The organism is Micromonospora sp. WMMD998, assembly GCF_029581235.1.
In the GTDB taxonomy this organism is placed as follows: Bacteria; Actinomycetota; Actinomycetes; order Mycobacteriales; family Micromonosporaceae; genus Micromonospora.
Genome location: NZ_CP120740.1, coordinates 1,095,155 through 1,150,912 on the forward strand (window position 1 = coordinate 1,095,155; position 55,758 = coordinate 1,150,912).

The window sequence follows — 55,758 nt, forward strand, 5'->3', positions numbered from 1 at the left end:
TCTCGTTTGCGAGTCCCACCGTGGGAGCCGGTCCTATCGGACGGCTTTCCGACGACTATCGGTCGACGCCCGATGACGAACAGCGATCGGAGGCCGAGGCGATAGCGCCGGCCGGTCTGGTGTGAGCAGAACGCAGCCAGCGCCGCACCGGGAGGAAACCGAGATGCTCATCACCCGCACGTTCGTTCCCACCGTCCTCAGGTCCGTTCTCGCCGTCGCCGCTCTCGCGTTGGCCCTCGGCGTCGCAACGGTGAGCGCAGACGTGTCGATGTCCGGAGTGCCGACCGCCGGCGGGGACTGCCCCATGGACACGCACTGGAGCCCCGAACTCGGCGTCTGCGTGGAGGACACGCACTGGTGAACCACGCCTGACGCCACCGGTCCCGGCGGCACCCCGGAGGGGGTGCCGCCGGGACCGGTGGCGTTTCGGTGGTGCGGGGCCGGGGGGAGGGCCGGCCCGGACTCAGCTTCCCGCCGGGACCATCGGGCGGGTCCCGCGGGAGCCCGACTCCTCCGCCTGGGCCAGCAACGAGGCGGCCCGGTCGTACCACATGGTCGAGCCGAGCTGCTGGAACAGGTCGCACGCCGTGCGGAGATGCTCCACGCCGACCGGGGCACGACCGGTGGCGAGGGCGATCTTCCCCAGGAAGTACTGCGACTTCGCCTCGACCAGCCGCTCCCCGAGGCGCCGGGACCGGTTCAGGGTGTGGGTCAGGATCTTCGCGGCGTTGTCCGGTCGCCCCTCCTGGTACCGGAGCATGCCCAGGCCGTAGAGGGCGTGGGTCTCGCCGATCCGGTCGCCGAGGTCCCGGACGATGCGGAGGGCCTGGTAGAGCGCCCGCCGCGACAGGGCGATCTGGTCGGTGGCGAGGTACACCTCGGCGAACCGGTACAGCACCTGTGCCTCCACCCGCAGGCAGCCGGTCTCCCGGCAGATGTCCAGAGCCTGGCCGAGCAGGTCGAGCGCCCCCTCGTGGTCGCCGGCATCGATCCGGTGGCGCGCCAGGCTGCGCATGATGTGCGCCTCGCCCACGCGGTCGCCGACCCGTCGCATGATCTCCAACGAGCGGGCGTACTTGTCGAGCATCGCCGCGGTGTCACCGCGCAGGCCGTCCACGTACGCGGCGTTGCGCAGCACCAGGCCGGCGCCGTGCTCCATCCCCTCCTCCGTGAAGATCTCCAGCGCGGTGGTGAAACATCCGTCCGCCTCGGCGAGACGGGCCTGGAACATGTGCAGCGTGCCGAGCGAGTAGCGCATGGCCGCCATGCCGATGCGGTTGTCGGCCAGTTCGGCGCAGGCGTAGGCCGTGGTGGCGCACTCCCGCCAGTCGTCGAAGTAACCCTTGGACTCGAACAGACTGACCGCGCCCAACGCCAGATCCCAGCAGAGTTCGTCCAGACCGGCTTCGGCGGACTGCTGGACGGCGGCGACAAGTGCCCGCCGCTCCGTCTCCCACCAGTCGGCCGGGTCACCGATGTGCGTGGCGGCCTGGGCGGGGTCGAGACTCCACCGGTCCGCCGTGCCGTGCAGGGTCGTGTAGTTGCCCCCGTAGTCGCTGCGGTGTGCCTGCTCGGCGAGGGCCAACCAGCCGCCCAACACCCGGGTCAACGCCGCCGTACGCTCCGTTCCGGTCTCCGTCCCGGTCAACTTCTCGGCCGCGAAGACCCGGATCAGGTCGTGCAGTCGATAGCGGGGCGCCGCGTCGGGATATTGGACGATGTCGACGAGTTGGGCGTCCACCAGGCTTTCCAGGATGTCCTCGGCCTTGAAGGGGCTGGTGTCCAGCAGCGCTGCCGCCGTCCAGCTCGGGAAGTCGGGGGCCTGCATCACCGCGCAGAGCCGGAACAGCCGCTGGCTCGCGGCGTCGAGCGCCCGGTAGGCCAACTCGATGTTGGAGCGCAGCTCGAGCCCGTGGTGGGTGAACTCGTCCAGTCGGTTCGCCTCGTCCTGTAGCCGGAGGACCAGCCCACTGAGACGCCAGTGCGGGCGTGAGGCCAGCCGCGCGCCGGCGATCCGCAGTGCGAGCGGCAGGCCACCGCAGAGCTCGGCCAGCTCCGAGGCGTGCCTCCGCTCGGCGGCGATCCTCTTCGGCCCGATCATCGCGGTCAACATCTCGACCGACTCGGCGAAGTCGAACACGTCGAGGTCGACCTGCCGGGCGCCGGGCAGGCCGGTGAGGCGTACCCGGCTGGTGATCAACACGGCACAGGACGAGCTTCCCGGCAGGAGTGGGAGCACCTGAAGATCCGACGGCAGGCCGTCGAGGACCAGTAACAGCCGTTTGCCGGAGAGCATGCTCCGGTAGAGCTCACCCCGTTCCTCGACGTCCTCCGGGATCGCCGAGCCGGTGGCGCCGAGTGCGCGCAGGAACCGGGCCAGGAGTTCGGCCGTGTGGTCCTGCCGGTCCCGGGACCGCAGGTCGGCATAGAGTTGGCCGTCGGGATAGTGGTCGCTGAGTTCATGGGCGCTGCGGATGGCGAGGCTGGACTTGCCCACGCCGTCCTTTCCGGAGATCACCACGATGGGCATGCCCCGTGAGTCGCGGACGCCGTCCGGCTCGCGGCTCAACAGACCGCGAATCCGATCGAGTTCCGCGTCCCGGCCGACGAAGTCGCTGATGCTGGCGGGCAGTTGGCGAGGCAGCACCGTCATCGTGTTTCGCGGTGACGCGGGGGCCGGCCTCGACGGCGACGGCGCCACCGGCGGCACCGATCGCTCGTCGGCGGGGCCGAGCAGTTGGTCGCGTTGCAGGATGGCCCGTTCCAGGCGTTGGAACTCCTCGCTGGGATCGAGACCGAGTTCGTCGCTGAGCACCTGCCTCGCCGCTCGGGCTGCCTTGAGCGCGTCGACCTGTCGCCCGTTGCGGTAGAGCGCGAGCATGAGCGCACAGTGCAGGCGCTCACGGTGCGGGTGCTCCCCGACCAGGATCTGCAACTCGTTGACGACCTTCTGGTGCCCGCCGAGTTCGAGATCGAGTTGGATGCGTTCCTCGATCGCCGCGATCCGCTGGTCGGCCAGCACGGTGGCGGCCCGTTGGAGCGTCGCGCTCGGTATGTCGGCGAGGGCGTCACCACGCCAGAGCGCGAGCGCGGTACGCAGTGTGGCGCAGGCGTCGGCCTTGGCGCCCGCGTCCGCCTGTCGCCGCGCGTCGCGAACCAGCGCGGTGAACCGGAACACGTCCACGTCCGCGTTGTCCAGTTGGAGCAGGTAGCCGGGCGGGCGTGTGCTGATCGCGCCGGGCCGGGAGATGGCGTCGAAGAGGCGGCGGAGGGCGGAGATGCAGATCTGGATCTGGCCCCGGGCGGTGCTCGGCGGGTCCTCACCCCACACCGCGTCGATGAGCTGATCCATGGGAACCACGCGACTGTTGTTGAGGCCCAACATCGCCAGGACGATCCGCTGGCGTGTTCCGCCCAGGTTCATCGATCGTTCACCATCGATCATCTCTATCGGACCGAGTAGTCGTAGGCTCATCCAGCATCTCCCCCGCTTGCGCTCCGTGATCAGTAGCCTACAATACGCTGCGGTAGCCCTTCTCGCATCAATCGGTGCAAATGCCTCAACTGTCTTACATTTCAAGAAGAACTGGCTTCGGTGCACAGTTCAGGCGCCGGATTGACGATAGCGGGTCTGCCGCTGATGTTCGTCGGTAATTGCGGGAGGCCGCCGCGCGGATGAAAGCAACAATTCGCATCGACGTAACCGGATTCACGTGATGAATTTTGGGCCCTCGGATTCCGGGCGCGCGTCGGCCCGGCGTCGTCCGCCACCTGAGGGCCGCCCGTCCCCGAGCGGTTGTCGTCCGGTTCAGCGGGTACCGCACCGAGTATGCGCATAGTGATCGTGGGGGCCACCGGCAACGTGGGGACCGCCGTACTCCGCCGGCTGCGGCAGGAGCCGGGGGCGGAACTGGTCGGGGTGGCCCGCCGGCTGCCCGGGCCGGACGCCGGTGAGCCGTACGACGACGTGCGGTGGCACTCCTGCGACATCGGCGCGCCCGGCGCGGCCGACGAACTGGTGCGGATCTTCGCCGGGGCGCGGGCGGTGGTGCACCTGGCCTGGCAGATCCAGCCCAGCCACGACCGGCGCACGCTCTACCGGACCAACGTCGGCGGCAGCCGCGCGGTCATCGAGGCCACCGTCCGGGCCGGCGTTCCCGCCCTGGTGTACGCCTCGTCGGTCGGCACCTACGCGCCCGGCCCGAAGGACCACCCGGTCAGCGAGGACTGGCCGGCGACCGGAGTGCCGACCTCCTCGTACAGCCGGGACAAGGCGGAGGTGGAGGCGCTGCTGGACGGTGTACAGCGGGAGCACCCGGAGTTGCGGGTGGTCCGGCTGCGGCCGGGGCTGATCTTCCAGCGCGAGGCCGGTACGGAGATCAGCCGCTACTTCCTCGGCCCGCTGGCGCCGGTGCGGCTGCTGCGCTACGGCCGGATCCCGCTGGTGCCGTCGCACCGGCGGCTGCGGATGCAGGCGGTGCACGCCGACGACGTGGCGGACGCGTACGCCCGGGCGGTCGTGGGGGACGCGCGCGGCGCGTTCAACGTGGCGACCGACCCGGTGCTCACGCCGCAGTTGGTGGCGCGGCACTTCCACGGCTGGACCGTGCCGGTGGCGGTGCCGGTGCTGCGTGCCGCGGCGGCGGTGACCTGGCGGGCGCGCCTGCAACCGGTGGACGTCGGCTGGTTCGACCTGGCGTTGAACGTCCCCCTGATGTCCAGCGCCCGGGCCGAGACGGATCTGGGCTGGACCCCCGGGGTCGACACGGCAACCGCCCTGAAGGACCTCATCGCCGGCATGTCCACCAGAGCGGGCACGAAGTCCCCGCCTCTGTCCACGGATCCCACCCTCCCCGGTCGCCCGGCCGCCCTCCCCCGGGGCCGCCTCCCCGGCCACCCCAACCCCTACTGATCCACACTCCCCATCGAGGGTGTGAGAGGGGGCCCCTTCTCTACCGGAGGCGTTAAGAAGGGCCCCCGCCTTCGGTCTCACGAGAGGTGGGAGGAGCTGACCGACGGTGGGCGCGCACCGAGAAAGAAGATCCCCGGGAACCCCTTCGTCTCGAAGCCCTTGCTCGGGTTCCGCCGCAGGGTCGAACTGGTGATCGACATGGTGCCGGTGCGGTTGTTGCTGACGAAGAAGACAGCCCCGCCGCCCTCGTTGGCGCTGTTGTTCTCGACGACGGTGCCGGCGAGCTTCACCGTGAACTCGTTGCCGTCGCAGTAGATCGCGCCGCCGCTGCCGCCGCCGGGCGTGCCGCCCCGGGCCGGGTTCGCGCCGGTGCCGACCGCCCGGTTGTCGCGGAAGACGCTGTTCAACACCGTCCACGAGACGCCGATGCTGCTCAGCGCCGCGCCGTTGGCGCACACCCCGCCGGTGAACGTGCTGCCCACCACGTACACCGGCTTGTTGTCGAACTGGCTGAGCACCCGCAGCGCCGCGCCCCCGAGGTCCGGGCCGGTGCGGTCGCAGCGGTTGTCGACGAACCGCGAGTTGACCACCTTCACCCGCCCACCGCGGACGAAGATCGCGCCACCCCCGCCGCCCTCGGTCTTCTCACCCGTCGAGTTGCCGCCGGTGAACGTCAGGTTCTGCACGGTGAGCTGCGGGAACTCCTGGTTCTGGCAGTGCGAGGTGGTCCAGCCCTGGGCCTGGTCGCAGGTGTTCATGTAGAGGATCCGCCGGCTGCCACCGCCGCTGAGCGTGACCTTGCCGCCGCCGTCGAGCACGATGCGCGGGCCGTGCGCGTTCACTACCTTCGCGGTGGCCGTCATGGTGATGGTCACCGGTGCCGGACCGCAGTCGAACGTGATGATGCCGCCCGCCGCCACCGCCTTCACCACCGCCGCCGAGGTGCAGCTCGCCGGGGTGCCGGTGCCGACGGTACGGGTCGGGTGTGACGTGTCCACCGCCCGCGCCTCGGCCGGCACCGTGGCCTTCCCGTCCGGGTTGCCGGCGCGCAGCAGCGTTGCCTTGGCGGCGCTGGGACTCGGCCTGGCGCTGCCCAGACCGGCGCGGGCGCTCGGCGAGGTGGCCGGCGCGTCGACGGCCGGGGCGGACGGCGTGCCGGTGGCGGCGACCGGGGCGGGCGGGTCGGCCGGGTCGGTGCCGCCGCCGCACGCGGGCAACGTGGCGGTGGCCAGAGCGAGGGCGAGCAGGGGGAGGGCGGATTTCAGGCGCACCGCCCGATGCTAGGAGGACGACCGGTCCGGGGACGACTCCGGGCGGCGATCCTTAACCCGCCGCTAAAGCACAGGCGCCGGAATGGCTGTCGGTCATCCGGCGGTGTCGGGGTGGTTGTCGGCGCGGGCTCGCCGGCGGTCGACGAGGTCTTCCCGTAGTTGGCGGGCCTGCTCGTGTTCGCCCAGGCGGGCCAGGCTGTTGGCGAGGTTGTTGGCGCTGCTCAGCGTGTGGGGGTGGTCGTCGCCGAGGATTCGGCGGCGACGTTCGAGGGTGTCCTCGTGGAGTTGGCGGGCCTCCTCGTACTCGCCCAGGTCGGCCAGGCTGCTCGCGAGGTTGCTGGCAGAGGTCAGGGTGTCGGGGTGGTCGTCGCCGAGGATTCGGCGGCGACGTTCGAGGGTGTCCTCGTGCAGTTGGCGGGCTCGCTCGTGCTCGCCCAGCTCGGCCAGGTTGCCGGCGAGGTTGTTGGCGGAGCTCAGCGTGTTGGGATGATCGTCGCCGCGGGTGCGGCGGGACCCTTCGTGGATGTCCTCGTGCAGGTGGCGGGCCTGCTTGTACCGGCCCGTGAATCGGTAGGCCGTGGCGACCTGGCTGGCCATCCACAGGACGTGTTCGTCGTCGGGATGCAGGCGCGACCGCCACTGTCGGTGCCAGCGCTCCGCGAGCGGCAGTCCGGTGTGGTAGTCGCCGTGCATGAGGAGGTACCACGCCGCGTTGCAGGCGGTGTCGCGGAGATCCGGGCCGGCGGTCGCGGGGTCGAGCGTGAGCAGGTGCGGCAGCAGCTCCGCCCAGGCCGGCCAGGAGAGCGGGTCGGTGCCGTCGTTGTCGGGTTCGCCGGCGGCGACGAGCCGCTCGGACCGCTGCCGGTGGTCCTGCCGTTCGGCCGGGGTGGCCAGGTCCCGTAGCACGGCCTGGGTGAGCCGGTGCAGTTGAACGGTGTGCTCGTCCAGGCGGACCAGGCCGAGCCGCGCCAGCCGGGCCAGCGTGTTGCGGAACGCCAATCGGGCACCGGCCACCGTGGCCAGCGGCTCGGGCAGGACGCCGTCCGGAGCGTCGGCGAACCAGCGCAGCGGGATCGGCTCCGGGGCGAGATGGGCGCACATGTGGAGGAGTTGCACGCCCGCGGTGTCGTCGTTGGCGGTCAACTGGGTCAGTGACACCTCGATCGCGGCGGCCAGCGGCGCCGGATAGCCGACCACGGCGCCCATCCGCAGGAGTTGGGCGGTGTGCTCGGCCAGTTCGGTCAGATAGTCGGCCACACCCATGCGGGTTTCCGCCATCAGGCCGGTGGCCTGCGCGAGCGCCAGCGGCAGGTCGCCGAGTTGCGCGGCGAGCCGGTCGGCGTCGGTGTCGGCGACGGTGGGCAGATGCTGGCGCAACATGTCGACCGATTCGGCCCGGGAGAACACGTCGACCTCCACCGGCGTGGCCACCCCGGCGAACGCGCTGCTGCGCGAGGTCACGATCACATGCCCGGTCTCCGGCGGCAGCCAGGGTGCCAGGTCCGCGCCGTCCGTCGCGTTGTCGAAGATCAGCAGCCAGCCGTGGACGGCCCGGAGCCGCCGCCACGCGGTGTCCCGGGCCACCGCGATGGTGGTGCCCTGTTCCACCCAGCCGGCGGTCACGGCCAGGGCGGCGACCTGTTCACCGATCAGTTCCGGCCGCTCGGCGTCGATCCACCAGACCAGGTCGTAGTCGCCGACGAAGAGGTGGGCGTACTCGATGGCCAACTGCGTCTTGCCCACCCCGCCGAGGCCGGCCAGCGCCTGCACCACCGCCCGGTCCCCGTCGGTCAGCCGGGCCCGCAACGCGGCCAGCAGCCCCTGCCGTCCGGTGAACGCCTGGTTGCGGCGGGGAGCGTTCCACACCGCCGGGTAGCTGCCCGGCACGCGGGTCGTGCCCGCCGTCACCGCATCGCCGGGAAACGGCACCGTCGCCGGCCGCACCGGACCGCCGACGGCGGCCAGCAGCGCGGCGCGGGCCTGCGGTTCGGCCAGGTCGAACAGGTCCCGGTAGATCAGTGACCGGAGGATCGGCGGGGGCTTGACCTCCTGCACCCGCACCGGGATCAGCCGGCGTCGCTCGGTCCCGTCCGGACGCTCGGCCAGCACCGCCGTCCACTCGTCGGTCGTGAACCGCTCCCGCTCGAAGTAGGCCACGGAGAACAGGGCCAGTACCCGGTCGGCCCGGGCCAGCGCGTCGTTGATGCGCAGGACGAAGTTGGCGCCGGTCGCCCAGTCCCACACATCCAGTTCGACCGTGTAGCCGGCGGTCTCCAACTGCCGCGCCGCCCACTCCGCCCACGGCCGGTCCGGGCCCGCGTAGCTGACGAACACATCCATCCGAGCAGTCTTCGCCTCCGCCACGGTCGACAGCGTGCCCCACCTCGGTCACCGAACGCGATCATCCGTCCGGCCAACACCGCCCATTGGTCAGGTATGGGACAGGGCGAACGCGACCAGGAAGCCGAGCACGGTGATCAGACCGACCAGCAGGTGTGCGTCCTCGAACGCCTCCGGGACCATGGTGTCGGTGATCATCGCCAGGATCGCGCCGGCGGCCAGCGCGGTGATGGTGGCCAGCACCTCCGGCGGGGCGCCGCCGAGCAGCGTGTACCCGGCCAGCGACGCGGCACCGGAGATCAACGCGATGGCCGTCCACAGCCCGAAGACGTACCGCCGGGTCCGCCCGGCCTGGCGCATGCCGGCGGCGCTGGACAGCCCCTCCGGCACGTTGCTGAGGAAGACCGCGATCACGGTGACGAAGCTGACCGGCCCGCCGGCCAGCAGGCTCGCGCCGATCACCACCGATTCCGGTACGCCGTCGAGCAGCGCGCCGACCGCGATCGCGTTGCCCGAGCCGGGTTGCTCCTGCTCGGAGGGCTGCTCGTCGCCGGAGCGCTTGCGGTGTCGGGCGCCGTGCCGGGCCAGCAGCACGTTCGCCCCGGTGTACGCGAGCGCGCCGGCCGCCGCGCCGATCGCCACCGGCAGCAGACCACCCTGCTCGTGCGCCTCGTCGATCAGCTCGAACGAGACGGCGGAGAGCAGCACGCCGGCCCCGAACGCCATCACCGAGGCGGTCGTCCGGCGCGGCACGCGCACGAAGAACCCGACGGCCGCCCCGATCAACAGGGCGGACCCGGCGAGCAGCCCCCAGAATCCCGCTTCCAACCACTCCGGCACGCGCAGGACCCTACCCCCGGCCCGGCGCCGCCAACCCGATCAGAAGTCGGCGAACAGGTAGGGCAGCTCGCGGGGGAAGACCCGGCGCAGCTCGGTGGCCGCCTCGACCGGCACCTCGCCCAGGCCGCGCACGGCCACCTCGGCCGGGTCGAGCACCCCGTACGCCAGGGCGGACAGCCCGGCGGCGGTGAGCCGCGCGCACGGCACGCCACCCTCGGCGGCGGCATCGGCCGGCACCACCGCCAGCTTGCCGGTGGTGCCGTCGAGCAGGTGCCGGCCGGCGAGCCAGCGGTCGCCGACCAGTTCGACGAGCACCCGGCCCACCCCGACCGGCTGGTCGGCGAGCGCCTCCAGGCTGAGCAGCCGGGCCATCGGCGCGGTCGGGTCGGGCCGGGACACCCGGGCCTCCACGTGCACGTCCAGGTCGGTGAGCCACAGCTCGGGCAGCTCGCCAGGCGGCAACTGGACGCTGACCCGGGCCACCTGGTCGACGTGCCGGGCGAAGAACTGCAACAGCGAGGCCCGGGCGTACGGGTCGTCGAAGAGCAGGTCGTCGGCGATCAGCGTGCCGGCGTGGTCGTCGATCCGGTAGGTGACCGCGCCGACCGTCTCGCCGCCGCGTACCACGCTGAGCAGCCAGCGGTCGTCCCGCTCACGCAGCCCGACGGCGCGGAAGTCGGGGAAGACCGCGAAGCCGTGCCGCTCGCGCAGGCACCTGTCGGTGTAGGCGCGCCACCGTGGATAGCCCGCGCCGATCCGCTCCCAGACCAACTCGTCGGGCAACTCGGCGCGCAGCAGCGGCGCCAGGTCCGCGGGGGTGAACACGGCGGTACGCCGCCGGGGCAGCCCGGCGTAGCCGAAGCGCTCGTAGAACGAGGCGCGGAACGGGTGCAGCGCGCTGAGCTGGTGCCCCTCGTCGCGCATCCGGTCGAGGACCTGGTGCATCAGCGTCCGGACGTGCCCGCGCCGGCGGGCCAGCGGATGGGTGGCCACCCCGGCGACGCCGGCCATCGGCAGCACCGCGCCGCGCAGGTTCTGCCGCATCGGGATCGCCGACACGGCCGCCGTGGTGACGCCGTCCTCCTCGACCACGAGCGTCGTGTTCCCCGCGTTGTACGGCAGGTAGGCCCGAAACTCGTCGGTCCGGGACGCCGTCAGCGGCGTGGCCTCGAATGCGTACGCCTGCAGCGGGAAGCTGGTGGTCAGGCGGTCCTCGGCGGCCAGCCGGCGAATGTGCATCCGTTCATCCCAACGCGCCCGGGCGGGGGTCGCAACCCGAATGGGACCGGGATCAGGCTTCGGTGACGTCGGAGATGACCACGGTGACGTTGTCCGGCGCGCCGGCCTGGTGGGCCAGCTTCACCAGTTGCTCGCCGCACTGCTGTCGGTCGCCGTAGGTGGCGAGCGCCCCGGCGATGGCGGCGTCCTCCACGTAGTCGGAGAGGCCGTCGCTGCACAGCAGCAGCCGGTCGCCGGGGAAGACGGTGAGCGCCCCGACCGCGGGCGGTGCGTCGGAGCCCTGCACCGCGCGGGTCACCAGGGAGCGCTGCGGGTGGTGCCGGGCCTGGTCGCGGGAGAGCGCACCCTGGTCGACGAGCGCCTGCACGAACGTGTCGTCCCGGGTGAGCTGGGTCAGCTCGTGGTCGCGCAGCAGATAGCAGCGGGAGTCGCCGACCTGGGCGAGGACCAGGGTGTCGTTGGCCAGCAGGGCGGCGGTAAGCGTCGTGCCCATGCCGTCGCGGGTGGGGTCCACCGTGATGGCCGCACGGATGCGCTGGTTGGCGGTGCTGACCACGGCGCGCAGCGCGTCGGCCGCCTCGTCGGCGCCGGTGGGCGGGGTCAACTCGTCCAGGATCCGGATGACGATCTCGCTGGCCACCTCGCCGGCCGGGAGGCCGCCCATGCCGTCGGCCACCGCCACCAGGCGGTCACCGGCGAGGGCGGAATCCTCGTTGTTGGTCCGGACGAGGCCGACGTCGTTGAGGATGGCCGAGCGGAGGATGAGCGTCATGGGGACAAGCTTGCCAAGAAGAACGGCTCCGCGTCTCTACACGCTGCCGGGTCGGGGGAAAGAAATGTCATCCGCTTACATCCCGGGTATGTGTCAATTGTCCTTACCGGACGGACGTGGGTAGCGCAGGAGCAGGCTGGCGCGGACCTGCTCGTCGCCCACGGCGGCGTAGCCGTGCGGCACGTCGGAGGTCCAGCGCAGGTATTCGCCCGGGCCGGCGGTGAGCGGGGCGTCCACCGGGCCGGCGCGGAGCACGCCGGAGAAGACGGTCACGTGTTCGGTGACGCCGGCCTGGTGGGCGGGGGAGAGCTGCGTCGGCCCCGGGCTGACCCGCATCCGGTACAGCTCGTAGGTCGCGTCGCGGTCGTGGAACACCTCCAGCAGCGTGGCGCCGACCGCGGTTCCGCGTACGGTCGGCGTCTGTTCGGGATCGGACAGCACGGCGGTGAGCGGCACGCCGAGCTGCGCGGTGATCGCGTACAGCGTCTCCAGCGTGGGGTTGCGGACGCCGTTCTCCAGGCCGGAGAGCGTGGCCTTCCCGACGCCGGCCAGCCGGGCCAACTCGGAGAGGGAGATCCCCCGTTCCATCCGGAGGGCGCGGATGCGTGGGCCGACGTCCATGGGGCTATCGTGCTACATGACGTCGTTCCGTAAACGGAACAACCGGAGGGGGAGGCATGGCCGGTCGACTCCAACCCGTGCTGGCCGGCGTGGTGACCGCCCTGGTCGGCTTCGCCAGCTCGTTCACCGTCGTCCTGGCCGGGCTGCGCGCGGTCGGCGCCGACCCCGCCCAGGCCGCGTCCGGCCTGCTCGCGCTCTGCGTGGCCAGCGGCGCCTGCGCCCTCTGGCTCGGCCTGCGACACCGGATGCCGCTCGCCATCGCCTGGTCCACGCCCGGCGCGGCGCTGCTGGTCGCCACCGGACCGGTCCCCGGCGGCTGGCCCGCCGCGGTCGGGGCCTTCCTGCTCGCCGGCCTGCTGATCGTCGCCGCCGGGCTGATTCCCGCGCTCGGCCGCGCGGTCGCCGCGATCCCCACCCCGCTCGCCTCCGCCATGCTCGCCGGGGTGCTGCTGCCGCTCTGCACCGCACCGGTACGCGCCCTGGTGGAGGTGCCCCGGCTGGCCGCGCCGGTGGTGCTCGTCTGGGTGCTGCTGCACCGGTTCGCCCGCCGCTGGGCGGTGCCCGGCGCGCTCGCCGTGGCCGTGGTGGCGATCGCGCTCACCACCACCGGGCCGGCCCGGCTGGACGCCGCACCCGTGATCGCCCTGACCACGCCGGCCTGGACGTTGCCTGCGATCGTCGGGCTCGCGCTGCCACTGTTCCTGGTCACCATGGCCGCGCAGAACGTGCCCGGCACCGCCGTGCTCGCCGGCTACGGCTACCGGGCCCCGCTGGGCTCCGCGCTGCGGGTCACCGGCCTCGCCACCGTGCTCGGCGCGCCGGCCGGCGCGCACGCGGTGAACCTGGCCGCGATCACCGCCGCGCTCGCCGCCGGCCCGGACGCCCACCCCGACCCGGACCGACGCTGGATCGCCTCGGTCACCGCCGGCATCGGCCTGGCCCTGCTCGGCCTCGGCGCCGGCGCGGCCACCGCCCTGGTACTGCTCTCCCCGCCGGTGCTCGTCGAGGCGGTGGCCGGGCTCGCCCTGATCGCGGCGCTGGCCGGCGCGGTGACGGCGGCGGTCGCCCAGCCGGACGCGCGGGAGGCCGCCGTGGTCACGCTTGTGGTCACCGCGTCCGGGGTCACCCTGCTCGGCATCGGCGGCGCGTTCTGGGGCCTGGTCGCCGGTTGGCTGATGCTCCTGCTCTTCCGCCGCCCGACCGCCCCGGCCCCGACCGCCCCGGCCGAAGCGCCCCCGGAGCGAGCCGAGGAGGATGCCGCGCCCTCGCTTCCCGTCCGTTCTGTGCGGTGAACTGCTAATCTGGGATGCGCAGGAGGCCCGTCAGGGTTCCCGCAACCGCCTTAGGGCCCGCTGTCAGGCGGGCCCTTCGTGCATCCGGCGACCGGTCGGGCGCCAACACCAGGAGTGGTATCTGCGGGGCTCGACCCAGGACCACAACCGGGATCGTTCATGACGCGCAGGTCGTCATCACTCCTCGGCGGGCAGCTCCGCGACCGGGACGGTGAGGCGGACCGCGCCGTCGGCCACGGCCGCGATCCGGTCGGCCAGCACGTAGACCGCGCCGGTGTCGGCCAGCTCGGTGGTGACCTTCAGATAGCCCTCGCGCAGCAGCCGGGCGGCCAGGTCGGCCGGTACGTCCGGCTCCTCGACGGCGGCCGACTCGATCAGCTCGTCGAGGCTGCTGCCCGGATCGACCGGAGTGGGCGCCTCCACGGTCACGGCGGCGGCGTCGCCCCGCTGGACGAGATCGACGGTGCCGACCTCGACGCCTGTGGAGTCGACCACCCGCATGCCGGTGGTGACCCGGGAGAAGGTGTCCTGCTGCTGGCTCATGCCGAAGCGGTTCCCGGAGCGCGCGGGCGCTAAACGGACCGCAGGCGCTAAACGGACGGGGTCCAGCCGCCCGGCGGGCGGGGCGACAGCTCGCGCCAGGTGTCCGGCCCGTCGAGCAGCGCCCGGATCGTCTCCTCGGCCTCGTCGACGCTGGCGTGCTCGTAGAAGCGGGAAACCCCCTCGGCGCCGCCGGCGCGCTGCTCCACGTGCCAGCGGTCGCCGTCCACCCGGAGGAAGACGTCCCGCCGGGCGAGCCGCCCCCATTTCCCGTTCCACAAGTGTTTGCGCTGCTCCATGCCCGGAACCCTATCGAACATGTGTTCGATTCGGGTCGGCCCCCGCGGAATCTCCACGGGGGCCGATCGGCTATGGGCGTCAGCGGGGGGCCGGCGGCTCCTGCCGGCGGCCCAGCACGTCGTCGAGCGCGCCACGCTGGGCCGGAGTGCCGTGGCCGCCGGCGACGAGCGCGTCGCGGATCTCGGTGAGCAGCTTGACCTCCTCGCTGGGGGCCGAGGGCGGCGGCTCCTCGCCGCGCTTGCGCCGCTCGGCGAGCCGGTTCATCGGGTAGACCACCAGGAAGTACAGCGCCGCCGCGGTGAGCAGGAACGTGATCACCGCGTTGACGAACGCCACCCAGTCGAACTCGATGCCGCGGAAGGACGGCGTCGAGCCGCTGAGCCCGTCCTCGTTGCCGGTGATCAACACGATGAACACGCGGACCAGCGGTTCCAGGAACGACTTGGTCAGTTGCGTGACCACGCCCGTGAACGCGGCGCCGATGACGACACCGACCGCCAGGTCGACGACGTTGCCGCGCATGATGAAGTCTTTGAAGCCCTTGAGCATCCGCACTCCCGTGCTGTCCGAGTCTCGCCTCCGGCAGACCCTATGCCCCGGACGGCCCCTCCAGAAAAGCGCCCGCTTCGATCGCTGCCCGCGCCGGGTCGCCGGCCCGGATCGCCTCGACGAGTCGACCGTGGTCGACGTACCGCTCGTCGGTCAACGCGGTGCCCATGGCCTGGGCGACCGTGCTGCGCAGCGCGACGCCGACCGAGGCGTACAGCTCGGCGAGCATGGCGTTGTGCGCGGCGGCCACCACCGCCGTGTGCAGCGCGGCGTCCGCCTCCACGAACTCGTCCACCCGGCCGGAGCGCCAGGCGGCCTCCCGGGTGGCGAGCGCGCCGTCGAGCGTCGCCAGGTCCTCGGGGGTACGCCGCAGCGCGGCCAGCCGGGCGGCCTCGACCTCGAACGCGCGCCGGACCTCGATCACCTCGGTCATCCGGTCGTCGGCGAGCCGGCGGGCCACCACCGGCGCCAGCTCGTCGGTCGACACCACGTAGGTGCCGGAGCCCTGCCGGCACTCCAGCACGCCGGCGTGCACGAGCGCGCGGACCGCCTCGCGGACCGTGTTCCGTCCCACGCCGAGCTCGGCGACGAGCTGCGGCTCGGTGGGGATGCGCCCGCCCACCGGCCACTCACCGCCCAGGATCCGGGCGCGGAGCTGCTCGATGGTCTGCCGGACCCGGTGGCCGCGCGGTGGCACGGCGACGGAATCCGCGGTGGGTGTCACCGGTTACACCTGCTGCCCAAATTCATCCCATGATTGTAGGTTGAAGGCCATGACACCGCCAGCCACGCCCGCCGCGCCCGCGCCCACCGCCGACCTCACCCCCGGGTCGGTGGCCGGTGCGACCCCGGCGACCACCCCGACCCCGGCCGCCGGCCCGGCGCGGGGCGGCCTGCTGGTGCTGGTCGGGATGCTGCTTGTCGCCGTGAACCTACGCGCCGCGGTGACCAGCCTCGGCGCGCTGCTCGACGAGATCCGCGTCGGGCTGGGCCTCTCCGGCGCCATGGCCGGCGTGGTCACCACGCTGCCCACCGTCGCGTTCGCCGGCCTCGGCGCGCTCACCCCGTGGCTGGTCCGCCGCTGGGCCGCGCCCCGGGTGCTGGTGCTTGCCATGATCGCGTTGACCGCCGGGCAGGTGCTGCGCGCGGTCACCGGCTCGGCCGCCGTCTTCGTGCTCACCAGCGCGCTCGCGCTGGCCGGCATCGCGGTGGCGAACATCCTGCTGCCGATGCTTGTCAAGCAGCACTTCCCGCACCGCACCGGGCTGGTCACCGGCGCGTACACGATGGCCCTGACGGTGGGCACGACGGTGGCCGCCGCCTCCGCCGTGCCGGTGGCCCACGCCTTCGGCTCCTGGCGGGCCGGGCTCGGCATGTGGGCCGGGCTGGCCGCGCTGGCGGTGCTCCCCTGGGTGCCGCTGGCGCTGCGGGCGCGCGCCGCGCGGCGGGCCGCGGCCCGGTCCGCGGCCCCGGCCGCGGTGGCCGCCGCGCCGGCCCGGGTGCGCCCGGAGCGGACCCGGCTCGGCTGGGCCATGGCGGTCTACTTCGGCACCCAGTCGCTCAGCGGGTACGCGATCATGGGTTGGCTGGCTCAGCTCTTCCGTGACGCCGGCTACCGGCCCGAGGCCGCCGGCCTGCTGCTCGCCGGTGTGACCGCGCTCGGCGTGCCGGTGGCGCTGATGATGCCCACCCTGGCCGCGCGGCTGGCCACCCTGCGCCCGCTGGTGCTCGGGCTGACCGCGTTCTCCACCGTCGCGTACGTCGGGCTGGCGCTCGCGCCGCACAGCCTGGCGCCGCTGTGGGTGCTGCTGCTCGCGCTCGGCCAGGGCGCGTTCCCGCTCATCCTGACCACGATCGGGCTGCGCGCCCGGACGCCGGAGGGCACCGTGGCGCTCTCCGCGTTCGCGCAGAGCACCGGGTACGTCATCGCCGCGCTCGGTCCGCTGCTTGTCGGCATCCTCTACGGGGCGACCGGCGGCTGGACCGCCCCGATCGGCTTCCTGCTGGTGGCGCTCGCCGTGCAGGCGGTCGCGGGCATGGTCATCGCCCGCCCCCGCTACATCGAGGACGAGCGCTGAGCGAAATCGGTCAGGAGGAGGCCGGGGTGGGTTCGCCCGCGACGGCTTCGTCCACCGTCGGATAGGTGTGCAGCACCTCGACCAGGCCACTGACCTCGAGGATGCGCAGCACCCCGCGCTGCGGGGCGGCCAGCCGGACCACGCCGCCGGCCTCGTCGCAGCTGTTCTTGGCGCGGACGAACACCGACAGCCCGGTCGAGTCGCAGAACGACACCTCGGCCAGGTCGAACACGAGGCGGTTACGCCCCTTGTCCAGCAGGTCCGTGATCTGGTCCTGGAGCTGCGGTGCGGTGGCCATGTCCAGCTCGCCCGCGACCGACACCACGACCACGTCGCCGCGCTGTTCCGTGTGCACCGTCAGGGACATTCGTCGACCTCCTGTGTTCGGTGGAACGGTATCCCACGATGACCGCGCCGTGCAGAACGGGAGCGGACACAGGTGCCGTCGATCATTTCTTTGTCCCGTGGCAAGTAGTGCCGCAACCCCCGGTGATAGAGTCCGCCCGTCCAGATCTGGGAGGTCAGCATGGCGTTGAGCGGGGAACAGGGCGGTCGGCTCGCCGACCTGCTGAGTCAGCACGCGGACCGGTTGACCAACCGTTGGATCGAAATCATCGCCGGTTCGTTGCGCGGCCGGCTGAGCCGGGCCGAGCTGGCCCGCCAGGTGCAGGAGCTGCACCGCGCCGTGACCGACGCCGGCCGGCAGGGTCTCGGCGACCTGGCCGACGAGCACGGCGGGGAGCTGCGGGCGGTGCTCGCGGAGATCTCCACCAGCCGGGCCCGCCAGGGGTTCAGCGCCACCGAGACCGCGATCAGCGTGTTCGCGCTCAAGGACGCCCTGCTGGAGCTGATGGAGGAGGAACGGGGCGAGACGACCCTGCGGGACTTCGTCGCCTTCTCCGCGCTCATCGATCAGATGGGGCTGTTCACCTTCGAGACGTTCGTCCGGGCCCGGGAGAGCCTCATCGCCGACCAGGCGGAGCAGCTCCTGGAGCTCTCCACGCCGGTGGTCAAGCTGTGGGAGGGTGTGGTCGCCGTCCCGCTCGTCGGCACGCTGGACTCGGCCCGCGCCCAGGTGGTGATGGAGCGGCTGCTCCAGACCCTGGTCGACACCGGCTCGCCGTACGCGATCATCGACATCACCGGCGTGCCGGCGGTGGACACCCAGGTCGCCCAGCACATCCTCAAGACCGTGGTGGCCGCCCGGCTGATGGGCGCCGACTGCATCATCTCCGGTATCCGGCCGCAGATCGCCCAGACGATCGTCGCCCTCGGCATCGAGTTCGGCGACATCGCCACCAAGGCGAGCCTGGCCGACGCCCTCCGTCACGTGCTGCGCCTGAACGGCGTCGAGACCACCTCCCGCCGCGCCCGCCGGGAGGCGTGATGGAGCGGGTGCCGATCCTCAAGATCGGCGACATCCTGCTGGTCTCCATCCAGGTCGACATGTCCGACCAGACGGCGATCCAGCTCCAGGAGGACCTGGCCGAGCGGATCGTCGCCACCGGTTGCCACGGCGTCATCATCGACATCACCGCGCTTGACATCGTCGACTCCTTCGTCGGCCGGATGCTCTCCACCATCGCGTCCATCTCCAAGGTGCTGGACGCCGAGACGGTGGTGGTCGGGATGCGTCCCGCCGTCGCCATCACCCTGGTCGAGCTGGGGCTGTCGCTCAACGGCATCCGCACCGCGTTGAACGTCGAGCGGGGCATGGAGCTGATCGCGGCCACCCGGGCCGACGACCGGGACGTGGTGTTCGACGACGAGGACGACGAGACGACGGCGACGCCATGACCACCGGCCTCGACCTGGGGGTGCCAGCGACGCAGGCGATCCGTAGCGACGAGGACGTGGTGCGGGTCCGCCAGTTGGTGCGTACCACCGCCGTGGCGGTCCGGCTCTCCCTGGTCGACCAGACCAAGCTGGTCACCGCCGCCAGCGAACTGGCCCGCAACACGCTGATCTACGGCGGCGGGGGCAGCGCCGAGGTCACCACCGTCTCCGACAGCCGCCGCCGTGGCGTACGCATCGTCTTCGCCGACCAGGGTCCGGGCATCCCCGACCTGGACCTGGCCCTCACCGACGGCTACACCACCGGCGGCGGGCTGGGCCTCGGGCTCAGCGGCGCCCGCCGGCTCGTCGACGACTTCGACATCAAGACCGCCGTCGGCGAGGGTACGACGATCACCGTCACCAAGTGGTCGCGATGATCTCCGACGTGGTCCCCGACCACGGCGTCTGGTTCCGGGTCGACAACGGCGCGACCGCCGGTGGCGTACGCCGGGCGGCCGAGCGGCTCGGTCGGCAGCTCGAACTGAGCGCGCCGCGCGTCGCGGACCTGGCCATCGTCACCGCCGAGATCACCAGCAACCTGGTCAAGCACGCCCGTGAGGGCGCCCTGCTGCTCCGCCCGGCCCGCCGGGACGGGCGGGCCGGGGTGGAGCTGGTGGCCATCGACTCCGGTCCCGGCATGGCCGACCTCACGCTCTCCTCGGCCGACGGGCACTCCACCGTCGGCACGCTCGGCATCGGCCTCGGCGCGATCGCCCGGCAGTCGAGCCGGTTCGACGGCTACTCGCGTCCCGGTCGCGGCACCACCCTGACGGTCCAGGTCTGGGACGGGCCGCCGCCGGAGCCGGACTGGGCCGGCGGGCTGGCCCGGCCGATCACCGGCGAGCAGGACAGCGGCGACGGGTACGCGGTCCGGATGGCCGACGGCCGGCGGCAGGTGCTGGTCTGCGACGGGCTGGGACACGGGCCGCTGGCCGCCGCCGCCACCGGCGCCGCGGTCGCCGCGTTCCGTTCGGCGCCGGCCGGTCCGCCGGAGGCCGTGGTGCGGCACCTGCACGCCGCCATCTCGCACACCCGCGGCGCGGCGCTCGCGGTGGCCGAGCCGGATCCCCGCAGCGGCACGCTCCACTACGCCGGCCTCGGCAACATCGCCGCCATGATCGTGGCCAGCGGCGAGCGGCGGCGCGGCCTGGTCTCGCTGCCGGGCATCGCCGGTCACCAACGTCCGGCCATCCGGGGGTACGACTATCCGTTCCCGTCCGGCGCGACGCTCGTGATGCACAGCGACGGTGTGGTGGACCGCTGGGACCTGGACGACTATCCCGGGTTGGTCGGCCGTCCGCCGTTGCTGGCCGCCGCGACCCTGCTTCGGGACGCCGGTACCCGCCGTGACGACGCCTGCGTCCTGGTCGGCCGGGTGCCGGCATGAGTGAGGGCATGCCCGGCCGGCACGGTATGAGCGAACGCACCGAGCGGAGCGAGGGCCGTGAGGGCATGCCCGGCCGGCTCGGCATGAGTGAGCCGCTGCTGCACCTGGCGCTCCGGGTCGAGCAGGACATCTTCCTGGTCCGCCAGCGCGGCCGGGAGGTCGCCGCCGCCGTCGGGCTGGAGCACCAGGACCAGGTCCGGATCGCCACCGCGCTCAGCGAGGTGGCCCGGGAGTTGCTGCGCGGCGTCGGCGGCGCGGACGTCGCGTTCGCCCTCGACCGGGACGTCACCGCCGGCCGGGCCCGGCTCCGGATGGACCTGTCGCCGGTCCGTTCGCTCCCCGACGGCCGGTACGAGCCGCAGTCCGGCGCGGTGGCGCGTCTGGTGGACTCATTGCAGGTGATCATGGTCGAGGGCGATACCGTCGTGAGGATGTCCCGACGAGTACCGGATCACGCCGCGGAGCTGACGCCGGAACGCGCCACTCAGATCCGTGCCGAGCTGGCCGAGCGCGTTCCAGGCTCCGCGGTGGACGAGTTGGCCGCTCAGAACGCCCAACTCATCGCCGCGCTCGACGAGGTGCGCACCCAACGGGACGAGTTGGCGGTGCTCAACTCCGAGCTGGCGGAGACCAACCGGGGCGTGATGGCGCTCTACAACCAGCTCACCGAGGAGCTGGAGGAGACCAACCGCGGCGTGGTGGCGCTCTACGCCGAGTTGGACGAGAAGTCGGCCCAGTTGCGGGCCGCCAGTGAGTCGAAGAGCCGTTTCCTGGCCAACGTCAGCCACGAGTTGCGCGCCCCGGTCACCGCGATCATCGGCCTGGGGCGCCTGCTTGCCGACTCCGCCTCCGACCCGCTCACCGGTGAGCAGGCCCGCCAGGTGGGGCTGATCCGATCCTCCGCCGGTGACCTGCTGACCCTGGTGAACGAGCTGCTCGACCTGGCCAAGGCCGAGTCGGGCCGGATCGAGCCGGACTGGTCCGAGGTCGACCTGCGCGCGGTGTTCGGGCAGCTCCGCGGCACGCTGCGGGCGTTGGCCACCCGGCCGGAGGTGGAGCTGGTGGTCGAGGAGCCGCCCACCCCGGCCACGCTCCGCTCGGACGAGGTGCTGCTCGCCCAGGTGCTGCGGAACCTGCTGCACAACGGCCTGAAGTTCACCGAACGGGGCGAGGTGCGGTTGCGTGCCGAACGCCGCGACGAGGCGTGGTCGCTCACGGTCACCGACACCGGGGTCGGCATCCCGCCGGAGTTGCACGAACGGATCTTCGAGGAGTTCTACCAGGTGCCGGGCACCACCCGGGTCGGCGGCACCGGTCTCGGCCTGCCCTACGCGCGGCGGCTGGTCACGCTGCTGGGCGGGACGCTGGAGCTGACAAGCGCGCCCGGCCGGGGCAGTACGTTCACCGTGGTCCTGCCCGTGGGCGGAGCGTGACGGTGGACGGCGGGCCGGCGACGGTGCTGGTGGTCGACGACAGCGGCCCGAAGCGGTACCTGCTGGTGAACTGGCTCAACCGGGCCGGCTTCACGACCGTGGAGGCGGAGAACGGCACCGCGGCGCTGGAGCGGGTGGCCGCGGAACCGGTCGATCTGGTGGTGCTCGACGTCCGGCTGCCGGACATGAGCGGCTTCGAGGTGTGCGAGCGGATCAAGGAGACGTCGCCGTCCACCCCGGTCGTCCACGTCTCCGCGCACGCGGTGGACGTGGTCGATCGGGCGCAGGGGCTGACCCGGGGCGCGGACGCCTACCTGACCGAGCCGATCGAGCCGGAGGAACTGGTCGCCACCGCGCACGCGGTGCTGCGCTACTACCGGGCCCGGCGGCGGGCCGAGCAGCTCGCCGAACGGTTGGCCGCGCTCGCCGACGCGACGGTGGAGATGCATGCGTCGCCGAACTTCGTCCGGCTGTTGGAGGCCGCCGCGTCCGGCGCGGCACGGATCTTCCGGGGGCCGGCGGCGGTGGTCGCCGAGACGTTCGACGGGGACTGCCTGGCCGGGGTGGCCGCCGACCCGCACACGCCGGCCGGGATCGTGCCGTGGACGGTGGACGACACCGGCGTACCGATCGGCACCCGGGTGTGGGTGGACCAGCCGGGCAACTGGCCGCTCACCGACTGGCCGGACGGCGACACGGTGACCGTGGCCGCCTCCCGGCTGCGGGAGGACCGGGCGCCGCTCTACGTGGTGGTGCCCACGTCGACCCAGACCGTGCGTACGCCGGTGTTGGTGCAGCTCGCCCAGGCCGTCGCCTCGGCGGTGGAGGCGCAGCGCTCCTTCGACGAGGAGCACCGGATCGCGGTGACGCTCCAGCGCAGCCTGCTGCCCCGGCGGCTACCCGAGGTAGCCGGCCTGGACCTGGCGGTCCGCTACGAGCCGGCGAGCGCGCAGACCGAGGTGGGCGGGGACTTCTACGAGCTGGTGATGCTCGACGGGCACCTCCTGGTGGCGATCGGGGACGTGGCCGGGCACTCGCTGCACGCCGCCACCGTGATGGCCGAGCTGCGGCACGCGGTGCGGGCGTACGCGGTGGAGGGGCACCAACCGGGCGTGATCCTGGACCGGGTCAACGAGCTGATGCGGACGCTGTTGCCGAACGAGCTGGCCACCATCTGCGTGCTGCTGCTGCATCCCGGCACCGGGTTGATCCGGTTGGCCAGCGCCGGGCACCTGCCGGCGCTGCTCAGCCGGGACGGGCGGGTCGAGTTCGTGTCGCAGACGGCGCCGCTGCTCGGCGTGCGCGCGCCCCGCCCGCCCGATCTGGAGTTCGTGTTGCCGGCCGGGGCCACGCTCGTCCTCTACACCGACGGGCTGATCGAGCGGCGGGACGCCACCATCGACGACGGCATGGCGGCGCTCGGCGTGGTGGCTACCCGGGTGGACGACGACCTCGACCAGTTCTGCCAGCGGCTGCTGACCGAGTTGGCCCCGCCGGAGATCAACGACGACGTCGCCGTGGTCGCGGTCCGCCGCCGCTGACGCCCTTTCGCCGCACTCCTTGGCGTCATCGACCGCTACTCTTCGTATTCCTTTCGCGTGGGCTAAGGCATCACCTCGCGCCGCCTTTGCTCTGCAGCCACCCACGCATCAGGCGTCTGAGCAGGTGCGATGTGTGGACCGCGGGGAGGGCGACGGAGCGATCACCGTTACTCTACGTGTGTGTTGCCCCCGTGGCTGCAGAGCAAGGGCGGATGGCGGCCCGGCAGACCGCATCGACCAGCCCGCGCCGCCCATGGGTGGAATGGTGTGGGTGTGTGAGGGTGCGGTAGGCACCCATAGCGTTCCACTCGTGCTCCGCGCCGCTGATGGGTGGAACGGCATGGGTGTGTGAGGGTGCGGTAGGCACCCATAGCGTTCCACTCGCGCCCCGCGCCGCTGACGGGTGGAACGGTATGGGTGTGTGGGGCCGCCGTCACGAATTGGCCGGGATGTCGACGGTCGCCCCGTGCCGCCATTCCATCACCACCGCTCGCGCGCCATGACCCGGCCGGCGATCAAGGAATTCGCGTCATCGTGGAGATCGACTTCGACACAACCTCCTTGATCACGTCAAAGGGGGTTGAGCGGGCGGGAGGCTGTCAGGTGTGGGATGTCGCGGCCAGGGAGTGGGCGTAGGCGGCGGGGGAGATGCCGGCTACGGCGGTGAAATCGCGGACCAGGTGCGCCTGGTCGGCGTACCCCAGGTCGGCGGCGACCCGCGACCAGTCCAGCGGGCCGGCGGTGGCCTGCTCGATCGCCTCCTGGAGCCGGTAGCGGCGGATCACCCACTTCGGACCGACGCCGACGTGGTCGAGGAAGAGCCGCTGGAGTCGGCGGGTGGAGACAGCACGCCGCCGGGCGAGGTCGGCCACCCGCCGCACGCTCCGGTCGGCGCGGATCTCCTCGACCAGTGCGATGGCCTCGGCGGCGGCCGGGTCCGGCGCCGGCGCCCAAGCGGTCAGCAGGGTGTCCAGCCGTTGGCACCGCTCGTCGTCGCCGCCCGGACAGACCGGCCCGGCTCCGGCGGTCAGGTCGGCCCCGGCGAGTGGGATGCGGTGACCGGTCAGCTCGGCCACCGGGCGCCGCCAGAACGGGCGGAAGCCGCCCGGGCGGAACTGGACGCCGGTGACCCGCCCCGCGCCGTGCAACGTGACCGTGAACAGGCCGGCGCCGACGCCGGCGATCTCGCCGTGCTCGGCCGCGCCGTCCTGCGCCTGGAACACCACGTTGACCGCCGGGTGCGGCACGACCCGCTGGACGAACGGTTCGGGCAGGTCCCAGTCGATCAACCAGTAGTGCTCCACCCATGGTCGCAACGACGGATCGGGCAACCGGCGCCGGAACCGGACCTGCCGCAGCAGCCGGCCGGGATCGAGGATTCCCCGGCTGTCCCGTCGCGGTTCGTGTCGCATTTCTTCAAGACCGTCCTCATACGCTGGCCCTATGACCACGAAGACTAGTGAGCTGCTGGCCGTGGCCGCGCCGGGCACGGCGGCCGTGGTGCGCGGCATCGCCGACGACCAGCTCGACCGCCCTACTCCGTGCCCCGACTACACGGTGCGCCACCTGCTCAACCACCTGTTCGACGTAGTGGTCAACTTTCAGGCGATGGCCCGGCGGGAGGAGGTCGACTGGTCGGGCAAGACCGACCACCTGACCGACGGCTGGCGGGACCGGTTCGCGACGGAGGCGGCGCGGCTGACCGAGGCGTGGTCGGACCCGGCCGCGTTGGAGGGCGTCTCGCCGGGCATGGGGCTGCCGCAGGAGACGGTCGGCCTGATGGGGCTGATCGACCTCACCGTGCACGGCTGGGACCTCGCTCGGGCCACCGGTCAGGAGTTTGCGGCGGACCCGTCGGTGGTGGCCGCCGGGCACGAGTTCATGGACCGGATGGGCGACATGGGCCAGCGGATGGGCGCGTTCGGCGCGCCGGTGCCGACCGGCGCGGCACCCGGCACGCTGGCGGCGCTGCTCGGCCGGACCGGGCGCGAGCCGGCCTGGAGCCGCTGAACCCGACCCGCCCGGGCGCGAGCCGGCCTGGAGCCGCTGAACCGACCGGCCCGCGCGCCACCTGGCCGGCGGGTCAGCGACCGAGCAGGCCGGTGGACCCGGCGACCGCCAGGCCGATCACGGACGAGCAGCAGCAGATCGCGAGCGCGGCGGCGACCGCCACGAGGATCAGCCAGGTCGGCCCGCGCCGCGCCGCCACCCGCTCCTCCTCGGTCACCCCGGCAGTCTAGGGCGGGCAGGATGATGGTGCGATGGAGCTGATCTCGATCGACGACGTCCGGGCCGCCGCCGATGACGTGGCGGGCACCGCGCTGCGTACCCCGCTGCTGCCCACGGCCTGGGACGACGAGCTGTGGATCAAGCCGGAGAGCCTGCAACCGGTCGGGTCGTTCAAGCTGCGTGGCGCCACCCACGCGGTGGCCCGGCTCGACCCGGCGGTCCGGTCCCGGGGCGTGGTCACCCACTCCTCCGGCAACCACGGCCAGGCGCTGGCGTACGTGGCCCGTACGTTCGGTGTGGCCTGCGTGGTGGTGGTGCCCGAGGGCGCGCCGGAGGTCAAGGTGGCGCGGATGCGGGCGCTCGGCGCGGACGTGCTCCCGGTGCCGCCGGCCCGTCGGCTCGCCGAGGCGGAACGGATCGTGGCGGAGACCGGCGGGGCGTTGGTGCCACCGTTCGACCATCCGGCGGTCATCGCCGGCCAGGGCACCGTCGGGTTGGAGATCGTCGCCGACCTGCCGGACGTGGACGTGGTCCTGGTGCCGGTCGGCGGCGGCGGACTCGGTTCGGGCGTCGCCACGGCGGTCAAGGCCCTGCGCCCGGCGGCTGCCGTGATCGGCGTGGAGCCGGCGCTGGCCGCCGATGCCCAGGAGTCGCTCGCCGTGGGCGAGGTGGTGGTCTGGGACGTCGAACGCACCTACCGGACGTGCGCGGACGGGCTGCGCACCAACCTGTCCGCGTTGACGCTGGCCCATCTGCGGGAGCGGCTGGACGGCATCGTCACGGTGACCGAGGACGAGATCATGGCGGCGGCCGGCCGGCTGCTGCGGGACGCGCGGCTGGTGGCCGAGCCGAGCGGCGCGGTCGCGACGGCCGCCCGGCTGTTCCACCGCGACGAGCTGCCGGCCGGGCGGACCGTCGCGGTGGTGAGCGGCGGGAACGCGGATGCGGCGGTGCTGTCCGCGGTTATACGAGGCCGAGGCGGTCCAGCGTCCACGCGTTGACGAACGCCTCCTCGCGCCAGGCGTCGTACCGGCCGCTGGGCCCGCCGTGGCCGGCGCCCATCTCGGTCTTGAGCAGGTAGTCGCCCTGCGGGGCGACCGCGCGCAGCCGGGCGATCCACTTGGCCGGCTCGTGGTAGAGCACCCGGGTGTCGTTGAGGCTCGTCACCGCCAGGATGGCCGGGTAGTCGGCGGCGGTCACGTTCTCGTACGGGGTGTAGGACTTCATGTAGGCGTAGACCTCGGGGTCGTCCAGCGGGTTGCCCCACTCCTCCCACTCGGTGACCGTCAGCGGCAGCGACGGGTCGAGGATCGAGGTGAGCGCGTCCACGAACGGCACCTGCGCGACGATCCCGGCGAATGCGTCCGGCGCGAGGTTGGCCACCGCGCCCATCAGCAGGCCGCCGGCGGACGCGCCCCGGGCGACCAGCCGGTCGCTCGCCGTCCAGCCGGCCTTGACCAGGTGCCGGGCGCAGGCCACGAAGTCGGTGAACGTGTTCTTCTTGGCCAGCAGCTTGCCCTCGTCGTACCAGCGCCGGCCCAGCTCACCACCGCCGCGGATGTGCGCGACGGCGAAGATGACGCCACGGTCGAGCAGGCTCAGCCGGGCGATCGAGAACCAGGGATCCATGCTGGCCTCGTACGACCCGTAGCCGTAGATGACCGCGGGCGCGGAGCCGTCGCGCGGGGTGTCCCGGCGGCAGACCAGGGAGATCGGCACCCGGGTGCCGTCGTCGGCCAGCGCCCAGTCGCGGTGCTGCTCGTAGTCGGCCGGGTCGTACGCCCGCCCGTCGGGCCCGGGCCGCACCGGCTTCTGCCGCAGCAGCGTCAGCTCACGGCTGGTCAGGTCGTAGTCGTAGACCGAGTCGGGGGTGACGAGCGAGGTGTAGCGCAGCCGGACCGTGCCGGTGCGGTATTCCGGGTTGGCGTCCAGCCCGACGCTGTAGATCGGCTCGGGGAAGTCGATGTCCCAACTGTCGTCGCTGCCGATCGGCAGCACCCGCAGCCCGGTCAGCCCGTTGCCGCGCAGCGAGACGACGAGGTGGTTCTCGAACGCGTCGACAGCCTCCAACCGGGTGCCCGGGGTGTGCGGGATCAGCGGCGTCCAGTCGCCCGGCGCGTCCGCCGAGGTGTACGCGAGCGCGAAGTCCTCCGCGCCGTCGTTGTGCAGGATCAGGAAGCGGTGGCCGTGGTGTTCGACCGCGTACTCGACGCCCTGCCGGCGCGGCGCGACGATTGCCGGCTCGCCGGTGGGGTTGGACGCCGGGATCACCCGTACCTCGCTGGTGATCTTGCTGTGGATGTCGATCACCACGAAGCGCTCGGAGCGGGTCAGCTCGACGCCCACCCAGAAGCGCTCGTCGTCCTCCTGGTGGACCACCACGTCCTCGCTCGACGGGGTGCCGACGGTGTGCCGCCACACCCGGTTCGGCCGCCACGTGTCGTCCACGGTGACGTAGAAGAGCGTGGAGGCGTCGCTCGACCATGCGGTGCCGTAGAACGTGTCCGGCACCTCGTCAGGCCGCAGCTCCCCGGTGGACAGATCCTTGATCCGCAGGGTGAACCGCTCGTCGCCGGAATAGTCGGTGGAGTAGGCCAGCCAGCGCCCGTCCGGGCTCACGTCGAACGCGCCGAGGGACAGGAAGTCGTGCCCCTCGGCGAGCTGGTTGCCGTCGAGCAGCACCTCCTCGCCGTCGAGCGGGGCGCCGTCCGCGCTGACCGGGGGCGTGGTCTCGCCGGGGCGGACGCTGCGTCGGCACTGCACGCCGTACTGCTGCCCCTCGACCGTGCGGGTGTAGTACCAGTGGTCGCCCTTGCGGGTCGGCACCGACAGGTCGGTCTCCTGGGTGCGCCGGCGGGTCTCCTCGAACAGCTCCGCCCGCAGCCCGTCCAGGTGCGCGGTGCGCGCCTCGGTGTAGGCGTTCTCGGCCTCCAGGTAGGCGATCGTCTCCGGGTCGTCCTTCGTGGCGAGCCAGGCGTACTCGTCGACGACGGTGTCACCGTGATGGGTCCGCTCGGCCGGAACGCGCTTCGCCGTGGGCTGTGGGGTCGTGGTCACGGCGCCACGTTACCGGTCGGCGGGCCGCCGCCGGGCGTCCGCGCCGCGCGAATCCGCCGACCCGCCGTCAGCTTTTTAGAACATGTGTACGATAGCCGGCATGGCGGCTGCTGCGCGTTCCATCGACCGACCCGGAGCCCTTGAGATCACCCGGAAGCTGGCCGAGATCTGCGGTCCGCCGTTCGCCCGTGTCGCCGGCCCGGCCGACGACGTGGCCGGTCGCACCGCCCGCTGGGTGGCGGTGCCGGGCGGCCCACGCGCCGCCGCCGAGGTGCTTCGGCTGGCCGCGGCGCACGACCTGACCGTGGTGCCGCGCGGTGCCGGCACGAAGATCGACTGGGGGGCCGCCCCGGCCCGGGTCGACATCATGCTCGACACCGGCCGGCTGGCCGGTGTGTGGCACGAGCCGCGGGCCGCCGCGGTGGCCGAGATCGGTGCCGGCACGCCGCTGCGCGCCGTCCAGGCCACGCTGGGCCGCACCGGCCGACGCCTCCCGGTCGACGTGCCCTCGCCCGGGGCGACGCTGGGCGGGGTGCTGGCCGCCGACGAGGCCGGCCCGTTGCGTCACCGGCACGGCAGCCCGTGCGCGCAGATCGTCGGCGTGCGCTACCTCGACGCCGACGGCGAGCTGGTGAGCGTGGGCGAGTCCGGCACGGCGCGGCTCGGGCGGGCGGCCCCGGCGAGCGGCTTCGACGTCGGTGGCCTGTTCGCGGCCGATGAGGATGGCGACGAGGGCGGCGCGGCCGGGTTCGGCGGTGGCGGCTCGGGCGGCGGCGGTGTCGCGGCGGAGTTCGGCCGTGGCGGTCCGCCGCTGGGTGGTGGCGGCGCGGTGCTCGGTCGCGGCGACCTGCCGGGGCTGGACGTGGCCCGGCTGCTCTGCGGCTCGCAGGGCGGGCTCGGGGTGCTGGTCTCGGCGACCATGCGGGTGCAGGCGGTGCCGGCGGGCCGGGTCTGGGTGTCCCGTCCGGTCTGGACGCCGCTTGAGGTGCACGACCTGGTCCGCGCGGTGCTCGCCGCCGACGTCGAGCCGGCCGCGGTCGAGCTGGACCTGCCGGTCCCGGTGCCGCTGCCCCGCCGCCGGATCCCGGCGAGCCACCCGTCGGTGGTCGGGCGTCCCGACCATCCGGCGGTGACCGGGCGGCCGGCGGCGGGCAGCCTGGTGGTGCTGCTGGAGGGCGGCCCGTCCGACGTGGCGGAGCGGGCCGAGCGACTGACCGCGGTGCTCGGCGGTGAGGCCGTGGTCAACCATCACGCGCCCGAGTGGTGGGGGCGCTACCCGTTCGCCCCCGGCGACACCGCGCTGCGCATCGAGGTGCCGGTCGACGACCTGCACGCCGCGGTCTACGCGCTGCGCGACGCCGCCGGCGCCCCGATGCCGGTACGCGGGTCGGCCGGTGTCGGCACCGCGTACGCCGCCCTGCCCGGCGGGCTGTCACCCGAGCGGGTCGACTCGATCCTCACCGCGGTCCGCAGCGTGCTGATCGCCCGGCGGGGCCGGTGCGTGGTGGTGGCGGCGCCGCCTCCGGTGCGCCGCGCCGTCGACCTCTGGGGTGAGTTGCCGGCGCTGCCTCGGTTGCGCAGCGCCAAGGCGCACCTGGATCCGCACCGCAGGCTGGCCCCCGGTCGTCTCCCCGGCGGCCTCTGACCTCGGCCGGGCCGCCCGGTCAGGGGGTTTCGTTGCGGAGGACCAGGACGGCGATGTCGTCGCGTGGGGGCTCGGGGGAGAAGGCGATGGTGGCGGCGCGCAGCCGCGCGGCGACCACGTCGGCCGAGTAGCCGGCCAGCGGCGCCGCCGACTCGCGCAGCCGCTCGGTGCCGAACAGTTCCCGGCCACGTCGCCGCTCGGTCACCCCGTCCGTGTAGAAGATCAGCGCGTCGCCGGGCTTGAGCGCGACCTCCGCCGTCGGGGTGGTGATCGTGTCGAGCAGGCCGAGCGCGGTGCCGCTGGCGCCGACGAACGTCGCGCCGCCGCCGCCGTGCAGCAGCACCGGCCGGTCGTGGCCGGCCAGGTGCAGGGAGACGTCGAGCTGGTCCCCGTCGCCGGGCGCGACCGAGGCCAGTGCGAGTGTGCAGTAGCGCCCGCCGCCGCGTTCGACGAGCGTCTCGTTGAGCCGGCCGAGCACCTCCGGCAGTGGCTTGCCGTCACCCACCAGGACCCGGATCACGTCCCGCACCAGGCCGGTCACGGTGGCCGCCTGCACGCCCTTGCCGGAGACGTCACCGACCACCACCAGCCAGCGGTTGTCCGGCAGCGGCAGCACGTCGTAGAAGTCGCCGCCGACCTCGGCGTCGTCGCCGGTCGGGACGTACTCGGCGGCGAAGCCGATGCCCTCGACGAGCGGGAGCGCCGGCGGCAGCAGCGACTTCTGGAGGGCCTGCGCGACCCGGCGGCGCTCGGCGTGGATGCGGGCGTTCTCGATCGCCAGCGCGGCCCGCCGGGCCACGTCCTCCAGCACCGAGACCTCGTCCGGGTCGTGCCGGTGCCGCTGGTGCCGGCCCACGGCCAGGGTGCCGAGCCGCTGCCCGCGGGCGATCAACGGGACGGCGAAGCCCTCCATCGGCCCGCCCAGCGGCACCTGCGTCTGGCTGCGGGTCGCCTCGCGGAGCCGGGTCTGGACCGAGTCCGGGCCGGTCTCGGCGAGGAACCGGTGCAGGTGGGGCAGCATCGACTCGTCGGCGTGGCTGCACGCGGCGAGGCGCAGCCGCCCCCATTCGTCGGTGGTGTGCACCGCGCACCACTGGCCGAGCCGGGGGACCACGAGCTGCGGGATGAGCGCCATCGTCAGCTCGACGTCGAGCGACTGGGCGAGCAGCTCGCTCGCCTCGGCGAGGAAGGTGAGCCAGGCCGAGCGGCGTACGTCGGCCCGGCGCAGCCGGTCGTTCTCCAGGTGCAGCGAGAGGCGCTCGGCGGCCAGCACCGCGAGCGGCCGGGCGTACGTCGAGGGCGCCGCGTCCAGTTCCAGTTCGCCCGCGTACGGGCGGTGCACGGCGAGCGGGACACGCAACAGCTCGTTGCCCTCGCGCGGCTGCCGGCCGTAGCGGGCGAACACCTGGGTGCCCAGCCCGTCGCCCCGGTCGAGTCGGACCGTGCCCCCGGCGGCGCCCACCATCTCGGCCACCCGGGTCAGCAGCCCGGCGGCGAAGTCGGGCAGCGGTTCGTCGGCGTACGGGTCGGGGATGGTCTGCATGAGTTCGCTCATCGCCGCGGCGCTCGGGGTGCCCTCCTCCACCGGTTGCCCCGCCGCGCGGGCCGGCGGGGCGGACGGGCGGGCGGCTCCGGGCAGGCCGGGACGGTCCAGGCGAAACCAGACCCCCTTGCCGGTGGGGAGGTAGGTGGTGCCCCAGCGGCTGGCGAAGTGGTCGACGAGCAGCAGGCCACGCCCGCGCGCGGCCACCTCCGTGATGTCGGAGGTGGTGTTGCGGACGCCGACGGTGAGTTCGTCGACCGGGCCGGAGGCGAAGTCGGTGACCGTGACGGTGAACCCGGCCTGGTCGGCTTCGACCTCGATGTCCAGTTCGGTGCGCGCGTGCTCGACCGCGTTCGTGGTCAGCTCGGTGGTGAGCAGGAGCGCCTCGTTGAGCAACTCGGGCAGGCCCACTTCGAGGAGCGTGGCGCGCACGAGCGCCCGGGCGGCGGCGGGGGTGCGCCGGTCGGCGGGGAGGCGGACACGTCGGACCTGCTCGTCCGCGCCGCCGCTGTGGGCCGGCTCAACCTCCGCTGACACCTTCACATCCTCCATCGCCGCCACCCCGGGTGCCAAGCGCCTCGCCCGAACCGGCCAACCGGGTGGATACCGTGCGTGACGCGCCACGAGCCCGGGGTGACCTCGACGGATGGCGCGGCACAATGATGGGATGGCTGCGTGTCGGCACGAGCCGGTGGGCCCCGAGCTGAGCGAGGAAAGATGACCACGGCGAAACAGTCGGTGACCGCGGATCCGTCCGCGACCGACCACGAGGTGCTCCTCGGCGAGCTGGTCGAGGCGCTGGAGCGGGTGGCCCGCGGTGACCTCCGGGTCCGCCTGCCGCGACGGGCGGGGCTCTCCGGTGAGGTCGCCGACGCCTTCAACGACGTGGTGTCGCTCCAGGAACGGCAGCACCTGGACCTGCGCCGGATCAGCCGGATCGTGGGCCGGGACGGGCGGCTGACCGAGCGCCTGGACGACGAGGGACTGGAGGGCACCTGGGCGGAGGGGCGGCGGGCGGTCAACTCGCTCATCGACGACCTGGGCCGACCGGCCACCGAGATCGCCCGGGTCATCGTGGCGGTGGCCGACGGCGATCTCTCCCAGCACATGGCGCTGGAGATCGACGGTCGCCCGCTGCGCGGTGAATATCTGCGCATCGGCCGGACCGTGAACACCATGGTCGACCAGCTCTCGTCGTTCGCCGACGAGGTGACGCGGGTGGCCCGCGAGGTGGGCACCGAGGGCAAGCTGGGCGGCCAGGCGGACGTGCGCGGCGTGGCCGGCACCTGGAAGGACCTCACCGACTCGGTGAACACCATGGCGTCGAACCTGACCGGCCAGGTGCGGTCGATCTCGCAGGTGGCGACCGCGGTGGCGAAGGGCGACCTGTCGCAGAAGATCACCGTCGGGGCGCGCGGCGAGGTGGCCGAGCTGGCCGACACGATGAACTCGCTCACCGACACGTTGCGCCTCTTCGCCGAGCAGGTGACGCGGGTGGCCCGGGAGGTGGGCACCGAGGGCAAGCTCGGCGGCCAGGCGCAGGTGCCGGGCGTGGCCGGCACGTGGAAGGACCTGACCGACAACGTCAACTCGATGGCGTCGAACCTGACCAGTCAGGTCCGCAACATCGCCCAGGTGTCGACGGCGGTGGCCAAGGGTGACCTGTCGCAGAAGATCACGGTGGCGGCGCAGGGCGAGATCCTGGAGCTGAAGGACACCGTGAACACGATGGTGGACCAGCTCTCGTCGTTCGCCGACGAGGTGACGCGGGTGGCGCGCGAGGTGGGCATCGAGGGCAAGCTGGGCGGCCAGGCGCAGGTGCGTGGCGTCTCCGGCACCTGGCGCGACCTCACCGAGAACGTCAACCAGCTCGCCGGCAACCTGACCAGCCAGGTGCGCAACATCTCCCAGGTGTCCACGGCGGTGGCGAAGGGCGACCTGGGGCAGAAGATCACCGTGGACGCGCAGGGCGAGATCCTGGAGCTGAAGAACACCGTCAACACGATGGTGGACCAGCTCTCGTCGTTCGCCGACGAGGTGACCCGGGTGGCGCGCGAGGTGGGCACCGAGGGCAAGCTGGGTGGCCAGGCGCAGGTCAAGGGCGTGTCGGGTACGTGGCGGGACCTGACCGACAACGTGAACTCGATGGCGTCGAACCTGACCAGTCAGGTCCGCAACATCGCGTCGGTCACCACGGCGGTGGCGCGGGGCGACCTGGGGCAGAAGATCACGGTGGACGCCCGGGGAGAGATCCTGGAGCTGAAGTCGACGGTGAACACGATGGTGGATCAGTTGTCGTCGTTCGCCGACGAGGTGACCCGGGTGGCCCGGGAGGTGGGCACCGAGGGCAAGCTCGGCGGTCAGGCGCAGGTGCGCGGCGTGGCCGGCACCTGGCGCGACCTCACCGACAACGTGAACTCGATGGCGTCGAACCTCACCGCCCAGGTCCGCAACATCGCGCAGGTGTCGACGGCGGTGGCGAAGGGCGACCTGTCGCAGAAGATCACCGTGGACGCGCAGGGCGAGATCCTGGAGCTGAAGTCGACGGTGAACACGATGGTGGACCAGTTGTCGTCGTTCGCGGACGAGGTGACGCGGGTCGCGCGTGAGGTGGGCACCGAGGGTAAGTTGGGCGGTCAGGCCCAGGTCAAGGGCGTGTCGGGTACGTGGCGGGACCTGACCGACAACGTGAACTCGATGGGGTCGAACCTGACCAGCCAGGTCCGCAACATCGCGTCGGTCACCACGGCGGTGGCGCGGGGTGACCTGCGGCAGAAGATCACCGTGGACGCGCAGGGCGAGATCCTGGAGCTGAAGAACACCGTCAACACGATGGTGGACCAGCTCTCGTCGTTCGCCGACGAGGTGACGCGCGTCGCGCGCGAGGTGGGCACCGAGGGCAAGTTGGGTGGTCAGGCGCAGGTGAAGGGCGTCTCCGGCACCTGGCGCGACCTCACCGAGAACGTCAACCAGCTCGCGTCCACGCTCACCACGCAGTTGCGCGCCATCGCGCAGGTCTCCACGTCGGTGACCCGGGGCGACCTGACCCAGCGGATCAACGTCAAGGCCCAGGGCGAGGTCGCCGAGCTGAAGGACAACATCAACCAGATGATCGTCACCCTCCGGGAGACGACGAAGAAGAACGCCGAGCAGGGCTGGCTCGACTCCAACCTGGCCCGCATCGGCGGCCTGCTCCAGGGCCAGCGGGACCTGGGCGAGGTCTGCCGCATGATCATGATGGAGGTGACCCCGCTCGTCGACGCGCAACTCGGCGCGTTCTTCCTGGCGGACAGCTCCGAGGGCAGCATGCGGCTGCGGCTCACCGCCTCCTACGGGTACGTGGCCCGCGGGCACGACGTGACGTTCGGCCCCGGAGAGGGGCTGGTCGGCCAGGCCGCGCTGTCCCGCCGGACCATCCGGGTCAAGGCGCAGCCGGACGGGCGGCTGGTGGTCCGGTCCGGGCTGGCCGACACGCCCCCGGCCGACCTGGTGGTGCTCCCGGTGCTGTTCGAGGGCGAGCTGCTCGGCGTGATCGAGTTCGCCGGCGTCACCACCTTCTCCGACCTGCACCTGGCGTTCCTGGAGCGGCTGGTGCTCACCATCGGCGTCGCGGTCAACACCATCCAGGCCAACCGGCGTACGGAGGAGCTGCTGGCGCAGTCGCAGCGGCTGGCGCACGAGATGCAGGACCAGTCGGCGGAGTTGCAGCGTACGAACGCCGAGCTGGAGGACAAGGCGAAGCTGCTGTCGGAGCAGAAGGCCAACATCGAGACGCAGAACCGGGAGATCGAGCTGGCCCGGTTGGGCCTGGAGGAGAAGGCGCAGCAGCTCACCCGGGCGTCGGCGTACAAGTCGGAGTTCCTGGCCAACATGAGTCACGAGTTGCGGACGCCGCTGAACTCGCTGCTCCTGCTGGCCCGGCTGCTCGCGGAGAACCCGGAGCAGAACCTGAGCGCGAAGCAGATCGAGTTCGCCCGGACCATCCACAGCGCCGGTTCGGACCTGCTCTCGCTCATCGACGACATCCTCGACCTGTCCAAGATCGAGGCGGGGCGGATGGACGTGGAGCCGACCGAGGTCCCCTTCGCCGAGATCCGCGGGTACGTCGAGCAGGCGTTCGCGCCGCAGGCCGAGGAGAAGGGCCTGGACTTCCAGGTCCGGGTGAGCCGGGAGCTGCCGGTGGCCCTGGTCACCGACGCCCAGCGGTTGCAGCAGATCCTGCGCAACCTGCTCTCCAACGCGGTGAAGTTCACCGACAACGGCGCGGTGACGCTGCGGATCGGTCCGGCCGCCGAGAACGCCGTCTTCGACGTGCCGGCGCTCACGAACGCCCAGCGGGTGATCGCGTTCACCGTGATCGACACCGGGATCGGCGTCTCGGACGACAAGCTCTCGCTGATCTTCGAGGCGTTCCAGCAGGCCGACGGCACGACCAGTCGGCGTTACGGCGGCACCGGGCTCGGCCTGTCGATCAGTCGGGATCTGGCCCGCCTGCTCGGCGGCACGATCACCGTGTCGTCCGCGCCCGGGCAGGGCTCGACGTTCACCCTCTTCGTACCGGATGTGCTGGCGCCGGACGCGGTGGTGGCGCCGTCGCCACCGTCGCCGAGTCGCGCGGGCCTGCCGTCGTCGCTGTTGATGCCGATGGAGTTGCCGCAGCCGCAGGAGACGCCGGCCACCCGGCGGCTGGACGGCGTGACCGTGCTGATCATCGACGACGACGTGCGGAACGTGTTCGCGCTGACGTCCGCGTTGGAACTGCACGGGATGACCGTGTTGTACTCGGACAACGGGGTGGACGGCGTGCGCCAGCTCGCCGAGCATCCGGAGGTGGACATCGTCCTGATGGACGCGATGATGCCGGACCAGGACGGATACGAGACGACCGCGCAGATCCGCCGCAACCACCGCTTCGCGGACCTGCCGATCGTGTTCCTGACCGCCAAGGCGATGCCCGGCGACCGGGAGTCGGCGTTGGCGGCCGGCGGCAGTGACTACATCACCAAGCCGGTGGACCTGGACGAGCTGATCGGGCTGATGGCGTCCTGGATCGGCCGGAGCAAAGGCGAGGAGAACGCGTGACGCAGTCGGCCAAGGCCCTGCTGGTGGACGACCGGCGGGAGAACCTGATGGCGTTGGAGGCGATCCTCCAGGGTCTCCAGGTGCAGTCGGTCGCGGTGGAGAGCGGTGAGGCCGCGCTCAAGCAGTTGCTTGTGGACGACTTCGCGGTGATCCTGCTGGACGCCCAGATGCCGGACATGGACGGCTTCGAGACCGCCACCCACATCAAGCGGCGGGAGCGGACCCGGCACGTGCCGATCATCTTCCTCACCGCGGCGGACAAGGACGCCCAACTCGCGCTGCGCGGCTACCAGGTCGGCGCGGTGGACTACCTGACCAAGCCGTTCGACCCGTGGGTGCTGCGGGCCAAGGTGACGGTCTTCGTGGAGCTGTGGGTGAAGACCCGGCAGCTCGCCGCCCAGTCGGACCTGGTGCGGGAACGGGACGTGCAGATGCGGCGTCTCACCGAGGCGGTGGACTCCGCGACCGCGCTGTTGCGCGCCGACGACGACCCGGCGGCCCGGGAGCGGGCGGCGGACCTGCTGGAGCAGGCCCGCTGGGGCAACACCCGCTGACGGCTCAGTCGGCCGGGCGAGCGTGCCCGGTCGCGGCCCGCCGGGCCCGCCAGCGGTCGCCGAGCGCTTCCACCTCCTCCTGTACGAAGAGGAAGAAGTCCCGCATCTCGGCGACCCGTTCGCCGGCCGGGGTGCTCCGCCCGTGCAGCGCCTCGACGCCGCCGCCGGCGATGTCGATGAAGTTCTTGTAGAGCGTGGTCTTGGTGATGGTGGCTTCGTACCACGGGTTGTCGGGCATCCGGTAGCGGTCGCGCCGGGAGCCCTTGACCGGCTCGCGGACCAGCATGGCGAACTGCGTCAGGTAGCGCACCGCGCCGGAGACGGCCGCCGCGCTGACGCCCAGCCGCTCGCCGATCTCGCCCGCGGTCAGCGGTTCGTCGGCGCTCATCACGGCGAACAGGACCCGGGCGGCCATCCGGGGGAAGCCCACGTCGGCGAAGGCCATCGCCATCCGTTCGACGAAGAGGTGGACCTCGTCCTCGTCGGGTCGGGGCGGCTCGTTCATGGTCGGCTCCTCGACGGTCACCCTGCGACCCTACAGTCTTCACAACTTTCTGAAATTAGCGTAGCTTCCGAACCATGGAAACTTCCATCGAGGTGTCCGGCCTGGTGAAGACGTTCGGCCGCACCCGAGCACTCGACGGACTCGACCTGACCGTCCGCACCGGCGAGGTCCACGGCTTCCTCGGGCCGAACGGCTCCGGCAAGTCGACCACCATCCGGGTGCTGCTCGGACTGCTGCGGGCGGACGCGGGGGCCGTCCGACTGCTCGGCGGCGACCCGTGGCGCGACGCCGTCGCCCTGCACCGTCGCCTCGCGTACGTGCCCGGCGACGTCACGCTCTGGCCCAACCTCAGCGGTGGCGAGGTGATCGACCTGCTCGGCCGGATGCGCGGCGGGCTCGACCCGAAGCGCCGCGCCGAGCTGCTGGAGTCGTTCGAGCTGGACCCGCGCAAGAAGGGCCGCACCTACTCCAAGGGCAACCGGCAGAAGGTCGGCCTGGTGGCCGCGCTCGCCTCCGACGTCGACCTGCTCATCCTCGACGAGCCGACCTCCGGGCTCGACCCGCTGATGGAGGAGGTCTTCCAGCACTGGGTCCGCCGGGCCCGCCACGACGGCCGCACCGTGCTGCTCTCCAGCCACATCCTGGCCGAGGTGGAGGCGCTCTGCGACCGGGTGACGATCATCCGGGCCGGCCGGGCGGTGGAGTCCGGCACCCTCGGCGACCTGCGCCACCTGCACCGCACCGCGATCGACGCCGAGGTCGCCGCCCCGCTCGACGGGCTGGCCGACCTGCCCGGCGTGCACGACCTGCGGGTGGACGGGCGCCGGGTGCGCTTCGACGTGGACGCCGCCGCGCTCGACGCCGCCCTGCGCCGCCTCACCGAGCTGGGCGTACGCAGCCTGGTCAGCACGCCGCCGACGCTTGAGGAGCTGTTCCTGCGGCACTACGAGACGGCCGACCGGTGAGCACGCTCACCGGGACCCGGCACCTGGTCCGGCTGATCCTGCGCCGTGACCGGCTGCTGCTGCCGCTCTGGGTGCTGGTCCTCGCCGCCCTGCCCGTGTCGTACGCGGCCAGCTTCCTCGAACTGTTCCCCACCGCCGCCGAGCGGGCCGCGTACACCGAGGGCACCGCCCGCAACCCCTCCATCGTCGCGCTCCTCGGCCCGGTCTACGGCGACAGCGTCGGCGCGTTGACCGCCCAGCGCAGCGGCTTCCTGCTGGTGATCATCGCCCTGGCCAGCCTGCTCACCGTGATCCGGCACACCCGCACCGAGGAGGAGGCCGGCCGGCGGGAACTGCTCGGCGGCAGCGTGCTCGGCCGGTACGCCGGGCTGACCGCCGCGCTGCTCGTCACGTACGCGGCCGACCTGCTGCTCGGCCTGCTCACCGCCGCCGGGCTCGCCTCGACCGGGCTGCCCGCCGCCGGCTCGTTCGCGTACGGCCTGGTCGCCGCGCTCACCGGGATGGTGTTCGCCACCCTCGGCGGGCTGGCCGCGCAGCTCACCGAGACCGCGGGCGGGGCACGGGGCATCGGCATCGCCGGCCTCGGCACCGCGTTCGGGCTGCGTCTGGTCGGGGACACCGCCGGCAACGACTGGCCGAGCTGGCTGTCCCCGCTGGGCTGGGCGGCCCGGATCCGGGCCTACGTGGGGGAGCGGTGGTGGGTGCCGCTGCTGCCGCTTGCTGCCACGGCGCTGCTCGCGGCGCTCGCGTACCCGGTCTCGGTCCGCCGTGACCTGGGTGCGGGCCTGCTGCCGCCCCGACTCGGCCCGGCCACCGCCGGCGGCGCGCTGTCCGGGCCGTTCGGCCTGGCCTGGCGGCTGCACCGGGGGCAGATCCTCTGGTGGTCGGTCGGGTTCGGCCTGCTCGGGCTGATCCTCGGCGGCGCCGCGGAGGCGGCCGGCCGCTCGGTGGAGGGCAACGCGCAACTGGAGGAGATCATGTCCCGGCTCGGCGGGGCCGCCGGGCTGGCCGACGCCTACCTGGGCGCCACGTTGAGCGTGACCGGGCTGGCCGCGGCCGGGTACGGCATCCAGGCCGCGCTGCGGATGCGCGCGGAGGAGTCCGCCGGCCGGGCCGAGCCGGTGCTCGCCACCGGCACCCGCCGCTCGACTTGGCTGCTCTCACACGTCGTGTTCGCGCTGCTCGGGCCGGTCGTGGTGCTCGTGGTGACCGGTCTGACCACCGGCCTGACCTACGGGTTCAGCGTGGGCGACGTGCCCCGGCAGGTGGGCCGGATGATGGGCGCGGCCCTGGCCCAGGCGCCGGCCGCCTGGGTGCTGGCCGGGCTCGCCGTGCTGCTGTACGGACTGCTGCCCCGGCTCGCGTCGGCCGCCTGGGCGGTGCTGGCGGTCTGCGTGCTCCTCGGCCAGCTCGGCGCCGTGCTGCGCCTGGACCGGTGGCTGCTGGACCTGTCCCCGTTCACGCACACCCCGCAGGTGCTGCGCGCCGCGTGGAGCCCCACCCCGCTCTACCTGCTGACCGCCCTGGCCGTGGCACTTGCCGTCGCCGGCCTGCTCACCTTCCGCCGCCGCGACCTCCCGGTCACCTGACCTGGGGTGGCGGCGGTCAGGAAGCGGTTTCGTTGCGGATCATCAGGGCGCTGCGCAGGCCGGTGATGTCCAGGACGCGGATCAGGAAGTCGCCGACGTTGCTCAGCATCAGCACGCACTGCATGTGGCTGGCCTTGCGGCTGAGCACCACGAGCGTGCCGAGGCCCTGGGAGTCGCAGAACGTCACACCGCCCAGGTCGAGCACGATGCGCGGGGGAGGATCCGCCAGCACCTCGTTGACCACCGTCGAGAGCTGGGCGGCCGTGAGCATGTCGATCTCACCGGCCAGGCGAAGCACGGCTTCGTCACCGGTCCGGTGTACGGTGATGGACAGTTCGGCACGATCCACCCGGTCAGCCTATCGCGATCTCAACCAACGGGCCTGTCGAGCGTCCCCGGTCGCCGCCGCGCATCTCCCCGCGACGGGTGAGGCGGGTAACGCCGTTTCGGGGTGGCTGCCAGCCGGCCGTCCGGCGCTGACACAATGGCGGCATCGTGACCGAGACCCTTTCCGCCGGATCCGGCCGCTACCCGGCTGACGCTCCGGCCTCCGAGGCCCTGTTCGATCGCGCCCAGGCTGTCGTGCCCGGCGGGGTCAACTCACCCGTGCGCGCGTTCGGCGCCGTCGGCGGCACCCCGCGCTTCATGGTCCGGGGGGAGGGACCGTGGCTCTTCGACGCGGACGGCCGTCGCTACGTCGACCTCGTCTGCTCCTGGGGCCCGCTGATCCTCGGCCACGCCCACCCGGCCGTGGTGGAGGCGCTGCGCGAGGCCGCCGCGCTGGGCACCAGCTTCGGCACGCCGACGCCCGGCGAGGTCGACCTGGCCGAGGAGATCGTCGCGCGGACGCCGGTGGAGCAGGTCCGCCTGGTCAACTCCGGCACCGAGGCGACCATGTCGGCGATCCGGCTGGCCCGCGGCTTCACCGGTCGCAGCAAGATCATCAAGTTCGCCGGCTGCTACCACGGCCACTCGGACGGGCTGCTCGCCGCCGCCGGCTCCGGCGTGGCCACGTTCGGCCTGCCCGACTCGCCCGGTGTGACCGGGGCGGCGGCCGGTGACACCATCGTGCTGCCCTACAACGACCCGCGCGCGGTCGAAGACGCCTTCGCCGCCCAGGGACAGCACATCGCCGCGATCATCACCGAGGCGGCGGCCGGCAACATGGGCGTCGTCGCCCCCCGGGACGGCTTCAACGCCGAGCTGGCCCGGATCGCGCACGCCAACGGCGCGCTGCTCATCGTCGACGAGGTGATGACCGGGTTCCGGGTCTCCCGCGCCGGCTGGCACGGCCTCGACGCCTCCGACGCCGACCTGTGGACGTACGGGAAGGTCATGGGGGGTGGCCTGCCCGCCGCGGCGTTCGGCGGGCGCGCGGAGATCATGGCGAGACTGGCCCCGGCCGGCCCGGTCTACCAGGCCGGCACGCTGTCGGGTAACCCGCTCGCGTGCGCGGCCGGGCTGGCCACGCTGCGGCTGGCCGACGACGCGCTCTACCGCCGTCTCGACGAGACGTCCGCCGCGCTCGGCAAGCTCGTCACCGAGGCGCTGTCGGAGGCCGGCGTGCCGCACCGCCTCTCCACCGCGGGCAACATGTTCTCGATCTTCTTCACCGACGCCGACGTGCGCGACTACGACAGCGCCCGCACCCAGCAGGTGCCGGCGTTCAAGGCGTTCTTCCACACGATGCTCGCCGCCGGCGTCTACCTGCCGCCGAGCGCGTTCGAGTCGTGGTTCGTCTCGACGGCGATCGACGACGCCGCGTGGGAGCAGATCGCCGCCGCCCTGCCGGAGGCGGCGCGGGCGGCGGCAGCGGCCGGGACACGGGGGTAACCAGATGGCGGAGACGGTGGTGCACGTGCTGCGGCACGGCGAGGTCTACAACCCGGACGGCATCCTCTACGGCCGGCTGCCCGGATTCCGCCTCTCCGAGCTGGGCGTGCAGATGGCCAAGGCAGCCGCCCAGGCGCTCGCCGAGCGGACCGTGGTGCACGTGGTGGCGAGCCCGCTGGAACGCGCCCAGCAGACCGCCGAGCCGATCGCGGCGCAGTTCGGCCTCTCCGTCGGCGTCGACGAGCGGCTGATCGAGAGCGCGAACTGGTTCGAGGGCAAGAAGGTCTCGCCCGGCGACGGCTCGTTCCGCGACCCGCGTAACTGGTGGGTGCTGCGCGACCCGGTCACCCCGTCCTGGGGCGAGGCGTACCAGGCGATCGCCGAGCGGATGTTCGCCGCGTTGCACGCCGCCCGGGTCGCCGCCGAGGGGCGCGAGGCGGTGCTCGTCTCGCACCAGCTCCCGATCTGGACGCTGCGCCGGCACGTCGAGCGCAAGCGGCTCTGGCACGACCCCCGCCGCCGGCAGTGCGGCCTGGCCAGCCTCACCTCGTTCCACTTCGACGGGGCCAGGATCGCCGGGATCGGCTACTCCGAGCCGGCGGCCCACCTGATCGCGATCTCGCCGACCGCCCGGACGGCCAAGGGGGCCTGATGCTCACCCGGAGGCTCGCCGCCGCCCTGCTCGCCGCCGTCACCGCCGGCACGGCGCTGGCCGGTTGCACCTCCGGCAGTCAGGAGAGCCGGTGCGAGGCCGACGGGCTCACCGTGAGCTGCGCCCCGGACCAGCGCGCCAAGACCCCGAAGGTGAGCGGCGAGCTGCTCACCGGCGGAGACTACGACATCACCCGCGATCGCGGGCAGGTCGTGGTGGTCAACTTCTGGGGCTCCTGGTGCGCGCCCTGCCGTGCCGAGGCGGAGGACCTGGAGGGCACCTACCAGGCCACCAAGGCCGCCGGCGTGACGTTCCTCGGCATCAACGTGCAGGACAGCAGGGACAAGGCGATCGCGTTCGAGGAGGGCCGGGTCACCTATCCGAGTATCTTCGACCCGTCCAGCCGGCAGGCGCTCAACTTCGACATCCCACCGAACAGCACCCCGGCCACGGTGGTGCTCGACCGGGACGGGCGGATCGCGGTGGTGATCCGCCGCGCGGTCACCCAGGACGAGCTGCGGCCGATCGTGGAGCGAGTCGCCGCCGAGCAGCCGGCACCGAACGGATCCCGCTGATGGGCGAGACGTTCGCCCAGCTCGCCTCGTCGGGTCCGCTGCTGCTGGCGGTGGGCGCGGCGGCCCTCGCCGGCCTGGTGAGCTTCCTCTCCCCCTGCGTGCTCCCCCTGATGCCCGGCTACCTCTCCTACGTCACGGGCCTGGCCGGCGCCGACCTGGAGGGTGCAAGGAGGGGGCCCCGCTTAACGGATTCGGTAGAGGCGGGGCCCCCGCTTAACACCAGCGCCGGCGGCGGCGCCGGCGGGAGCGTGGGCGTCGCGGAGCGGGCGGCGCCGACACGGACCACCGCCGCCGTGAAAGGGCGGGTGCTCGCCGGCACGCTGCTGTTCATCGGCGGCTTCACCGCCGTGTTCGTCGCCACCGCGGTCCTCTTCTCCGGCGTCGGCAAGCTCTTCTTCCGGTACGAGCGCCCGCTGGAGATCGTCATCGGCGTGCTCGTGGTGGTGCTCGGGCTGGGCTACCTCGGCGTGGTCCCGGGCATGCAGCGCGAGTTCCGCATCCGCGCCCTGCCCGCCGCCGGCCTGCTCGGCGCGCCCGTGCTCGGCGCGGTCTTCGCGCTGAGCTGGCTGCCCTGCACCGGGCCGACGCTCGGCGCGGTGCTCGGCCTGGCCGCCACCGAGGGGAGCGCGGACCGGGCCGTGGTGCTCGCCGTGGCGTACTGCCTCGGGCTGGGGCTACCGTTCGTCGTCTTCGGGCTGGGCTTCCAGCGCCTGCTCGGGGTGTTCCGCGCGGTCCGGCGCAACAGCCGCTGGGTCACCCGCGTCGGCGGCGCCCTGCTGATCGTGATCGGCCTGGCGCTCGTCACGGGCGGCTGGCAGAACGTGGTGATCTGGTTGCAGACGCACGTGGGCGTGGGTGAGGTGAGCATCTGATGACGACCGTGGACGACCGGCCGGGCACCCCGCCGGCCAAGGCACCCCGGCGGGTCAACCCGGTGCTGGCCCTGCTGCGCAACTCGTGGCGGCAGCTCACCAGCATGCGTACCGCGTTGATTCTGCTCTTCCTGCTCGCGGTCGCCGCCATTCCCGGTTCGGTGCTGCCGCAGCGGGGGGTCAACCCGGAGAACGTCGACAAGTGGTTCGTCGACCACCCCGACCTGGCGCCCCGGCTGGACCAGATCGGCGCGTTCGGCGTCTTCGGCTCGGTCTGGTTCTCCGCGATCTACGTGCTGCTGTTCACCTCGCTGATCGGCTGCATCCTGCCCCGTACCCGCGATCACGTGCGCGCGTTGCGGCTGCGTCCGCCGGCCGCGCCGCGGCGGCTGGAGCGGCTGCCCCAGCACGCGGTGCTGGAGGCCCCGGCCGCCGCCGATCCGGCGGCGATCGCGGCGGTGCTGCGCCGCCGCCGGTGGCGGGTCACCGTCCGGGGCAACGAGGTCTCCGCCGAGAAGGGCTACCTCAAGGAGACCGGCAACCTGCTGTTCCACACGTCGCTGATCGCCGTCCTGCTCGGGGTCGCGGTCGGTTCGTGGTACGGGTGGCACGGCAACCGCATCCTGGTCGCGGGCGCGGACAACGAATTCTGCAACACCCGCCAGCAGTACGCCGAGGCGTCGCTCGGGCCGCGGGTGGACAGCGCCGACCTGCCGCCGTTCTGCCTGACGCTGGAGAAGTTCGAGGCCGACTACCTCGACTCCGGGCAGGCGTCCCGCTTCTGGGCCACGGTGAGCGTGGACTCCCCGGGCGGCGAGCCCCGCACCGCCGGCTTCTCGGTGAACTCGCCGCTGCGGCTCGGCCCGGCCAACGTCTACCTGCTCGGCAACGGCTACGCGCCGATCCTCAAATACACCGACAGGTACGGCAAGAGTCAGACCAGCGACGACCCGTTCCTGCGTACCGGCGACCCGAACGCGACCGAGGAGGGCGTGGCGCTCTTCCCGGACGCGAACGTGGACCCGAAGACCGGCAAGCGTGCCCCGGACCAGCAGGTCGCCTTCGACGGGCTCTACCTGCCCACCGCGCCCGACCGTGCGCCGTTCGTCGCGTCGCGGTTTCCGGCCGAGCGGGACCCGGCGGTGAACCTGACCGCCTACCGGGGCAACCTCGGGCTGGACGCCGGCATCCCCGGCTCGGTCTACCAGCTCGACCAGCGGCAGGTGGCCAACGGCAAGCTGAAGCAGGTCGGCACCAAGCTGCTGCGGCCCGGCGAGACGTGGACCCTGGACGACGGGAGCACGCTGGAGTTCGTCAGCACCAAGCCGTACGTCACGCTCGCCGTGCGGCACGCGCCCGGGCAGACGTTGCTGCTGGTGGCCAGCGGCACGCTGCTGCTCGGCCTGATGGGCTCGCTGTTCGCCCGCCGTCGCCGGGTCTGGTTCCGGGTGTCGCCCCCCGAGGGTGGATCTCCGACGAGCGGTAGTAGCTTGGTGGAGGCCGGTGGGCTCCCGCGTACCGAGCACCCAGGGTTCGCCGACGAGTTCGCGCAGCTCGTCGCCGCGGTCGGCGGCGACGGGCCGGACGAACGGCGGGCGCGAGAAGGAGACGAGTGATGTCCGCACTCTCCGATCAGTTGGTCACGTTCGCGATCCTGGCGTACCTGGTCGCGATGATCAGCCACGCCGTGGAGTTCGCGCTGGGCAACGCCCGGAAGGTGGCCGTGGCCGCCCCGGACCGGGAGCTGGTCGGTGCGGGCGTCGGCGGCCCGGGCGGCCCGCTCGACCAGCCGGTCGTCTCGGCCGTGACCCGACCGGACCGCTCCGCCGACCGGGCGGTGCTGGCCGGGCGGATCGCCGCCGGGCTCACCGCGCTCGCCGCCGCGCTGCACCTGGGCGCCGTGGTCACCCGGGGGCTCGCGGCCGAGCGGATGCCCTGGGGCAACATGTACGAGTTCGTGCTCACGGTCACCTGGACCGGGGCGGCGGCGTGGCTCGTGGTGCTCTGGAAGCAGCCGTCGCTGCGCCGGCTCGGGCTGTTCCTGACCCTGGTGATGGTGCTGCTGCTGGCGTTCGCCGAGCTGAAGCTCTATGTCCAGGTGGTGCCGCTGATGCCGGCGCTCCAGTCGTACTGGTTCGTCATCCACGTGTCGACGATCATCTTCGCCTCGGGCATCTTCCTGCTGGGCGTGGTGCCCGCCGCCGCGTACCTGATGCGGGCCGGCTGGGAACGGGGGAAGCGCAGCTTCCCGTACACCCTGGCCCGGCGGCTGCCGGCGGCGGCCGGGCTGGAGCGGTTGACCTTCACGCTGCACGCCTTCGCGTTCCCGATCTTCACGTTCGCGGTGATCGCCGGGGCGATCTGGGCCGAGGCGGCGTGGGGTCGCGCCTGGGGTTGGGACCCGAAGGAGACCTGGGCGTTCATCTCGTGGGTGGTCTACGCGGGCTATCTGCACGCCCGGGCCACGCCGAGCGTGCGGCGCAACGTGGCCACCTGGATCGCGGTCGTGGGCTTCCTGACCATGCTGATGAACCTGTTCGGGGTCAACTTCTTCTTCACCGGCCTGCACTCGTACGCCGGCGTCAACTGACCGCAGCGCCGCCGACCGCCGGGAGTCCCGCGACTCCCGGCGGTCGCGTCGTGTCGGCTCAGCCGATGGTGACCGGGGCGGTGTCGTTCGCCGGGGTGTCGTCGCCCCGGGGGTAGCCGTAGGGAATGGCGACCGAGCCCGGCGCACCGAGCGGGCCGTCGATCCGCAGGCCGAACTCGACGAGGAAGGCGCTACCGGCCGGGAAGACGCCGTCCGGAACGGGGCAGTGCCAGATCGCAGGTGCGTCCGGATTTTCCTCGTCCGCGCTGTTGAAACAGTGCTGCGGGATGCTCGTGACCACCGTCCCGGCCGGCGGGGTGAAGACGAAGCGAGCGGCGCTGTCGCCGGAGACGGTGCCGTCCGGTACGCCTGGCCCGTCGTTGCGGATGCCGACCCGGACCCGGATCGTGTCGCCGGGCGCCCCGGCCGCGGTCGCGCCGACGGCGACCACGTCGAACGCGCCTCGCACGGCCCGCAGGTAGTACTGGCCGAAGGCGTTCTGCTGGTCGTGGCCGAGCACGCCGACCCGGTCACCGACCGGGCGCAGCCGCAGCGCCGTGTCCGCCGGCCGACGGCGTAGGACCACACCCTCGGGCAGCGGACCGGCGGTGACCTCGGGCGCTACGGTCTGCGTGATGCGCTTTTCGCCGATCGCGGCCGGACCGACGGTGGTCGGGAAGCCGCCGGGCAGCTCGTAGCGCCTGCCCGGGGTCAGTTCGCGGCCGAAGTTGCAGACCACGATCGTGCTGAGCTGGCCGCCGGCACCGTATCGGCAGTTGCGGTAGGCCGCCGGCTCCAGCCCGACCGGGAAATGGAACGTCGCCCGTAGGCCGGTCACCGGCTGGTCGCCGGCGCTGACCAGGGCCACCGGCATGGCCAGCCGGTCGCCCGTGCCGGCGCCGTCGACGTACGCGTCGACCAGGTCCACGGCGTCCGGCCCAGTGTGCACCGTGACGCTCGCCTGCTGGGCCTCGCCGTCGACGCCGTCGGCGGCGATCGACCAGTCGATCATGCCGGCGGTGCCATCGGCCGAGCCCGCCACCGCGCGGAGCACGATCGGTATGATGCCGTTGACGCCGCCGAACTCGTCCGTGCTGGCGTCGGGAGGCGTCGGGCAGCTCGCCACGGCCCCCGCACGGTCGCACCAGGCCGGGAACGTGACGGTGGCAACGTCGGCGAGGCCGCTCACGTCGAACCGGACGCCTGGGTGGACCGCGTCGGCGCTGGCGCTGAAAGAGAAGGCGGTGGTGCGGGCGGGCGCGGCCGGACCACCGATCGTGGTGTCGTCGAACCAGCCGCTGACCCAGCCGGGGCCGAGGTCGGCCGAGGCTGGGGCGGGCAGCGTGGCGAACACACCGAGGGCGGCCAGCACCGCCGCGCCGGCCGAAAGGCGCAGGTGTCTCATCGAACTTCTTGGGGGGAAGAGGGAGCCGACCCGGGCGGCCGGTGCGCCGATCCTATGAGGAGGGTGTGACGCGACGACGACTCAGCGTCTCGTCGACACGGCGGGTGATCTGGTAGGCCACCTCGGGCAGGTCGGTCAGGTCGAGCCGGTCCGCCCGCAGCGCGAACTGGGCGTGCAGCTCGCGGGCCACCGTGTCACGGATCTCGGTCTGGAGCGGGCTGAGGCCTGCTGGCGGTGCGCGTCTTCGCCGTGGTCGGAGGGACACCTGCCTACCGGCGGGAGTACGTCCAGGACGACACGCCGGCGGGGCCGGACGACTTCGACGACTGGGTCGTGCGTACGGTCCTGAACCCGGCTCGGCCCCTGTTCCGGGAGGCCCGCTACCTGCTCGCCGAGGATCCGGATCTGCGGGACACGGCGCTGTACCACTCCGTGCTCGCCGCCGTCGCGGAGGGGAACGCCAGCCGGGGTGGCATCGCCGGCTACATCGGGCGGAAGGCGACCGACCTCCAGCACGCGCTGACCGTGCTGGAGGACGCCGGCCTGCTGCTCCGTGAGCCGGATCCGCTCCGAAGCGGTCGCAGCAGCTACCGGATCACCGAGCCGCTGATCACCTTCTATCAGGCGATCATGCGTCCGGCGTGGACGGCGTTGGAGCAACGCCGGGGAGCCGACGTGTGGCGACGCTCTCAACGTCGTTTCGCGAGCGCGGTCCTCGGGCCACGTTTCGAAGAGATCGTGCGGCAGTGGTCGCTGCGCTTCGCCGACCCCGAGATGCTGGGTGGTCATGTGGCGGAGGCGAGTGCCGCCACTCTGACCGACCCGTCCACGCGGACCAGTCACGAACTCGATCTGGTCGCGATCGGCGAGCCGCCGCTCGGTGACGGCCCCCGTCCCCTGCTGGCGATCGGCGACGTGAAGTGGGGCCGCCGGTTGGGTCGGGGTGATCTGGACCGCCTGGAGCGGATCCGCGCCCTGCTCGTACGGCGGCCCGGGTACGACGCGACCGGCACCCGGCTTCTACTGGCCAGCGGTCAGGGCTTCACCGAAGACCTGACCGACGATGCCGCGACCCGACCGGACGTCGTTCTGGTCGACCCGGCCCGCATCTACGGGCACTGAGGGGTCCTTCACCGACCTAGACATCGATGGTTCTCTATGGTTTCCTGAAAGCGCTTTCTTTTACCCAGGGTACGCACGCTCGAAAGGTGAAACCGGATGAGACGCAAAGTCGCCACGCGGTGGCTGACCGGCGGTGTCACTGCGCTCGTAGGCGCCGTCGTCGCGCTGGCGTTGCAGGTTCCCAGCGCCTCGGCCGCCACCAACCTGAGCCTCGGCGCCGGCGCCGACGGCTCCAGCAAGGCCAGCGGCACCAGCTACGGCAACGTGATCGACGGCAACACGGGCACCTACTGGTCGCCGACCGGTTCGACCGGCACGATCTCGGTCAAGTGGGGCAGCGCCACCACGGTGTCCTCGGCCGTCATCGTGCCGGCCTCCGGCGGCGGCTCGATCAGCGGCTGGCAGCTCAAGAACCACGACACCGGCTCCGTCCTGGCCAGCGGCGGCGGCGCTCCGAGCACCATCAACTTCTCCTCGACGTCGCTGAAGAAGATCTCCCTCGTCATCACCGGCGCGTCCGGCACCCCGCGGATCGCCGAGTTCGAGACGTACGCCAGCGGCGGGTCGACGCCGACCAGCGGCCCCACGAGCGGTCCGACGTCCGGCCCGACCGGCAACCCGGGTACGCCGACCGGCGCGTGGCCGTCGTCGGCCGGCTCGGTGAACATTTCGAGCACGGTCAACGTCTCCGGCACCTTCGACGGCGGCATGAAGACCTACTGCTGCATGGGCGACGGTGGGCAGGGCGAGTCGCAGAACCCGATCTTCAAGGTCGCCAACGGTGGCACGCTGCAGAACGTCATCCTCGGTTCGCCCGCCGGTGACGGCGTGCACTGCGAGGGCACCTGCACGCTGCGCAACGTGTGGTGGAACGACATCGGTGAGGACGCCGCCACCTTCAAGCAGACCAACGGCGGCACGTCCTACGTCATCGGTGGTGGCGCGCGCAGCGGCAGCGACAAGACCTTCCAGCACAACGGCAACGGCACGGTCAACATCTCCGGCTTCTACCTGAAGGGGACCGGCAAGCTGTACCGCGCCTGCGGCAACTGCTCCACCTCGTACACCCGCCACGTGCGCATCGACAACGTCCTCGTCGACGACATCGACATGCTCGCCGGCATCAACAGCAACTGGAACGACACCGCGACGATCACTCGCGTGGTCGTGATCGGCTCGGCCGTCATCTGCGGCAAGTACAAGGGTGTGGCCAAGGGCAGCGAACCCAGCTATCTCGGTGAGGGCTGGAACGACGCCAACTGCAAGGTCAACAGAAGTGACGTCGTCTTCCGGTAGTTCTCGAAGGGGCGCCCGCCAAACGGTCGGGTGCCCCTTCCATGTCCTTCACCCGCCGAACCAGCCCGGCACGTCGAGGCGGAACACGTCGGCGGGGACCATCCGGCGTAGGTCGTCCTCGATCGCCGCGACCCGGTCGGCGCCGAGCGTGGCCACCCAACGGTCGCGCAGCTCGTCGAAGACGACCGCCGAACGGTGCAGCCCGTCGTGGCCCCGGGCGGTCATCCGGACCAGCTTCCGGCGCGCGTCGGCGGGATCGTCCACCCGTTCCAGGTAGCCGAGCGCGACCAGCCGGTCCACCGTCTTGCCGGCGGCCTGCTTGGAGACGCCGAGGCGGTGCCCGAGGTCGGAGGCGGTGGTGCCGGCCGGACCCACGGCCTGGAGCACGAAGCCGTGCGCCGGGCGCAGCTCGGTGTGCCCGTGCCGGGCCAGATCGGCGTGCAGGTCGTCGATGAGCGTGCGGAAGCCGGCCAGCAGGAGCAGCGGCAGCGCGAAGCCGGGGCGGTCAGGCGTTGCCATGTTCGACAACCTGGTTTACGGTTTGGTCAACCACGTTGACTATCCTATGGGAAGGGACCGACGATGTCCCGCTTCACCGCGTACGCAACCGACACCGCGCCGGCCGCCGCCCGCCCGGTCATGGCCGGCGTCCACCGCAAGCTGGGCCACCTGCCCGCCGCCGTCGGCCTGATGGCCGGCTCGCCCGAGCTGCTCAAGGGCTTCCTCGCCGCCAACGCCGCCTTCGAGGCCACCGACCTCGACCCGATCGCCCGCGAGGTGGTCGTGCTGACGGTCGCCACCCGCAACGCCTGCCACCTCTGCGTAGCCATGCACACCGCGACGCTCACCCGCCACGACGCCGCGCCGGAGCTGATCGCCGCGCTGCGTGCCGGCGGGGCGCTGCCCGCACCCCGGCTGGAGGCGCTCCGCCGGTTCACCGTCGCCGTGCTCGACCACCGGGGCGCGGTCCCCGACGCCGAGATGGACGCGCTCCTCGCGGCCGGCTGGCAGCCGCGGCACGCGCTCGACGTCGTGCTCGGCGTCGGGACGTACACCATCTCGACCTTCGCGAACCGGCTCACCGCCGCGCCGCTCGACGAACCCCTGACCGCGTACGCCTGGACGCCGGCCGCCTGAGTTGCGCTGTTAATAAGGGGCCCCGCCTCTACCGAATGCGTTAAGCGGGGGCCCCGCCTTAACCCACGGGCTGCCGCAGGCCCGGCAGAGCCACAGTGGCCGGTGCGGGTCGTGGCGTCGCGTCATCGCCGTTCCTCCTCGGTCGCCTGGCTGGAGGGAGGGGCCGTCCGCCGCCGACGTACCGGACGGCCCCTCCACGGTTTCGTCCGTCCTTTCGGGGCGGATCCGGACGATTCCGCTGTGCACAGTTTCGGGACGGCGGGACTACTGGTGGAAGGCGTATGGTCACCCAGTGTGTCGGGCCGTGCGGTTGGTGAGGTCGGTGAGACACGCGGAGCGCAACCGTGAGGAGGCGTGCGGGTGGACGAGCGCTTGCAGGTGTTGATCGAGGAGCTGCGGCACATCCGGGCGGCTCGGAAGATGACCCAGGAGGATCTGGCGAAGGCGATCACCTATTCGCCGTCGACGGTGGCGATGGTCGAGACCGGCGCGCGTAGGCCGCCGCCGGACTTCTGGGACCGGGTGGACGTGGCGCTCGACACCGGCGGCGTGTTCGGCCGGATGCTGGTCCGGCTCGGGTCGCCGCAGTGGATGCGGGAGTGGGAGGCCAACGAACGGCAGGCGACCGTGCTCCGGTCGTACCAGAACATGGTGGTGCCGGGGCTGTTGCAGACGTCGGCCTACGCCCGCGCGTTGTTCCGCAGCGTCAACCTGTTCGACGAGCCGGAGGTCGAGCGGCGGGTGGAGGCCCGGCTCGCCCGGCAGGCGGTGTTGGCCGGGGAGAAGCCACCGCACCTCGTCGCCATGCTGGACGAGCACGTGCTGCGCCGCCCGGTCGGCGGCCCGCTGGTGATGCGCGAGCAGGTGTTGCGGCTGGTCAAGGTGGCCGACGAAAATCCTCGGGTACGCATCCAGGTGGTGCCCGCCTCGACCGGCGCGTATCCGGGTTTCGCCGGGGCCTTCGTGCTGGCTACGCTGCCCACGGGGGAGGACGTCGTCTATCTCGATGATCAGCTCAAGGGTCAGGTGATCGACCGCACCGAGGACGTGCTCGCGGTCCGGTCGTCCTGGGAGTCGATCGAGGGGGAGGCGCTGCCGCCCCGGCAGTCGATGGAGTTGTTGACGGAGGTGGCGGAGACATGGCGGACCTGACCGGCGCCCGGTGGCGCACCAGCACCCGGAGCAGCACCAACGGCGGGGACTGCGTCGAGGTGGCCGACAACGTTCCCGGCGTGGTCGGCGTACGCGACAGCAAGGACCGCGACGGCGCGCTGCTGACCTTCCGCCCGGCCGCGTGGCGTGCGTTCGTGGAGTCGGCCCGCCGGCTCTGAGCCGCCCCGCTCGTCAGCCCTTCAGGAACGGCGACAGTAGGGCGGCGAGCTGCGCCGGCCGCTCCTCGAAGAGCCAGTGGCCGCAGTCCGGGACCACCTCGCCGGTGACCGTGTCGGCATAGCGGCGCACCTGCTCGGCCACCTGCCCGCCGAGGCTGGCCTCCGCGCCGATGGCGAGCACCGGCATCGGCAGCTTCGTCCCCCGGTACGCCGTGTTGTCCGCGATGTCCTGCCCGAACGCGCGGAAGTAGGCGAAGCTGGCCCGTAGGCGTGCCTCGTCGCGCAGGTGACCGGCGTACTCCTCGATCTCGTCCGGGCCGAGACTGCCCTTGTTGATCATGATGGAGTCGGTGAACCGGTCGACCCAGAGCGCCTCCCGGCCGGCGACGAGCCGCTCGGGCAGGCCGTTGGGGACGGTGAAGAAACCGAAGTTCCACACGGCCGGGCCGGCGGCGGTCAGCGCCGGGATCGTGTAGATGCTCTCGTCGGGGATCGGGGCCTCGGTGAGCACCAGCCGGGTGACGGCGTCGGGATGGGCGGCGGCATAGGCGTACGCGACCATGGTGCCCAGGTCGTGGCCGACCAGCCGGATCTCCCCGGCCAGGTCGAGCCCGGTGAGCAGCCCGTGCAGGTCGGCGGCGACGGTCTTCTTGTCGTACCCGCCGGCCGGGGCGTCGCTGTCGCCGAAGCCGCGCAGGTCCGGGGCGATCACCTGGTACGACTGCGCCAGCTCGGGCAGCACGTGTCGCCACATCCGCCAGCACTGCGGGTAGCCGTGCAGCAGCACGAGGGTCGGTCCCCGGCCGCCCCGGACATAGTTGACCGCCACGTCGCCCACCTGGGCCCGCTGCTCGCTGAACCCCGCCGGCACCCGCCCATCGCCCATCCCGCCGACTACCCCGCTGACCTCGGTCCATGCGGTGGGCGTGTTAATAGGGGGCCCCTCCTCTACCGAATGCGTTAACAAGGGCCCCCTCCTTACACCCCGGAGGGGTGGGGGAGGATGGGGGTATGGGGCGTGGCTTTCCGTACGACGATCTCAACGACTTCCTAGCGGCCCTGGAGCGCGCGGGCGAGCTACGGCGGGTCACCGTCCCGGTCGATCCCACGCTGGAGATGAGCGAGGTGGTCACCCGGACCGTCCGCGACGGCGGGCCGGCGCTGCTCTTCGAGCGGCCCACCCGGGGCGAGATGCCGGTCGCGGTCAACCTGTTCGGCACCGAGAAGCGGATGGCCATGGCGCTCGGCGTCGACACGCTCGACGAGATCGGCGCGCGGATCGGCGCGCTGGTCAAGCCGGAGCTGCCGGTCGGCTGGTCCGGCATCCGCGAGGGCCTCGGCAAGGTCATGCAGCTCAAGTCCGTGCCGCCCCGCAAGGTCAAGACCGCGCCGTGCCAGCAGGTGGTCTACTCCGGCGACGACGTCGACCTCGGAAGGCTGCCCGGGCTCCAGGTGTGGCCGGGCGACGGCGGGATCTTCCACAACTTCGGGCTGACCCACACCAAGCACCCGGAGACCGGCAAGCGCAACCTGGGCCTCTACCGGCTCCAGCAGCACGGGCGGAACACGCTCGGCATGCACTGGCAGATCCACAAGGACTCGACCGCGCACCACGCCGTGGCCGAGCGGCTCGGCCAGCGGCTCCCGGTCGCCATCGCCATCGGCTGCGACCCCGTCGTCTCGTACGCGGCCACCGCGCCGCTACCGGGTGACATCGACGAATACCTGTTCGCCGGCTTCCTGCGCGGCGAGCGGGTGGAGATGGTCGACTGCCTGACCGTGCCGTTGCAGGTGCCGGCGCACGCCCAGGTGGTGCTGGAGGGCTATCTGGAGCCGGGCGAACGGCTGCCCGAGGGCCCGTTCGGCGACCACACCGGCTTCTACACGCCGGTCGAGCCGTTCCCGGTGCTGCACGTCGAGACCATGACCATGCGGCGCGACCCGGTCTACCACTCGATCATCACGTCGAAGCCGCCGCAGGAGGACCACGGCCTCGGCAAGGCCACCGAGCGGATCTTCCTGCCGCTGCTCAAGCTGATGATCCCGGACATCGTCGACTACGACCTGCCGGCCGCCGGGGTCTTCCACAACTGCGCGATCGTGTCGATCCGCAAGCGCTACCCGAAGCACGCGCAGAAGGTGATGAACGCGATCTGGGGCGCCCACCTCATGTCGCTCACCAAGCTGATCGTGATCGTCGACGAGGACTGTGACGTGCACGACTACCACGAGGTCGCGTTCCGCGCCTTCGGCAACGTCGACTACGCCCGTGACCTGATGGTCACCGAAGGGCCTGTCGACCACCTGGACCACGCCTCGTACCAGCAGTTCTGGGGCGGCAAGGCGGGCCTCGACGCGACCCGCAAGCTGCCCACGGAGGGCTACACCCGGGGCTGGCCCGAGGAGATGACCATGTCGCCCGAGGTGGTCGCGCTCGTCGACAAGCGCTGGAAGGAGTACGGGATCCGATGACGGCGGTGGCGGAGCGGCCCGGGCGGGTCACGTCCTTCCTCAAGCTCGTCGCGATCGAGCACTCCGTGTTCGCGTTGCCGTTCGCGTACCTGTCCGCGTTGACCGCCATGCAGGTCAACGGCGGGCGGGTGCGCTGGCTCGACCTGCTGCTGATCACCGTGGCGATGGTCGGCGCGCGGACGTTCGCGATGGCCGCCAACCGGATCCTCGACCGGCGGATCGACGCGCGGAATCCGCGTACCGCCAACCGGGAGCTGGTCACCGGGGCGGTGAGCGTGCGCACGGCCTGGACCGGCGCGGTCGTCGCGCTCGTGGTCTTCCTGGGCGCTGCCGCCCTGCTCAACCCGCTCTGC

The 55,758-nt window shown here is 72.4% G+C and carries 52 protein-coding genes (1 of these 52 running past the window's edge); 30 read left to right on the forward strand and 22 right to left on the reverse strand.

The features are described from left to right. The first annotated feature begins 163 nt into the window (after positions 1-163). A complete protein-coding gene (locus O7619_RS05175) occupies positions 164-361 on the forward strand; it encodes a hypothetical protein (RefSeq protein ID WP_282286026.1) in 198 nt (65 codons plus the stop codon). A gap of 102 nt (positions 362-463) precedes the next feature. Here O7619_RS05175 and O7619_RS05180 read toward each other — a convergent pair whose 3' ends face one another. After that, positions 464-3,475, reverse strand: a complete 3,012-nt coding sequence (locus O7619_RS05180; protein ID WP_348774352.1) for a BTAD domain-containing putative transcriptional regulator — start codon at positions 3,473-3,475, stop codon at positions 464-466. Positions 3,476-3,829: 354 nt separating this feature from the next. On the opposite strand from O7619_RS05180, the gene O7619_RS05185 reads away from it, so the two are divergent. After that, complete coding sequence (locus O7619_RS05185) at positions 3,830-4,912, forward strand: NAD-dependent epimerase/dehydratase family protein (RefSeq protein ID WP_282286029.1); 1,083 nt, start codon at positions 3,830-3,832, stop codon at positions 4,910-4,912. Between the two features lie 77 nt (positions 4,913-4,989). On the opposite strand, the gene O7619_RS05190 is transcribed toward O7619_RS05185, so the two are convergent. The 6 genes from O7619_RS05190 to O7619_RS05215 all read right to left on the reverse strand — a co-directional run bounded on the left by O7619_RS05190 (position 4,990) and on the right by O7619_RS05215 (position 11,995). After that, positions 4,990-6,183, reverse strand: coding sequence for a hypothetical protein (locus tag O7619_RS05190; RefSeq protein ID WP_282286030.1), 1,194 nt, complete (start codon positions 6,181-6,183; stop codon positions 4,990-4,992). 93 nt (positions 6,184-6,276) lie between these two features. Continuing rightward, positions 6,277-8,523, reverse strand: a complete 2,247-nt coding sequence (fxsT, locus tag O7619_RS05195) for an FxSxx-COOH system tetratricopeptide repeat protein (protein WP_282286031.1) — start codon at positions 8,521-8,523, stop codon at positions 6,277-6,279. Between the two features lie 90 nt (positions 8,524-8,613). Next, a complete protein-coding gene (locus O7619_RS05200; RefSeq protein ID WP_282286032.1) occupies positions 8,614-9,363 on the reverse strand; it encodes a ZIP family metal transporter in 750 nt (249 codons plus the stop codon). 39 nt (positions 9,364-9,402) lie between these two features. Further along, positions 9,403-10,602: a GNAT family N-acetyltransferase gene (locus O7619_RS05205; protein WP_282286033.1), complete on the reverse strand. Its 1,200-nt coding sequence runs from the start codon at positions 10,600-10,602 to the stop codon at positions 9,403-9,405. Positions 10,603-10,654: 52 nt separating this feature from the next. Beyond that, positions 10,655-11,374, reverse strand: a complete 720-nt coding sequence (locus tag O7619_RS05210) for a protein phosphatase 2C domain-containing protein (protein ID WP_282286034.1) — start codon at positions 11,372-11,374, stop codon at positions 10,655-10,657. A gap of 93 nt (positions 11,375-11,467) precedes the next feature. Then, positions 11,468-11,995, reverse strand: coding sequence for an XRE family transcriptional regulator (locus O7619_RS05215; RefSeq protein ID WP_281585533.1), 528 nt, complete (start codon positions 11,993-11,995; stop codon positions 11,468-11,470). A 56-nt stretch (positions 11,996-12,051) separates the two neighbouring features. Here O7619_RS05215 and O7619_RS05220 point away from each other — a divergent pair, with 56 nt between their 5' ends. After that, positions 12,052-13,287, forward strand: a complete 1,236-nt coding sequence (locus O7619_RS05220) for a benzoate/H(+) symporter BenE family transporter (RefSeq protein ID WP_282286035.1) — start codon at positions 12,052-12,054, stop codon at positions 13,285-13,287. Positions 13,288-13,464: 177 nt separating this feature from the next. Here the strand turns inward: O7619_RS05220 and O7619_RS05225 are convergent, their stop codons facing one another. The 4 genes from O7619_RS05225 to O7619_RS05240 all read right to left on the reverse strand — a co-directional run bounded on the left by O7619_RS05225 (position 13,465) and on the right by O7619_RS05240 (position 15,400). Continuing rightward, the gene (locus O7619_RS05225; protein ID WP_282286037.1) at positions 13,465-13,830 is read right to left on the reverse strand and encodes a hypothetical protein; all 366 of its coding nucleotides are present in this window, start codon (positions 13,828-13,830) and stop codon (positions 13,465-13,467) included. Between the two features lie 47 nt (positions 13,831-13,877). Next, entirely contained in the window at positions 13,878-14,126 is a 249-nt protein-coding gene (locus O7619_RS05230; RefSeq protein ID WP_281585530.1) for a hypothetical protein, read from the reverse strand. 79 nt (positions 14,127-14,205) lie between these two features. Continuing rightward, positions 14,206-14,676, reverse strand: a complete 471-nt coding sequence (mscL, locus tag O7619_RS05235) for a large conductance mechanosensitive channel protein MscL (protein ID WP_282286038.1) — start codon at positions 14,674-14,676, stop codon at positions 14,206-14,208. Between the two features lie 40 nt (positions 14,677-14,716). Continuing rightward, positions 14,717-15,400: a FadR/GntR family transcriptional regulator gene (locus O7619_RS05240; RefSeq protein WP_282286039.1), complete on the reverse strand. Its 684-nt coding sequence runs from the start codon at positions 15,398-15,400 to the stop codon at positions 14,717-14,719. Positions 15,401-15,449: 49 nt separating this feature from the next. Between O7619_RS05240 and O7619_RS05245 the strand changes: the two genes are divergently transcribed. Further along, entirely contained in the window at positions 15,450-16,754 is a 1,305-nt protein-coding gene (locus tag O7619_RS05245) for an MFS transporter (protein ID WP_282286041.1), read from the forward strand. Positions 16,755-16,764: 10 nt separating this feature from the next. On the opposite strand, the gene O7619_RS05250 is transcribed toward O7619_RS05245, so the two are convergent. Continuing rightward, on the reverse strand, positions 16,765-17,121 hold the full coding sequence (locus O7619_RS05250; RefSeq protein WP_281585526.1) for an STAS domain-containing protein: 357 nt from the start codon (positions 17,119-17,121) through the stop codon (positions 16,765-16,767). Positions 17,122-17,280: 159 nt separating this feature from the next. Between O7619_RS05250 and O7619_RS05255 the strand changes: the two genes are divergently transcribed. From O7619_RS05255 to O7619_RS05280, 6 genes are all read left to right on the forward strand, one after another. Beyond that, positions 17,281-18,141 carry an STAS domain-containing protein gene (locus O7619_RS05255; RefSeq protein WP_282286043.1) on the forward strand — a complete coding sequence of 287 codons (861 nt, stop codon included), beginning with the start codon at positions 17,281-17,283 and terminating at the stop codon, positions 18,139-18,141. Then, positions 18,141-18,551 carry an STAS domain-containing protein gene (locus tag O7619_RS05260; RefSeq protein WP_282286044.1) on the forward strand — a complete coding sequence of 137 codons (411 nt, stop codon included), beginning with the start codon at positions 18,141-18,143 and terminating at the stop codon, positions 18,549-18,551. The genes O7619_RS05255 and O7619_RS05260 overlap by 1 nt, the downstream gene beginning before the upstream one ends. Then, positions 18,548-18,967: an ATP-binding protein gene (locus tag O7619_RS05265; protein ID WP_282286046.1), complete on the forward strand. Its 420-nt coding sequence runs from the start codon at positions 18,548-18,550 to the stop codon at positions 18,965-18,967. The genes O7619_RS05260 and O7619_RS05265 overlap by 4 nt, the downstream gene beginning before the upstream one ends. Further along, positions 18,964-19,977: a SpoIIE family protein phosphatase gene (locus O7619_RS05270; protein WP_282288687.1), complete on the forward strand. Its 1,014-nt coding sequence runs from the start codon at positions 18,964-18,966 to the stop codon at positions 19,975-19,977. Before O7619_RS05265 ends, O7619_RS05270 begins: the two co-directional genes overlap by 4 nt. 83 nt (positions 19,978-20,060) lie before the next feature. Continuing rightward, positions 20,061-21,410: an ATP-binding protein gene (locus tag O7619_RS05275; RefSeq protein WP_282288688.1), complete on the forward strand. Its 1,350-nt coding sequence runs from the start codon at positions 20,061-20,063 to the stop codon at positions 21,408-21,410. A gap of 2 nt (positions 21,411-21,412) precedes the next feature. Next, positions 21,413-22,951 (forward strand): SpoIIE family protein phosphatase, encoded by a 1,539-nt coding sequence (locus O7619_RS05280; protein WP_282286048.1) that lies wholly within the window; start codon positions 21,413-21,415, stop codon positions 22,949-22,951. Positions 22,952-23,550: 599 nt separating this feature from the next. Here the strand turns inward: O7619_RS05280 and O7619_RS05285 are convergent. Beyond that, positions 23,551-24,363 carry an AraC family transcriptional regulator gene (locus tag O7619_RS05285; RefSeq protein WP_282286049.1) on the reverse strand — a complete coding sequence of 271 codons (813 nt, stop codon included), beginning with the start codon at positions 24,361-24,363 and terminating at the stop codon, positions 23,551-23,553. A gap of 31 nt (positions 24,364-24,394) precedes the next feature. On the opposite strand from O7619_RS05285, the gene O7619_RS05290 reads away from it, so the two are divergent. Next, positions 24,395-24,961: a TIGR03086 family metal-binding protein gene (locus tag O7619_RS05290; protein ID WP_282286050.1), complete on the forward strand. Its 567-nt coding sequence runs from the start codon at positions 24,395-24,397 to the stop codon at positions 24,959-24,961. A gap of 73 nt (positions 24,962-25,034) precedes the next feature. On the opposite strand, the gene O7619_RS05295 is transcribed toward O7619_RS05290, so the two are convergent. Next, the gene (locus O7619_RS05295; protein WP_281585515.1) at positions 25,035-25,178 is read right to left on the reverse strand and encodes a hypothetical protein; all 144 of its coding nucleotides are present in this window, start codon (positions 25,176-25,178) and stop codon (positions 25,035-25,037) included. 34 nt (positions 25,179-25,212) lie between these two features. On the opposite strand from O7619_RS05295, the gene O7619_RS05300 reads away from it, so the two are divergent. After that, the gene (locus O7619_RS05300) at positions 25,213-26,181 is read left to right on the forward strand and encodes a pyridoxal-phosphate dependent enzyme (protein ID WP_282286053.1); all 969 of its coding nucleotides are present in this window, start codon (positions 25,213-25,215) and stop codon (positions 26,179-26,181) included. Here O7619_RS05300 and O7619_RS05305 read toward each other — a convergent pair. Continuing rightward, entirely contained in the window at positions 26,144-28,237 is a 2,094-nt protein-coding gene (locus O7619_RS05305) for a S9 family peptidase (protein WP_282286054.1), read from the reverse strand. The two genes, O7619_RS05300 and O7619_RS05305, sit on opposite strands and share 38 nt — an antisense overlap. Positions 28,238-28,337: 100 nt before the next feature. Between O7619_RS05305 and O7619_RS05310 the strand changes: the two genes are divergently transcribed. Beyond that, positions 28,338-29,882 (forward strand): FAD-binding oxidoreductase, encoded by a 1,545-nt coding sequence (locus O7619_RS05310; protein ID WP_282286055.1) that lies wholly within the window; start codon positions 28,338-28,340, stop codon positions 29,880-29,882. Between the two features lie 19 nt (positions 29,883-29,901). Here O7619_RS05310 and O7619_RS05315 read toward each other — a convergent pair whose 3' ends face one another. Next, positions 29,902-31,977, reverse strand: coding sequence for a SpoIIE family protein phosphatase (locus tag O7619_RS05315; protein ID WP_282286057.1), 2,076 nt, complete (start codon positions 31,975-31,977; stop codon positions 29,902-29,904). A gap of 165 nt (positions 31,978-32,142) precedes the next feature. On the opposite strand from O7619_RS05315, the gene O7619_RS05320 reads away from it, so the two are divergent. Both O7619_RS05320 and O7619_RS05325 read left to right on the forward strand, forming a co-directional pair. After that, on the forward strand, positions 32,143-36,507 hold the full coding sequence (locus O7619_RS05320) for a HAMP domain-containing protein (RefSeq protein ID WP_282286059.1): 4,365 nt from the start codon (positions 32,143-32,145) through the stop codon (positions 36,505-36,507). After that, positions 36,504-37,061, forward strand: a complete 558-nt coding sequence (locus tag O7619_RS05325) for a response regulator (protein WP_282286060.1) — start codon at positions 36,504-36,506, stop codon at positions 37,059-37,061. Before O7619_RS05320 ends, O7619_RS05325 begins: the two co-directional genes overlap by 4 nt. Positions 37,062-37,065: 4 nt before the next feature. Here O7619_RS05325 and O7619_RS05330 read toward each other — a convergent pair whose 3' ends face one another. After that, positions 37,066-37,587: a helix-turn-helix domain-containing protein gene (locus O7619_RS05330; RefSeq protein WP_282286061.1), complete on the reverse strand. Its 522-nt coding sequence runs from the start codon at positions 37,585-37,587 to the stop codon at positions 37,066-37,068. Between the two features lie 53 nt (positions 37,588-37,640). On the opposite strand from O7619_RS05330, the gene O7619_RS05335 reads away from it, so the two are divergent. Both O7619_RS05335 and O7619_RS05340 read left to right on the forward strand, forming a co-directional pair. Then, positions 37,641-38,531 (forward strand): ABC transporter ATP-binding protein, encoded by an 891-nt coding sequence (locus O7619_RS05335; RefSeq protein ID WP_282286062.1) that lies wholly within the window; start codon positions 37,641-37,643, stop codon positions 38,529-38,531. After that, on the forward strand, positions 38,528-40,120 hold the full coding sequence (locus tag O7619_RS05340) for an ABC transporter permease (RefSeq protein WP_282286063.1): 1,593 nt from the start codon (positions 38,528-38,530) through the stop codon (positions 40,118-40,120). The genes O7619_RS05335 and O7619_RS05340 overlap by 4 nt, the downstream gene beginning before the upstream one ends. Before the next feature lie 16 nt (positions 40,121-40,136). Here the strand turns inward: O7619_RS05340 and O7619_RS05345 are convergent, their stop codons facing one another. Next, complete coding sequence (locus tag O7619_RS05345; RefSeq protein ID WP_282286064.1) at positions 40,137-40,469, reverse strand: STAS domain-containing protein; 333 nt, start codon at positions 40,467-40,469, stop codon at positions 40,137-40,139. Positions 40,470-40,615: 146 nt separating this feature from the next. On the opposite strand from O7619_RS05345, the gene hemL reads away from it, so the two are divergent. The 6 genes from hemL to ccsB are packed head-to-tail and all read left to right on the forward strand — an operon-like array spanning position 40,616 to position 46,642. Continuing rightward, the gene (gene hemL / locus O7619_RS05350; RefSeq protein WP_282286065.1) at positions 40,616-41,953 is read left to right on the forward strand and encodes a glutamate-1-semialdehyde 2,1-aminomutase; all 1,338 of its coding nucleotides are present in this window, start codon (positions 40,616-40,618) and stop codon (positions 41,951-41,953) included. 4 nt (positions 41,954-41,957) lie between these two features. After that, positions 41,958-42,605 (forward strand): histidine phosphatase family protein, encoded by a 648-nt coding sequence (locus O7619_RS05355; protein WP_282286066.1) that lies wholly within the window; start codon positions 41,958-41,960, stop codon positions 42,603-42,605. Next, positions 42,605-43,180 carry a TlpA disulfide reductase family protein gene (locus O7619_RS05360; RefSeq protein ID WP_282286067.1) on the forward strand — a complete coding sequence of 192 codons (576 nt, stop codon included), beginning with the start codon at positions 42,605-42,607 and terminating at the stop codon, positions 43,178-43,180. Before O7619_RS05355 ends, O7619_RS05360 begins: the two co-directional genes overlap by 1 nt. After that, complete coding sequence (locus O7619_RS05365) at positions 43,180-44,052, forward strand: cytochrome c biogenesis protein CcdA (RefSeq protein ID WP_282286068.1); 873 nt, start codon at positions 43,180-43,182, stop codon at positions 44,050-44,052. The genes O7619_RS05360 and O7619_RS05365 overlap by 1 nt, the downstream gene beginning before the upstream one ends. After that, complete coding sequence (locus tag O7619_RS05370; RefSeq protein WP_282286069.1) at positions 44,052-45,668, forward strand: cytochrome c biogenesis protein ResB; 1,617 nt, start codon at positions 44,052-44,054, stop codon at positions 45,666-45,668. The genes O7619_RS05365 and O7619_RS05370 overlap by 1 nt, the downstream gene beginning before the upstream one ends. Continuing rightward, on the forward strand, positions 45,668-46,642 hold the full coding sequence (ccsB, locus tag O7619_RS05375) for a c-type cytochrome biogenesis protein CcsB (RefSeq protein ID WP_282286070.1): 975 nt from the start codon (positions 45,668-45,670) through the stop codon (positions 46,640-46,642). Before O7619_RS05370 ends, ccsB begins: the two co-directional genes overlap by 1 nt. A 58-nt stretch (positions 46,643-46,700) precedes the next feature. Here the strand turns inward: ccsB and O7619_RS05380 are convergent, their stop codons facing one another. Together O7619_RS05380 and O7619_RS05385 are read right to left on the reverse strand one after the other, a co-directional pair. Beyond that, positions 46,701-48,047 (reverse strand): hypothetical protein, encoded by a 1,347-nt coding sequence (locus O7619_RS05380; protein WP_282286071.1) that lies wholly within the window; start codon positions 48,045-48,047, stop codon positions 46,701-46,703. A 52-nt stretch (positions 48,048-48,099) separates the two neighbouring features. Further along, positions 48,100-48,237 (reverse strand): hypothetical protein, encoded by a 138-nt coding sequence (locus O7619_RS05385; RefSeq protein ID WP_282286073.1) that lies wholly within the window; start codon positions 48,235-48,237, stop codon positions 48,100-48,102. A gap of 44 nt (positions 48,238-48,281) precedes the next feature. Between O7619_RS05385 and O7619_RS05390 the strand changes: the two genes are divergently transcribed. Together O7619_RS05390 and O7619_RS05395 are read left to right on the forward strand one after the other, a co-directional pair. Beyond that, a complete protein-coding gene (locus O7619_RS05390; RefSeq protein WP_282286074.1) occupies positions 48,282-49,169 on the forward strand; it encodes a hypothetical protein in 888 nt (295 codons plus the stop codon). Between the two features lie 96 nt (positions 49,170-49,265). Then, positions 49,266-50,465 (forward strand): pectate lyase, encoded by a 1,200-nt coding sequence (locus O7619_RS05395; protein ID WP_282286075.1) that lies wholly within the window; start codon positions 49,266-49,268, stop codon positions 50,463-50,465. Positions 50,466-50,513: 48 nt separating this feature from the next. On the opposite strand, the gene O7619_RS05400 is transcribed toward O7619_RS05395, so the two are convergent. Next, positions 50,514-50,984, reverse strand: a complete 471-nt coding sequence (locus O7619_RS05400; protein ID WP_282286076.1) for a MarR family winged helix-turn-helix transcriptional regulator — start codon at positions 50,982-50,984, stop codon at positions 50,514-50,516. 63 nt (positions 50,985-51,047) lie between these two features. On the opposite strand from O7619_RS05400, the gene O7619_RS05405 reads away from it, so the two are divergent. From O7619_RS05405 to O7619_RS05415, 3 genes are all read left to right on the forward strand, one after another. Continuing rightward, entirely contained in the window at positions 51,048-51,602 is a 555-nt protein-coding gene (locus O7619_RS05405; protein ID WP_282286077.1) for a carboxymuconolactone decarboxylase family protein, read from the forward strand. A gap of 360 nt (positions 51,603-51,962) precedes the next feature. Beyond that, entirely contained in the window at positions 51,963-52,754 is a 792-nt protein-coding gene (locus O7619_RS05410; protein WP_282286079.1) for a helix-turn-helix transcriptional regulator, read from the forward strand. Continuing rightward, complete coding sequence (locus tag O7619_RS05415; RefSeq protein WP_282286082.1) at positions 52,742-52,933, forward strand: DUF397 domain-containing protein; 192 nt, start codon at positions 52,742-52,744, stop codon at positions 52,931-52,933. Before O7619_RS05410 ends, O7619_RS05415 begins: the two co-directional genes overlap by 13 nt. A 13-nt stretch (positions 52,934-52,946) precedes the next feature. On the opposite strand, the gene O7619_RS05420 is transcribed toward O7619_RS05415, so the two are convergent. Beyond that, positions 52,947-53,819, reverse strand: coding sequence for an alpha/beta hydrolase (locus O7619_RS05420; protein ID WP_282286083.1), 873 nt, complete (start codon positions 53,817-53,819; stop codon positions 52,947-52,949). A gap of 125 nt (positions 53,820-53,944) precedes the next feature. Here O7619_RS05420 and O7619_RS05425 point away from each other — a divergent pair, with 125 nt between their 5' ends. Together O7619_RS05425 and mqnP are read left to right on the forward strand one after the other, a co-directional pair. Next, a complete protein-coding gene (locus tag O7619_RS05425) occupies positions 53,945-55,405 on the forward strand; it encodes a menaquinone biosynthesis decarboxylase (RefSeq protein ID WP_282286085.1) in 1,461 nt (486 codons plus the stop codon). After that, positions 55,402-55,758, forward strand: the beginning of a protein-coding gene (mqnP, locus tag O7619_RS05430) for a menaquinone biosynthesis prenyltransferase MqnP (protein ID WP_282286086.1). It continues 546 nt past the right edge of the window; the window shows 357 of its 903 coding nt (coding positions 1-357); the start codon lies at positions 55,402-55,404; the stop codon falls past the right edge of the window. Before O7619_RS05425 ends, mqnP begins: the two co-directional genes overlap by 4 nt.

Excerpts from the sequence above, each read along its gene's own strand:
- O7619_RS05365 (WP_282286068.1), top strand. The coding sequence starts at position 43,180 with ATGGGCGAGACGTTCGCCCAGCTCGCCTCGTCGGGTCCGCTGCTGCTG.
- O7619_RS05270 (WP_282288687.1), top strand. The coding sequence starts at position 18,964 with ATGATCTCCGACGTGGTCCCCGACCACGGCGTCTGGTTCCGGGTCGAC.
- O7619_RS05420 (WP_282286083.1), bottom strand. The coding sequence starts at position 53,819 with ATGGGCGATGGGCGGGTGCCGGCGGGGTTCAGCGAGCAGCGGGCCCAG.
- O7619_RS05225 (WP_282286037.1), bottom strand. The coding sequence starts at position 13,830 with ATGAGCCAGCAGCAGGACACCTTCTCCCGGGTCACCACCGGCATGCGG.
- O7619_RS05210 (WP_282286034.1), bottom strand. The coding sequence starts at position 11,374 with ATGACGCTCATCCTCCGCTCGGCCATCCTCAACGACGTCGGCCTCGTC.
- O7619_RS05260 (WP_282286044.1), top strand. The coding sequence starts at position 18,141 with ATGGAGCGGGTGCCGATCCTCAAGATCGGCGACATCCTGCTGGTCTCC.
- O7619_RS05395 (WP_282286075.1), top strand. The coding sequence starts at position 49,266 with ATGAGACGCAAAGTCGCCACGCGGTGGCTGACCGGCGGTGTCACTGCG.
- O7619_RS05180 (WP_348774352.1), bottom strand. The coding sequence starts at position 3,475 with ATGAGCCTACGACTACTCGGTCCGATAGAGATGATCGATGGTGAACGA.
- O7619_RS05230 (WP_281585530.1), bottom strand. The coding sequence starts at position 14,126 with ATGGAGCAGCGCAAACACTTGTGGAACGGGAAATGGGGGCGGCTCGCC.
- O7619_RS05380 (WP_282286071.1), bottom strand. The coding sequence starts at position 48,047 with ATGAGACACCTGCGCCTTTCGGCCGGCGCGGCGGTGCTGGCCGCCCTC.
- O7619_RS05265 (WP_282286046.1), top strand. The coding sequence starts at position 18,548 with ATGACCACCGGCCTCGACCTGGGGGTGCCAGCGACGCAGGCGATCCGT.
- O7619_RS05205 (WP_282286033.1), bottom strand. The coding sequence starts at position 10,602 with ATGCACATTCGCCGGCTGGCCGCCGAGGACCGCCTGACCACCAGCTTC.
- O7619_RS05360 (WP_282286067.1), top strand. The coding sequence starts at position 42,605 with ATGCTCACCCGGAGGCTCGCCGCCGCCCTGCTCGCCGCCGTCACCGCC.
- O7619_RS05250 (WP_281585526.1), bottom strand. The coding sequence starts at position 17,121 with ATGTCCCTGACGGTGCACACGGAACAGCGCGGCGACGTGGTCGTGGTG.
- O7619_RS05285 (WP_282286049.1), bottom strand. The coding sequence starts at position 24,363 with ATGCGACACGAACCGCGACGGGACAGCCGGGGAATCCTCGATCCCGGC.
- O7619_RS05300 (WP_282286053.1), top strand. The coding sequence starts at position 25,213 with ATGGAGCTGATCTCGATCGACGACGTCCGGGCCGCCGCCGATGACGTG.
- ccsB (WP_282286070.1), top strand. The coding sequence starts at position 45,668 with ATGTCCGCACTCTCCGATCAGTTGGTCACGTTCGCGATCCTGGCGTAC.
- O7619_RS05315 (WP_282286057.1), bottom strand. The coding sequence starts at position 31,977 with ATGGAGGATGTGAAGGTGTCAGCGGAGGTTGAGCCGGCCCACAGCGGC.
- O7619_RS05335 (WP_282286062.1), top strand. The coding sequence starts at position 37,641 with ATGGAAACTTCCATCGAGGTGTCCGGCCTGGTGAAGACGTTCGGCCGC.
- O7619_RS05185 (WP_282286029.1), top strand. The coding sequence starts at position 3,830 with ATGCGCATAGTGATCGTGGGGGCCACCGGCAACGTGGGGACCGCCGTA.
- O7619_RS05215 (WP_281585533.1), bottom strand. The coding sequence starts at position 11,995 with ATGGACGTCGGCCCACGCATCCGCGCCCTCCGGATGGAACGGGGGATC.
- O7619_RS05370 (WP_282286069.1), top strand. The coding sequence starts at position 44,052 with ATGACGACCGTGGACGACCGGCCGGGCACCCCGCCGGCCAAGGCACCC.
- fxsT (WP_282286031.1), bottom strand. The coding sequence starts at position 8,523 with ATGGATGTGTTCGTCAGCTACGCGGGCCCGGACCGGCCGTGGGCGGAG.
- O7619_RS05425 (WP_282286085.1), top strand. The coding sequence starts at position 53,945 with ATGGGGCGTGGCTTTCCGTACGACGATCTCAACGACTTCCTAGCGGCC.
- O7619_RS05290 (WP_282286050.1), top strand. The coding sequence starts at position 24,395 with ATGACCACGAAGACTAGTGAGCTGCTGGCCGTGGCCGCGCCGGGCACG.
- O7619_RS05355 (WP_282286066.1), top strand. The coding sequence starts at position 41,958 with ATGGCGGAGACGGTGGTGCACGTGCTGCGGCACGGCGAGGTCTACAAC.
- O7619_RS05220 (WP_282286035.1), top strand. The coding sequence starts at position 12,052 with ATGGCCGGTCGACTCCAACCCGTGCTGGCCGGCGTGGTGACCGCCCTG.
- O7619_RS05175 (WP_282286026.1), top strand. The coding sequence starts at position 164 with ATGCTCATCACCCGCACGTTCGTTCCCACCGTCCTCAGGTCCGTTCTC.
- O7619_RS05320 (WP_282286059.1), top strand. The coding sequence starts at position 32,143 with ATGACCACGGCGAAACAGTCGGTGACCGCGGATCCGTCCGCGACCGAC.
- O7619_RS05310 (WP_282286055.1), top strand. The coding sequence starts at position 28,338 with ATGGCGGCTGCTGCGCGTTCCATCGACCGACCCGGAGCCCTTGAGATC.
- O7619_RS05275 (WP_282288688.1), top strand. The coding sequence starts at position 20,061 with ATGAGTGAGCCGCTGCTGCACCTGGCGCTCCGGGTCGAGCAGGACATC.
- O7619_RS05245 (WP_282286041.1), top strand. The coding sequence starts at position 15,450 with ATGACACCGCCAGCCACGCCCGCCGCGCCCGCGCCCACCGCCGACCTC.
- O7619_RS05415 (WP_282286082.1), top strand. The coding sequence starts at position 52,742 with ATGGCGGACCTGACCGGCGCCCGGTGGCGCACCAGCACCCGGAGCAGC.
- O7619_RS05255 (WP_282286043.1), top strand. The coding sequence starts at position 17,281 with ATGGCGTTGAGCGGGGAACAGGGCGGTCGGCTCGCCGACCTGCTGAGT.
- mscL (WP_282286038.1), bottom strand. The coding sequence starts at position 14,676 with ATGCTCAAGGGCTTCAAAGACTTCATCATGCGCGGCAACGTCGTCGAC.
- O7619_RS05400 (WP_282286076.1), bottom strand. The coding sequence starts at position 50,984 with ATGGCAACGCCTGACCGCCCCGGCTTCGCGCTGCCGCTGCTCCTGCTG.
- O7619_RS05405 (WP_282286077.1), top strand. The coding sequence starts at position 51,048 with ATGTCCCGCTTCACCGCGTACGCAACCGACACCGCGCCGGCCGCCGCC.